This window comes from Paenibacillus sp. MY03 (genome assembly GCF_002165585.1).
GTDB classification, from domain to species: Bacteria; Bacillota; Bacilli; order Paenibacillales; family Paenibacillaceae; genus Pristimantibacillus; species Pristimantibacillus agaridevorans.
On sequence record NZ_MXQD01000007.1, the window covers coordinates 288,357 to 346,027 of the forward strand.

Below are 57,671 nucleotides of genomic sequence, written 5' to 3' on the forward strand. Positions count from 1 at the left end.
CATACCGACTTGTTGCACGAATACAGCAGAAAGAAATACCTTTTTCTCCTCCCTGCAAGCGGCATGAAGAGCATGAAGGCCCTCGATATCTTCCTCTCGCGATACGTACAATATCGAATCAAACGGCCTTACAATCTCCCGCCAGCCACTCTCCTCCTCCTTGGGTAAGGTAACCTCCGCAACAGCCACCTCGGAATCGGACTTACGGGCATGTACCGCTATTTCCGCCATTCGTTGCAGGTCCGTTGAATCCGAACCCGAGACCAGAACATAAAACCTCGGCATCCCGGATTCCAGCAGCGCAGAAACCGCCGATATCAAAAATGGACCGGAACCGACAACCAATACGTTCGCCTGACGATAGGATTGAAACCGATACGCACCCGAATCGCCAAAATGATCCAAAAACTCAATTTGGGAAGCATACTTTTCGAGAACCTCTTCCGGCAATTGATGCGGTGCATCTTGGCCTACATCCCGAACATAGCCATTGCGATACAAGACTTCTGCAATGTCATATACCTGGTTTCGGTGTTGATCCGGCAATCCGTTTGTTAAATCCCCCAGTCTGTGCTCCCCGTTGAATATCGGTATCAGCTTTTCGATCCACTTATCGATCGCCTCACCTTCCATGCGGAACGAGCTTACATTGTTTCGGAAATACACACCGCTCGAATCAGGGAGAAAAAACGTATCTCGTTTCACCTTTAGACGCATGGAAGGATTTAACTTCCTCATTCTATTCCTCCTCATTAGCTGTTCTCGATCTGCCCCAATACTTTACAACTAATTCTATGTCTAGCTATTTGTCCGTCATGTCAGTAACGTTGTAACTTCCGTCCTTTCACTGCCAACGCAAAACACCCCCAAAATTAGATTAGATTGACCCGGGGAGGAGGTCTCTAAGATCTATTTTAGGGGCGTACATCAGATTGATTCAGTGGCCATTCTCCGCCTTATCTTCCTCCATGGTGACAGTTATGGCAGTTGTGACAGTTGTGGCAGTTTTGGCAGTTGTGACAGTTTTGACAGTTGTGGCAGTTATGGCAGTTATGACAATTGAAGCAATTAAAACAACTGAAGAAGCAATTAAAAAAACAACTGAAGAAACATAAACGAGCTGGTTGCTCGTTTTGCACGTTCCAAGGAGTCGCCTCACTGGCCGTAATTGGGGAAACACTTAAATTCGATAAATCATTTTGGAAATTAGTCATATTCTTGCCTCCATTTTTTATATTGCTGGCAGCATAACCTCGCACTGGAATAAGATCAGGACCAACCTCCCCAATGAGTTCCGCCAATTTTAATGACAACATATGAATGGATCTCCGCACTTGTTACTGATTAAAATGCCTATATTTTTTTCAGGTGAAACTTCACCTATCTCCTCGTCATTCACGTATTGTTCCATTATTTGAAACGGCTTACTTAATCGATCTACAAGCGGTATTTTCGATATCTCTTCATGAACCTTTTTAAATCCAACAGCTAATTGATTCTTCCTATTTACATGTGTACTATAGTACATATGTTCTTCTTTGTACAACTATCCGACTAATGTTCTATCAGCCGATGAAAGATGGGGATAATGTGAAATTTAAAATTGAGCAACCTAAAATCCTAGTTGAGTTACTCGAAACAAAATCCATTCGCTCATTAGAATCAAAAGATGAGATCAGCAATGGAGTTATTGAAAATACAACAATTGAATCTCAGGATGCAATCAGGGTTTCCATGGATAAAATGATTTTTAGAAACGTAACCATTACGGAGTCATCGTTGGAGCAAATCGAGCTCACAGATATTGTTTTCGAGAACTGCGATTTTTCGAATGTTAATTTTTCAAGTTCCTTTATGCATCGTATTGAATTTAGAAATTGTAAGCTCATTGGTACAAGCTTCTCTCAAAGCAGATTTCAAAATGTCCGTTTTCTGGACTGTTTGGGGGACTTTGCGAATTTTCGCTTCGCTACATTTAAACAGGCGGGTTTTGAAGATTGTTCATTAATAAGCGCTGACTATTATCATTCTACTTTTCAAAAAATATGTTTTACTCGTTGCAATATTGATCAGGCTTATATGATCGGATCAAAGTTAATGGGCGTCGATCTTAGCGATTGTACCTTTGACGAATTAAGCGTAGAGCTTCAAGATTTAGATGGATGTATGATTTCTAGTCATCAGGCATCGACTTTTGTGGGGCTTATGGGAATGATTATTCGATAATCGATACTCGGGAGGCGTTATTATGTTTCAATATAGTAATGAAAATTATGATGGAGTTAATTTTAGCAGCCAAGATCTAAGGTATGGAGAATTGGTTAGTTGCACCTTCAATCGTTGTCATTTTTCTAACGGAGCATTAGAGGAAATAATGACGAAAAACTGTCGCTTCATTGAGTGCAAGTTTCAAGGGGCATCACTAAATGGCTCCATTCATACGGAATCCGCTTTTGAAAACTGTAACTTTAGCCAAGCAAATCTCTTTGTTTCAAAATTTGAAAATTGCAAAATGACGGGGTCGGACTTTTCCAGCTCAAATATGGATGGGATCACGATTCTTAAAGGAGACTGGTCTTACACGAACCTGAGACATGCCAGATTACCAAGACAGGATTTACGCGGGATTCGTTTTTACGAGGCGGATCTCTCTGAAGCCAATCTAGAAAAAGCGGATCTGAGGGAATGTGATTTTACTAGAGCGATTTTATCAAATGCGAAATTACAGGGGGCTGACATCCGTGGCGCCAAAATGGATGGTGTCGATTTCAAAGCATTTGCTCTAAAGGGTGTTCGAATGGATAGGGAACAAACTGTTTTGTTCTCGCTTTCTTACGGCGCTAAAGTTGATTGAACGTTTTCGAGCCGGGCAAGTACGGAACAATTTCATTTGGAGATGATGGTCCTATGCGTGGAATAGCCATTTTATTTTTTTTCTTATTATTAGGTACAATTTTGGAACGGCTTGCCGGCATCCCGCTTCCAGGAAACGTGATCGGGCTTCTTCTTCTGTTTCTCTCTCTTGCGCTTGGATGGGTAAAGCTAGAATCGGTGGAAAACGTATCCCTGTGGCTGCTTAAAAATATGATGCTTTTCTTCGCCCCCCTCATTGTCGGCGCAATGGTTTTCTTCCCATTATTCCAGAAGGAATGGTCTGCTCTAGTCATGTCCTTGTTGTTTGGAACATTATCAGTCGTGCTCGCTACTGCGCTCACGGCAAAATTTTGGCCTGAAAGAAGGAAAAAGGAATGAATGCGCTCGATTCATTGTTGTCTTCCCCGATTTTTGGCGTTACTGTGACGGTAGGATTCTATGTGTTGTCCTTGCACTTGCAACGCCGATGGTTGTGGCTTCATCCCTTATTCCTTACTTCAGGCGGAACCATCCTGCTGCTGATCCTCGCTGATATCCCTTATGAGTCTTACACCAAAGGCGGCGATATCATCACGTTCTTTCTCGGGCCTGCGACAGTAGCGCTTGCGGTCCCCCTCTATAAACGACGTTACGAGATACGCGAACAATTTATTCTTATCGTCGGCTCCATTACGGTTGGCAGTGCCGTCGGCATCGCTTCATCTTGGTTTCTAGTGTTCACTTTTGGCGGGAGCTGGGACCTGTTAATCGCTTCTCTCTCAAAATCGGCCACCTCTGCCATTTCCGTCGAGCTTTCGCGCAGCCTCGGCAAACCGCCTGAGCTAGCAGCCGTCTTGACCGTGCTGACCGGACTGACCGGCAGTATGCTAGGACCGCTATTATTGCGATTGCTGCGATTGGATGGCGCCATACCTCTTGGACTTGCCATTGGCACCGCTTCACATGGCATCGGGACCTCACGCCTGATGCGCGATAACGAGCAAGCTGGCAGTTACGCAGGCCTTGCGATGGGAATAACCGGGATCGTCATTTCCATCCTATTCATCCCGATAGTCTGGTGGCTTCATTAAAAGGGTGCAATAAGGCCGTTTATGCTTTCTTTACAGTGCTTCATATGTTGTCAAAAATCCAGGTGCGCTGCCATGTATTACTTTGACCCGGCGCAAGCTCCAGCTTATGAAAGGCTTCTACGCTAACGATATGATCTGCGCACCACATCGTCATGCCGCAGATATCAATCTCGTCCTTTACGTCTATACGGGCGCCGGAGGCTTCATTTATCATCGACCATTCAAATATTTTTGGGTTGCCTATTTGTATCTCTTCCAGCGGCACCTTTACAGAGGCAGGCGAAGGTGAATATTGCGCAAAGGTAAATCCATGTCCATCACCTTTTATTTGCCCGTTTAGCACGTCTTTCCCCATGTCTTTGATCGAATCCATTCGTATCTTGTAATCCGGCCCAAGGGCCATAGAATTTATGGTAAGAAAATTATGGCAATATTCGCGGATGCTTACCGGCTTTTCTCCCTCGTTCTTAACCGTGATTTGCATAATGAGCCTGTTATCCTTAACCCATACGTCTTTCTTTTGGCTTATTGCATAACCCATACAAAATCGCGGTTCCGTTATGAATCTGGCGCCGTCCTTGCTATCCTCGACACGAATGTTGTACGGCTCGGCATCGTGTCTTTCCCAGAACTTATACGGCGCGTCTTCGAACTTCTTCAAAAGACCGACGCCGAATTTTGGAAAAGGCTCGCCTATCTTTGCCTCTGCGCTGACATCGAATACATATTCGCTGCAAAGCCCGCGCCCGCCGGAAGACGGATGGGAGAGATTATTAGGCTCCGTGGCGCAGAAACGATGTACCCCATCAAGCACGATTTCGGTTATAAATCCCGCACGGTCGAAACGCGTAGTTATATTGGGAACTTCGTTCGGGTGAGCCATCTCAACACGCAAACGATCTGATTTTATTTCAAACATCACTTCTGCTCCTTTTTATTCTTACTTTGGTGTGATACGGCGACAACGTAACGCCAACATGTAACACAAAACCATGCTATAGCGAAAAATCGGTAACACCCTTTTTAAAGGCATATTTTAAAGTATAAGTTCCTTCTTCTCCATAAGGCATTGTAGCAATTTTTACACGAGTATAATCAAGCCTGCTATCTCTTAAAACTCTTTTTACCAAGGCTATACTCCGTTCTTCTTCCGTAATGACACAAAATATATTAAGAGCATATTTATTCGGGTCGGAAATGCATTTCCCCATATCGAAGCCATTAACATAGCCAAAGTTAGCATCTGCTAGAGATACCTCCAAGTACTCCATAACTTTATCTCTTAACCAGTGGTCACGTTGGCTGCCTTTTATACTTTTCATAGGGTACTGTACCACTAACCAAAATTTATTACTCATTCAGATTCACCCGCCAAATTCAGGTATTATATGCCAAACAAATGCTTTAAATCATACTCTCATTTAAATCTATGGGTGTAACTGCAGTTTTGATGTCACCTGAGTAGACGCCCTAAATTATTTGTCAACCGAGAACTCTTCCAAAATCTGTGCAGTACTCTCCAACGAATGAATTCCTTTTGCGATATCCACAATAAACTCCACAGCGTATTCGCGATCCATCCTTAAATGTTTACCGTTAATCATAAGGAATGATTTAGTAACCAAATAGGCTGTTCGTTTATTGCCATTGTGGAAGCAATGATTCTTCACCAGAGACTCTAGTAGAGCCGCAGCTTTGTCAAATAAATAGGGATAAGCATCATCTCCAAATATACTTTGTTGTGGTCTATGTACCGCAGATTCTAGCAAGCCGTGATCCTTCACTCCTGACTGATCTGCGTCGTTCATTTTTCGCATCATGAAATAGTGGGCTGAAATAACCTCTTCTTTAGTTAGAAATATAATCATTTCATCGGTCCCTTAAATCTTCAAGAATACCTTCATCTTCTTCAAATACGTCAAAAAACGCTTCAAGAACTTCTGGTCTTACATTATCAGGTAGTTGAGCATGTCGAACCTTTTTCAAGACAATTTCACCATGATCATTTTCCACAAACTCGATCTCATCGCCTTGAGAAACATTCAACTTTTCAGCCAAACCTTTTGGCAAGCTTACTCCAAGACTGTTACCCATTCGACCTATTTTACGAGTATATCGCATCACATTAGATTTATCCTTTGTCATCTTGACCACACCATTCATTGTTATTCTCCTCTCTATAAGTATGATCTGCATTCCATAAGTTATACCTTATAACTGTAATAACTTTTATAACGTATATACATTTTATCAAATTCATCTATAAATATAAAGCAAAAACACCATCCTCTCGGGGATGGTGTTCAAACCTCCTCTTAATGACTAACCACGTTGCCTACGGATGCGCTTCCTGTTCCCGCATGATTCTCCAGATCAAACGCGCCTCGCCAAATGCCTCCGTAGAACTTCGCATTCGCTCCTGCAGCAACGTAAGCGTCCGTTGTGCTGTTGCGCGTGCGATTGATGTTTTCGAACCTGGCATTGCCGCCCATGACTTGCAATAACGGATAATTGTTAGAAGCATTCATATCCGCGAAATGCGCTTGCTGCACGCCTACATTCGAACCATACGTACGAATGCCTACCGAAGCCTGATCCATGCCGTAGCTTGCAAGCAACAGACCGTAAATTCGGACTTTGCCCGTATTGGTCGCCGGGATTTTAATCAATATGTTGTTCGGACCATAATCGTGTTCATAGGCGAATAGATTAATAAACTCAAGCCCATTTACACTCTCAGCATGCTGTATATCCAGAGCCGTTCGAGCCGCATCCGAGCCGGTATTAATGAAGGTTCCTTTTGTACGGCCACTTGCCTGCTCCAGGAATTGATAGGACGTTTGGGCATTGTAGATGAACAAGTTCAAAGCATTCACGTTCGCGTTGGCCCCGAATTTCATGAAGACCGAATTGTCATACGCCCAACTGCGGTACGCCCTTAGATCGGGACCGGATACATTGGGATTATTGGCTACGTTCGAATACCACCAGAAGCCGGAGTTATAATGCACGTTTTCGACCCAGCTGTCCGTGCCGCTCTTCCCGAAATACATCCCGTCCTTGAGCGGCGCTCCTCTCACATTGCGGACGTAATAACCGTCGCTTTGGTTCGTGAGACCGAAATCGATGCCTCTGTAGCTGTTGATCAGCATCGTGTCCACAACATAGGCGCCGGATCCATTGCTTCTAATGGTCCAAGGGTACGGATGCATTTGTTCGGCATCCTGCTCCGGATAATAGACGGATACGGCGCGAACGCCCGCATCCTGACCCAGCGTTATGGCAGGGGTGCCTTCGCCGTTGCCTTTGCCGGAATACACTTCCAATCGGCTGTTCATGGTATATACATTTAACGTTTCATTAACGCCGCGCAGCTCCACTCCTGTTGGAATCGATAATGTGCCCGCGATCCTGTAACGTCCGGCAGGCAGGAACACGGTGCCGCCTCCCGCACCACCCGCGACGTTCAGCGCGCTTTGGATGGCAGCCGTATCGTCGGCTGTTCCATTGCCGGCTGCAAGGTAAGGAGCATTTTTTACGTTGTAAAAGTTAGTGGCAGCAGGCTTAGGAGCTGAACTCCGATACGCATGTTCCCCTGCCGACATTTTATTAAAGCTGTAGCTGGTCGTATTATCAATAAAAACGCGATCCGTCCCTTTTCCGGAAAGATTCGTAACGGCAGTACCTCCAGCGAAGCTATTGCCCATAATGGAGGCACTGTTTACTCCAGAAGCCAAATGAATCGCATTCGCGCTCTTCTGGAATGTCGAGTCGTTTATCATGATGTTTCCGGATTGTACATCAAAGGCATAGGTTCCGCCGGAATTCCCCCAATTCTCCACCGTACAATTTTGAAAGCTTGCGACCGCATTGCCGCCGCCGTTCATTTTGACAGCCGTATGGGATGCGCCGCCAAGTACACAGGTGTTAAAGCCGATATACGACTCCGTCGTTCCGCTGAATCCGGAAGTAATATCGATCGCAATCGGTGAAGCGCCGACAGATGCTTTGATGCTGGAGTTCATAACCGTCATTCCCCAACCGGCAATGCCGTCCACCTTTATTCCCTTATTGCCCTCCGCGATATCTACATGGGACAAGTGGCCGGTCGGCAGACCGTATGCGTTGGCAAGCTGCTTGAACACGATGCCTGTTTTAAAGGAGCGCAGATGGATATCGTAGCCGTAAATGCCATCGATATGCTCCGCAACGATGCCTTCGGCATTGGCCGTCATATAGTTCTTGAGCGTCTGCAGGCCCGTGCCCGAGGGAGCGCCGGGAAGTCCGCTGTTGCTCCAGTAGTTGGGTGCGAACTTGATATTCTCCAGTCGTTCGATATCCCACGAATTGCCCAGATGAATCCCTTTGCTGAGCACAGTGCCATATAGGTTCGTAAATTGCGAGCCCGCTGCCGATATATCCCCGGATGCAATACCCGTATACGAATTGATCAGCGTCACATTACGAATCATTTGACTGCCGTATGTGACAAGCTGAATGGTTGGCGGGTATGCCGAAACCGATCCGATGCTCTGCTCCGGATACCATACGCTCAAGTATTGCACGGTGCTGCCTTGACCCATCGTTATGAACGGGTTGCCCGCAGCGTTTCCTTTGTTTTCATACGCTTTTAGGATCGTTCCGGCTCCAAGCCCTCCGTCATCGGGATTCTTCCAATCCCCTCTAAGCGCGACCCCTGGCGGAATATACAAGTGACCTCTTACGGCATATTGACCGCCTGGCATATAGACAACGCCGCCGCCGGCGGCTTCCGCCGCATAAAGCGCTTTCTGAATGGCGTACGTATCGTCCGCGGTTCCGTCGGCCATGGCTCCGAAAGCCGTATCCGTAACGACGAAGCTTACGATCGGGACGTCCTCGGGCGCAAACAACGGAGTAACGACCCGATTGTTCGGACTCGGGAAGCCGCCGGATGGAACAGACGACAACGTATAGGAAACCTTTTTGTTAGTCAAAATGAGTTCGTTTTTCGCAGGATTGCCTTCCGCAAAAGCCGTCGTCCGCGTTACTCCGCCGCGAGTAATTTTAATGTTGTCGAAGTAGCTGGTAAACGTAAAGTGATTTTCATCCGTCTCGTCCGCAAGCGCCCATAAATTAATGGTTTTGCCCGCTAACGAGGACAAATCCATGACCCGATGATACCACTTGCCGCCGCTTAACAAATCATTTGCAACACCCGGGTGCGCGCTGTAGCCATTTTGGTCTACTACCCGATTGACAACTGTACTGCTTTGCGTATCCCTAAGCCAGCTGTTATCCGTAAACCTTAGATCGACTCCGGCCGATTGCTTGAAGCCGGCATTGCTGTTATCCAGCTTCATATCATATTCAAGTCGATCTCCGGCCTGGATCGTATAAGCCTGTTCGGAAAATTTCACATATGCGTATTTATTGGATAGATTGGATTGACCGACGGCGCCAAGATCAACATCATTTGTAGTCGTCAAGCGCAGCACGTCGCCAGAGGGCTGTCCTTCGTTAGTCGACGTTACCGCAAAACGCAAATCATTGGTTGCGTCGGAGCTAATGTCGACTGCATTGAGCGATGGATGTCCGCCCGTATATACATTCAGACGGGTCGTGCCGGCGCCGTTCGTTACCTTTACATTGGCATAATTGGCCGAATAAACTCCGCCTTGCTCGTCATTCTCGCCTACGAAGTCCCACCATCTTACCGTCTTTCCGATGGCCCCGCTCGGCACCGGAATCACGCGATGGTACCATCTGTTGAAGGCGAACGCCGTCATATCGCTCCAAGGACCGCCAACTCCGTTTTGATCGGAATAGGCCCAATCGCGCAAGTAGCCTCCGCTTGTTGCAACATCTATGCCTCCCAGTCCGACTGCCCAAGGCGAATGGAGCTGTACGTCATATTCAATATGATCGCCTGCCTGAAATACGTAGCTGTCTGCCCCTGCGTTAGAGAATTTCAAATAGACGAATTTATTGCTGACGCCGGTATTCGTTCCGTTGAACTGCCAGAACTTCAAAGCTTGGTCGGCAGGAATCGTACTGGCAGCAGGGACATGGGCCACCTGCAGCTTGGCGCGGTCGATTAACGTATTCGTTTCGATGCTGTTAACGGAAAGATTGCCATTCTCATAACCAACGGCTTTCACGGTATTTGAGCCGTTGGTTATTTTGATATTGTCGTAATAAACGACATAGTCCTTGCCGTTGTCGTTGTTGGCGTTATGCAGAAGCCACTTGGTGATGGTTTTGCCCGCAACGGAGCTAGGCAGCTTAATCTTTCTTTCATACCATTGATTGGCGGCCACCTTATACAGATTGGGCTGCGTGGATGGGAACCAATCAGGAATCAGAGACACGCCATTCTGATCCCTTAGGCCAAGCTGCGCGCTTAAATACGTCCCGTCGCTAAAGTACAAATCCACGGAGCCGGCACCGGCCAATAGATTGCCAAGCATGACATCGTACTGGAGATAATCTCCGCTCGTTATCGTATAGCCCGCGCTAGAGAATTGAACGCGGCTTTTTTTGCCCCCGTCCGTCACTTGGTTCTTAAGGGCTAAAATAAGAACTTCGTTGGAAGGAGCCGCAAGGACGGACTCCGTCTTGAAGCCGCCCGCTGAGAGTAATACAAAGAACATAGAGCCAATCATTAGCATAAGGCCGATTCGGCAGAGCTTGTTAACCATACCTTAACCCCCCATCATCAAATGGACTTCCTATGTCTTGCTTTATAGCCTCAAACCCTCAAACCCTGTTAAATGCGCACCACCGTCAAGCCTTGCACGTTGCTTTGACATCTTTCGAAAGCTTGCTGCGGCAACTCCAAATGCTTCCCCCACTCCAACACGTATCGGAATTCGTAAATTCCCCCCAAGCCTGCATTGAAATTCGTTTCCCAGAAGTTGTTCATGATCCAGGAATAGAGTTCATCGGGCTTCACATTCTCATGCGGGTCGAACAGACGCCTTGGCCGATGCTCCAAATCCCCTAAATAGACGAGCGGCGAATCCGGCATTCCGATAACGAGGCCTCCATTGTCGCGAATGACGGCTACTCCGGCTTGAACGCTGCTGTAATCCATGCATGTGCCTGGAATTTGGTCCCTCCACGGACGAAGGGCGGCTCCGGCTTTATCCACCCATAGCTCTCCATCTTGCCGGAGAAACGGAAGGGATAGATACACATTTTCGGGCTCCCAGCGATTTTCTTTGTTCATTCGGAATACAACGGTTGCTTTTGAAGCATTACGCATCACTTTCCACTGAACCGTAACACTGCTCATCCCTGGCAGCTCGTATTCCAGATGCAAGGTGACGTCTCCATTTTCCATTAATAGCCGTCATGAAATCGCCTTCCATCCGTTGATGATCAGTTTGAGTTAAGCAAAAACAATTTTGATGGCCGCTGTTTGATAAGGCTTCACTTCCAACTCGATAAAAGGATTGTCTAACGCAATGCTCCCTTTCTCTTCCCGCTCATTCTCGATCCCATCCACCAAACAAACGCGACTGACTTCTCGTTTCACCTTTAGCTTCACCTTCGTTGCCAAACCATCCGTCTCGTACAATCGGATGATCCACGCCGCTTGCCCCCGTTCCTCCGGCTGCTTAAGCGCCGAGTAAGCTACAGTTCCCTCTATAAGTTCAAGGAAAGAGTCCTTAAGCGGTCTCGAGCCCCCATGCGCTGTACCGGAAAGTACAGTGAGCGGATGCATAAAATGATCCGCGTCGGTTATTCGCTGTTCATTGGTCATCGGCTGTTGCACGATAATTCCTAATGTGAACTGGTGATGATTGCCCTGCTCGGGGTAGGGATCCGGATCAAAAGAGCTCCGAATCAACGAAACAGCCATGGCATCGTCGACACCCCGAAAACCGTACTTGCTGTCCGTAACGACTTGTATGGACGGAAGGTCATCCCCATCTCTAGCCCCGCGTATCCAACTGCAAGCGGGCATATCTTGCTGAATCGGTTGCCGAACAATCGTACCAAATGGAACATCGTACTGGTATTCGGAGCAAGAATAGGACACAGGCCAATTAAAATTAAGCTGAGGTACGTTGTCCCCCCTCTTGCCAACCTCCTGCCAATCGCACTCGACGTGATAGATCAGCGCATTGCTGCCCGCGTCCAATTTGACAACCACCTTAAGCAACGAACGTCCGAAGTTCAGTTCATAGCCTAAAGATTGTCTTAGCCCCCCGGTATCAGCTTTCGTCCATTTCACTCCACTATGGAGATTTTCCATGCTCATATATTCCGCTATAATCCAAGCGGTCATGTCCTGGTCCGCATTTTCCTTAATGAGGCGGAACATGCCCGCAGGCCGATTAGGATCGATCAACTCGCTGCCGGACGGCTTGTGATATAAGGAGACGACCGCGGCCGTCAGCGGATCAAACTCTGCGCATAGGACATCGTTTTCGAGCCTGTAGGACTTCGGCTTTTCCAGACGCGAATCGCTGGGGAAAGCGGGGGCATACACATGCTCCGCTTCCGATAGCGTGTAGGTGTTGTAACCGAATGCAGGAGCCTGCGCCTTGAACAGCACCCGCATATAATCGTGTCCCCAATAATGGTGGTAGCCCTGATCCATCACTTGATGAGGCGTTTCGACCCCGTCGGCATCCCTTACTACAAAGGAGCGGCCCGGGCTTTTCCAGTCCCATAATATCCACTCCACAACTTCCTCGCGCGCTTGCCAGGACGGATTAAACACATGCGCGATCCGAACTTTGCCGCTTCCCCGCTCGACCTGAGAAATAGAGAAACGTTTCATGCCAAAGCCAACTCCCGCGCCTTCTGCAATTTCGGTATGGTCGCTTTGCGCAAGCGCCGAGGTGTCGATAGTTTCCGCTAGACGCTCCAGTGCTTTTTTCTTGCCGGCAACCGCGATGGCCATCGTTTCCTGAAACAGTCCCAGCGCATGCTCGCGCGTTTCCACAATACCCGAGCCGGGCAATATATCATGAAATTGGTTGAACAGTACGTTTCGCCAAGCCTGCTCGTAGGATTGGGCGGGATAATGCATCCCCGTTTCCGTACCCGCAACGACACGGAAAGCTTCCGCTTCATTTAACGCAGCTTCGCCCAACCGGTTTGCCTTCTTAATACGCGTTTGGCTTGTATAGCAACCTGTAAATACAACGTTCTGCTCGCCTCTAACGACCGGCAATTGCTCTGCCACCGATTCCGCCAGCTTGAAAAACTGCCCGTACGTTCCGAATTCGATTGTCGGATATACAGGCCACTCCCGCATGTCGAGCAAACGCTCCAGATCGCGCCTGGTCGGACCTCCGCCATGATCCCCTACTCCATATACATAAAGATAGGTGTCCAATCCCGTTTGTCTGCAAATATCGGGAACGTAAGCACCGATGATCGCTTGTACATAATCGCTATACCAAGTGGGTTCACGGTATGCGATAACCGATTGTCCGGACGGCGCTTCCCAGCGATATAGAAGCGGACCTTCGCTTCCCCGGCAATGATAATAATAGTTTACTCCGCCGCCAGACAAGATCTCGGGAACGTGCAAGCTATGTCCAAACGTATCCGGCTCGAAATCCAATGATAATTGATCCATGTCCAGGTTGAATAAGGAGGATAAGTATCGTTTGTTATACAGGATCTGCCTAACCAGACTTTCTCCGCTCGGCATGTTTTTGTCCGCTTCTACCCAATGGGAGGCCGTAACCTCCCATCGCCCCTCGGCAACTCTCGTCTTGATTTCTTCCAGCATCTCTGGATCGTATTTCTCTACAATATGATAGATGGCCCCTTGCGATTGAGAGAATCGAAAGTCGGGGTATTCTTCAAGCAGCTTCAGCATCGTCTTAAAAGTATCGAGAACAACGGATACCGTCTCGTGCCATGGCCATTTCCAGTTCATATCGATATGGGCATGGGCTACGCTAAGAATGCGGTATTTTTTTGCCGCCTCCTGCAGGGGAGCAAGCATGGCTTCCGACTTGAGGACGATTTTTTTGGTTATGGCGCCTTCTTCTTTTAATTCATGCTCCAATAAGCTAACAACCGGCTCGATCACGGAATCGAATCCATTATCGTTAACCTTCGACATCTCACGGGCAAATACGAGCTGGGCAATGATTCTCTCCGTCCAATAGCTCGGCTTTCTCGTAATCTTTTCATCCCAGTAGCTGTTCGGAATATATCCGATCAAATGCAATAATCTTGTATCCAGGCCCGTCATCTTTAGCCCTCCCTGCTTTTCGGCTGTTGCTTCAACAGATAGGTTTCAATCCGCTTGGCGCCTGCTTGATCGCGAAGGCTGCGCAAAGTATCTCGTTCCTCAAGCTTTAGCGGCTCGGCAAGCGTACTTTCATCTAACAGACCCTTCGATACGATGGGATTGCTTTGACTGTTCAGCTTCAGGTCAACCTCGCATGGTTCCTCCATCAGATTAACCAGGCGGAGTACGATAGCTTCTTCGCTCTCGGATTTTTTTAGCGTTGTCAACCTGACCGCCGGATGGGTTTGCTCCAAATCAGCCAAGGAATAACGGATTGGCACCCCATCGTCCTCATTAGCTCCAAGCTCCCGAATAGGCACGGCCACAGCCTTTGCGGGATACAAGAACGCATCCGCTTCATTAAAGCCCTCGAACATATCCTGTCCCAAAGGGATTAACGAGAAGCGAACCTTCTGCGCTTTGCCAACATTTTGCGCCTCTGGCGTCGGGAAGTAATTCCAGTCGCCCAGTTCGCCTATACAACGCAATAACGTAATGGCCAGCGTATTTCGTCCATCCCTTAGCACCTCGTATTCCGGCAAACCGTCTGTTGCAATCATAAAACCTTCCATGTCCTCTTTTAGCGCTACTCTGGATTGCATGCGCTCCGTGCGGCAAGGGTTTTTCCAGCCCTCCCACGGTACGATTTCGCGTTTGGTCCAATCAAATGGCGAATCCGCATAGACATCACCGGTCTCCAAGTCCGTTGGAACGAGTACGCGCAGACGGTGATCCTCGGAAAGGTTGGTCCACGTCAGCTCGACATCTATTCTTGCAGAATGCTCTTCTAGAGAAATGAGCCACTCAAATTTATGTGCCAGCTCCTCTTCGGAACGCTTTTTCCCTTCGCGCTTCTGCGGCAAGCTCCAGCTCTGTCCAATACGCAGACGAGGCTCCCCAGGCACGGAGCAGTCCTCTAGGCTGGTAAAACCTCCCGTGCCCAAGCGGAGATCATTCTCATCCTCGCTTTGTATATAGTTGTATTCGTCGCCAATATCCCCCCTATCCTCAAGGATAAGAATGTTTTCATACCGCTTATTATTTCTTTTATCCGTCAGGGAAATCTGACCATTTATATGGACGGTCAATTTAAGCCGCTCATTTTCAAGCACTTTTTCATCATTGCCAGATTGAGCACAAAGAGCTTGATTAGTTGCTACCGCGTTCTTGTTCTGGGCAGGCATCCAGTAATAAGTAGAGAAGCCTAGTGCAGGTACCTTCGAAGCATAAAATCTTAAACGATACCTTCTCTTCTTCCATCGGATACGGAATTGATCATCCGGCAATGTAAATCCGGATACAATTCCCTCATCTACTACTTGAACAACAAAGCTTTGCCCCAAACCGGAATCTAGCAGCTGCCATTCTTCGGCAGCAATGGCTTCTTCGGCATACACCTCAACCTCAACCCACGAGCCGCTTGATCGCTCTAATGGATTAAATACCGTGATCGCATAACCGCTCAAGGAAGGGGAAATCACATCGGGCTGCGGTACACGGGAAGCGATAAACGTAAGTGCCTTCGTCGTTAAGGCTTCTGCCACTTGAGACGTTTTCATAAACCTAGTTTCCATCTCCCGATGAACCTCGTCCAGACTGCAGCCGCATATACTGTCGTGCGGATGATTTTTCATTAATAATTTCCAGGCATGGCGAATGAGATGCCGCGGATAGGCCATGCCGAATTGGTCCGCTATGACGGAGAATGGCTCCGTCCAGCGCTCAAGCTCTCGCTGAAGCCTGGCATTCCATTGCTTCAAGTAAAGCCTGGACGAAGCTGTATTAATCAGAAGGCCGTAACCTTCTGTTATTTGTCCCGTTAATTCGCCCACCGCCGTATGCAATTGCCCGATCGAACCTTCCAGCTCATCAAAGTATTTTGGAAAATTGCTATGCACGGCCTCATAATTCTCCGGCAACAATTCATTCATTGCGCGGATGGCGGCGCCTACATCCCTCTGGACGGGCTGATGATCGCAGCCGTTCATAAGCAGCAAATGGGAGGTCGTCGCAAAACGTTCCACGTTGGGAACAACAATATCGATGCGCTTCTGCGCCTCATCCCTGCCAACGGGCAGTTCCATTCCGTTATGGTACCAATTCGCCAAAAAAACGGAGAGCACGCGAGAGCCGTCTGGCGATGCCCACCATACCTCCGAGGTAAAACCATTGTTCTCCTCGTTTTTGACCTGATTGTTTTCCGCAACGGGATTAATCCCTCTCCCGAAAACGGCGTGTTTGATGCCAAAGCCCTGGAGCATTTGAGCGGACTGCGAGATATTGCCGAACGTATCCGGGTAGTATCCAACCATCGTGACGCCGCCCAGTTCCCTTGCCTTCTCTATGCCGTAGAGCAGGTTTCTCACCTGCGCTTCGCCGCTTGTCAGAAAAGCATCTTGCAAGACGTACCATGGACCAACAAAAAGTTTGCCCTCGCGTACAAGATTTTCCAAACGCGATCGCTGCTCCGGATGAACCTCCAAATAATCTTCGATAAGCAAAACATGCCCATCCGCGTGAAAAGCTTCAAATCCGTTTCCGTCCTCTTCTAGCAAATCCAGTACCTGATTAAACAGTTCAACAAGTCTTATCCGAAAGTTTTCGAATGGCATATACCACTCGCGATCCCAGTGGGAGTGCGAAATAATGTGCAACGTCTTCTTCTGCATGCCTGTATCCCTCCGCATCCATTTAAGCCTCTCTCTACTGTGAGTTCTCCAAAGCTATGATTTGATTGCTCCCGAAGCCAATCCTTGAATGTAATATTTTTGCATAAAGAAAAAAACGAGAATGACTGGAATAACGGAAATCAGGGAGCCTGCCATTAATACGTTCCATTGACGGAACACCCCCGTGTCTAGCAGCATGACCGCTAGAGGCAGCGTAAACAGGTCCTGGTTCGTTAGCATAACCATTGGCAGCACCAATGAGTTCCACGAGCCCAGGAAATTCATAATGGTGATGGTCGCGACAGCGGGAAGCGACAGCGGGAAATAGATACGCCACCATGTGCGTATAGGACCGCATCCTTCCAGCTTCGCCGACTCGTATATTTCATGGGGAATGGATTGAAAATAATTTCGAAACAGGAACAACGCAAATGGACCCGCTCCGTTGATGATGGGAAGAATCAAGCCCAGATGGGTATTGAGAATACCCAAATAATATTCCGTCAAATACAATGGAATTAAAATGGTAATGCCCGGAACAAACATCATGGCGAGAAAACCATAAAAGATAAAGTTTTTCCCCGGAAAATGGAGCTTCGCAACCGCAAAGGCCGTAAGCGAATAGATCAAATTGACGCCAACGATCGTCATCAAAGTCACGTTAAGGCTATTCATAAAATACTTGAAAAAGTTGAGGCGATTCCAGACATCGATAAACGTCTCCCAATGCCATTTTCCTGCCGGAAATAGGGAAAACGATTGCATGACTTCTTGACTCGTTTTCAGCGATGCGCCGATCATCCAAACTAGCGGATACAGACAGAATAATGCCCACAGGGTGAGAACGGCTATAATTGCAAATTGGCTAAATGATCGGATTGACATGGCCGTTCCTCCTTTACGTTTTGCTTCTTAAAGCTCTGAGGCTGATTAGCGATAATGTAAAAGTAATTAGAAATACCGTCCATCCCATGGCATTGGCTACGCTTAAACTGCCCCGCACAAAGGCCTCCTGATAGACGAGTACGTTTACCACCTGAGTCGAACCGGCAGGTCCTCCCTTGGTCATGACCCAAATGTTGTCGAAAATCTGCATCGCTCCGTTGATTGTCAGGATCACCGCAATTGCTGTTATAGGGCGAAGGACGGGCCATGTAATATGCAGTAATTTATGAATGGCCGTCGCTCCATCAATCTCGGCCGATTCGTAAAGCTGCATATCGACTGACTGTAGTCCGGCGACGTACAAGATCAGCGTGGCCGGTATAGCCCCCCAACAAGTCTGGACGATTATCGAAGGCAGAGAGCGATTGATTTCGCCCAGCCATCCGTTTTTTGCCGCTAACGATTCTAATCCAATGGTTGAAAGCAAGCTGTTTAACGATCCCGCAGGATCATAGATGCCCTGCCACACATAATAGACCGCAACGGACGACGTCACCATCGGAATCAAATAGATGGTCCGAAACCCCTTTGAAAACCACTTCACATTTTGAAGCAGCACCGCTAGCACGAGGGAAACGGGAACCACAATAACAACCATAGACACGGCAATCGTAATGTTGTTCGTTACCGAATTCCAGAACATCCTTGTCATGACGGTATCGCCGCCCAAGAGGAATTCCTTAAAGTTGTCGAATCCCGCGAATTTGGCAGAGGAGATTAGAGACCCTGCCTTCACATGATGAAAAGACATCCATAGCGAAAACAAAAGCGTAAACAACCCTACCACCAAAAATAAAATAATAGCCGGTGCTACCATTACATAACCGGCAATCCAATCTCTTTTCTTATTCATCATGCAGCACCTTCTTTAAAAAAATCAGGTGGGAGGAACCCCCCACCTGCGGTTCTCAATCTATTTGGCTGATGCTTTTTCCTTTGCGGCCGTTTCATCAAATTGTTTGGCGGCCTCTTCGGCCGTTATCACACCGAGAAGGACCTTTTGCTTAAGCTCATGAAAAAGTCTCCACTCCGAGTTAGACCAATATTTATCCAGGATCGCACCGTTTTGCGACCACCAATTCTCTTCCATGGATAAGGACGAAAGCATAGCTTCAATAGCTGGCTGCAGCTTGGATTTGTCTTTAATATTGACAGCTGGAATATCGAATGCAGCGTTTGCGTAGATAACCATTCCTTCTTCCGATGTCAAATACTTAACAAACTCGACGGCTTCCTCTACATGAGGCCCTTTGCCGTTGACAACCATCTGCACAAGCCCAAATGGCACGGTTGTTGCATTCGGATTTACGGACCCTTCAAAAGCAGGGACTCGGAAGCTAATAATATCCTCGCCCTTCATCCCCATCGCGCTGAAGTTGGCATACGTAAACGTTCCGCCCAGCGCGTACGCCGCATCGCCGCGTGCAAAGAGCTGGTCCGCATTATCAATATCCAAGCTTACCATACCGTCGGGAAACAGCTTTTCCTTTGTCAAATCCTCAATAAACTTGAACATATGAATGTTTTTCGAGTCGGATAAAGTCTCTTCGCGATTCATCAATTTCGTAAAGCTTTCTTCGCCATTAAGCATGTAGTTTTGCAAGAGCGCCATCCAGTTTTCGTAAACCGAATCCGTGTTGCCAGAGAAAACAAGTCCGGACTTTCCGGTTTTGTCCTTTACGGTTTTCATGCGTTCGATCCACTCTTCCACTGTGGCTGGAGCATCCGTTGAGACCCCTGCTTCTTTCAGCAGCTTGGCGTTTCCATAAACGGTATAGAAAGTGCCAACGTCAACCGGCAGTCCGTAGATTTCGCCAACCTGGCGTTTCTTCATCCAATCGCTGGCTTTTTCGTCTTTCGCCCAATTATCAATATGGCCTTGGGCAACCATTTGCCCGTTCAACGCTGCAGGGAAAAACCCGTTTTTCCAATCTGGATCAGCATTCAGCTCTTGACTCCATTCGAAAGCGGTTCCATCAAAAGCCCCTGAAGCCGGGCCATTCCAATATAAGTATAAATCAGGTAAATCGGACACTGCTGAAGCGGCCATAATCTTCTGACTATAGGCATCATCCGGCGAGGTCACTTGGGTTTCTACTGTAATACCTGTTTTTTTCTTAAATTCCTCCGCCACTGCTTTAAAGCCAGGATCAAAGGCAACCTTGAACCCCCACATTGTAAGCTTAACATCGCTCTTCGGCGCCTCCGACGCTGTTCCGTTCCCACCGTTGCCGGAAGCCTTCTCCTTAGGCGTATTTCCATTGCCAGACCCGCCGCTGCAAGCTGCAAGTATGAAAAGGAATACGATACTTACCGTTAATGCAATGAAACGAACTGATTTTTTTTTCTTCACTTCATCCAACTCTCCCCATTGTTTATTATTGTCGTTTTTACGCTTCGCTTCTTTATCCATGTTGCTAGCGAAACTCAACATATTTATATGGTATGTTGTCACATTACATTAATATATGTTGTATTCATATTATAATGTCGGATACGTGTTTTGTAAACGCTTTTTCGCAAAATTAACTTTAAAGCAGAAAAAAAAGAAGCCCTTACATCAACTTATGGTGAAGGGCTTCTATTCTTAAACAATGGAACTTTGATCTTTACTAATCATAGTAGAAGTCGAATGACCTTGTACCAACCTGGAAGGGATCAAAACTCTTTCTCTTTTCCGCTGTGGATCCGATATAATGGCAAGCAGCAATTCGACCGCTTTACTGACCATTCCCGGCACATCCTGGGTCATATAGGTCTGTTTGAATACAAGCGATGACAATGGTTCAAAATCATAATAAACAATCGACAAATCTTCCGGTACTCGTACGTTAATTTCCTCTGCCGCTGCAATAATCGAAATGCCTACTGCAATGTTTGTAGCAAATACGGCAGTCATTTCCGGATTCGTTCGTAAATATTGCTGTAATTCCCGCTTTATTTCGGGAACGACAATCCCTTCCCTAAGGATCACGTTCATTTTGTCAGGGTTGAAGTGATCCATCCTGTACTGCCTGTTAATCGGAATTTGCGCTTCCGACAGCGCTCTTTCATAACCTTCGATGCGATCCTCGATACTCGTTGTCCACTTTGGATAGGTCGACACGACTCCAACATTTCGGTGGCCAAGCTGCAGCAAATGTTTCGTTGCATCATAGGCTCCCGCCACATTATCCGTACAGACGTTGTTGGTCTCGATTCCACGAAAATATCGATCGATCAAAACTAATGGATAGTTGCTCATCGTCAGCTTCACGATTTCCTCATTGTAACCTTCTCCATCAACCGGAAAAATAATGATTCCATTAACCCCCAACTGGATCATTTCATTAATCAGCCGTTTTTCTTCTTCTTGCGAATCATTCGTTATTCCCAATATCATGTTCATGCCTGCCGCCCTGCATTCTTGTTCGATTCCTTTTACAAGGTTGGCCGTATAGGTATTTTCGAGCCTTGGAATAAGGAAAGCGACGCAATGGCCTGTTTTTAGATTGGCAAGAGACTTATACAGCGTCGGTTCTCCCTCCTGATTGGAGGATACAAAGGAACCTTTGCCCTGGATCCTGTATACAATCCCCATATCGGTTAACTCCGACAAGGCTTTTTTTACTGTAATTCTGCTTACATTAAATTGTTCCGACAACTCTTTCTCCGAAGGCAGTTGGTCATTTGGCTTCCAATTTCCTCTATTAATCTGGTCATAAACATAATCTCGAATTTGCATATATAAAGGAACTCTTTGAACATCCTTCATTTCCTATTCAGCTCCAAACCGGTATATTTTAATAATATTTATTATATACAAATATACAGGTTTGTAAAAGGAAAAGATAACTTGTAAACAATAGGCTATGTTATCTATGACGCCCCTGCCGGCATACGCGAAGAGAGATCTCCCGAATTGGGAAACCTCTCTTCGCTCCATTACATATGCAATGCTTCAAGCAGCCTATAGATCATTGCCGCGCCTTCGGCTCTCGTCGCGGTATGATCCGGACGGAACGTCCCATCCTGATATCCATTAATCAGCTTTGCCGATACAGCGGCTTCTGCAGAGGCTTGGGCCCAGTCGGGAATTTGAGCAGCATCTTTAAAGTCGCTCTTTGCGCTTCCGGTCGCATATCCATTCTCACGCAAAGCATTGGCAAGTATGACGACCATTTCCGCGCGAGTTATCGATTGATTCGCCTTAAACAACGTCCGACCTTGATCGGGGCTACCTTTAATCAAGCCCGACTTCGCGGCTGCAGCTATAGACGGTTTCGCCCATGCCGAAATCCCCCCATCATCTGAGAAACTCGTTGTTTTCTCGGAAGTTTTCAGTCCCAGCGCTTCTGTAAGCATGACGACAAATTGCGCCCGGGTAACGGATTGCTGCGGTTTAAAGGTTCCATCCGGGAAACCTTGTATAACCTTCATGCCAATTAAACGATCCGTATATGCTGCTGCCCAATGATTGGCCAAATCAGCTAAGACCGTGGGCTCGTAGGCAAATACAGCGAATTTGTGGAAGTGGTTGACGCGGGCAGTAACCGTTCCATCCCCATTAACCGTACCTCCGACGAATATCCACTTTTCTTGCTTATCGTTGTAATAATATACCGCTGCCTTTTGGTGTCCAGACAACTGATCTGGATTGTAATTGAAGGTTAAATCGATCATCCCGTCAGACTTGTGACCTGATGAATACGATAGTTCCAATACCGGGCTTACCATTTGCATAGCATCCACAGTAGTTGTATCCGTGACGGATACCGTAACCTTGCCATCCTTAACTAAAGCACCGGCTGGAATATTTACCTTGATTAAATGATCTACAATGAGCTCAGCGCCTTCGCTAGCCGAAACATCCATTTGATGCTTTGGTGCCGGTGTTGCTGATGGTGTTGCCGTTGGCGTTGCTGATGGCGCTGTCGGTGTTGCTGATGGCGCTGTCGGTGTTGCTATCGGTGTTGGAGTTGGCGTAGGCGTCGGTGTTACATGACACTCTTCCCTATTCGTAACGTTAGCTCCGCCGACATTCCCTGCCCATGTAGCTTTGCAGCCAGCTTGATTATCAATATTGAAACCGCCCGCATACATGCCGGCTTTCCAGCTCACGCTCGAGACATCCGGGCCCACGTAAGCATCGTTGGCGGCTTGACGCACCGCAACGCTTTCAAACGAAGTTTTTCCTTGATTCACAATAAAGTTGGTGTTGGAGCCTACCCCGGGAATATTGATTTGCTGGATCAGATTATCTCCGCCATTGATGTTGGCAATGTACGTTGGCTTGCTGTTGAAATCGCCGGCCAATGTGTTGATAATCGCCAATTTACCGCCCGGGTCCTTGACTACGCGAACCAATCCGCGTTCGCTTTGCGGACCGGCGCTATAAAATTGATTGGCGACAAAAGTGGCGCCGGAAGCTCCGATTTCAAATGCTTCAATACCAAGCGGAGTGGAATCCAGACCATTCAAATAAAAGGTTCCGCTGCAGCCCACGCCATTCTGAGCTTCCAGAGTAAAGGCTACTTTCGTCGCATAGGCAAATAACCCGAATGCGTGCTGCTTCTCGCATGCACCGAACGTAAAGGCTTTTTGATTGTTTACCATTTGCGCGTACAGAGTCTCTACCCACTCTCCCGGTTTCCCCATTGGCGAGTTTTCGACAGGCGCATTCAGCCACAGATGTGGATTAATGTGCACATTTTCAACCCAACCCTCTTCAGATTGACCGATGTATACGCCCCTATCCAGAAAATCGCCCAACACGCCATTAATATAATGATTGTCCACACGATGAGTGTATCCAAAGTCTATACCTCTATAAGCATTGGTAAAAGAGGTATTAATGACATAAACATTTTCGCCATTTCCGCGAATCGTCCACGGATAAGGCTGTATCTGGACATGATTCTGCTCTGGGTAATGAATCGTCATGCCTCGCATGCCACTATTGGCGGAGAGAGTAATAAATGGCGTTCCTTCGGCATCCCCTTTGCCCGAGTACACGAGCAGGACGCTTCCCCATGCAGATGTATGGTGAGGCGTATCAAATATACCTCTTAATTCCACGCCGCTTGGTACGTTAAATGTTCCAGTAACCCGATACTCTCCGGCTGGGAAGTACACAATTCCGCCTTCAGCAGCCTCAGCGGCAGCAATAGCAGACTGAATAGCAACCGTGTCATCCGCCACTCCGTCACCAACAGCGTAATAAGGCGATGCTTTCACGTTAATAAACGTATCCTTCGCCGGGCCTGGAATCGTCGGACGTTTCGTATGCTCTGTAGCAGTACGCTTCGAAGCGCCGACGTCCGTATGGTCTATAGCCAAGCGATCGCCGCCGAGATTGCTGTCGTTCACAATTTGCGGCGCTGCCGCAAACACGTTTCCGATGATGCTCGCAGATGCCGCGCCTGAGCGTAGTCGTATCGATGGTTCATTCCGTTGGAACTCGTTGCGAGTCAGAATCAGTTCGCCGCTACGCTGATCCACCGCGTAATGTCCGTCTTGGCCATTCCAGTTCTCGAACGTTGAATCCTGAATGGAAACCAAACCGCTGCCCTCCAACAGAACGGCTGTCTGAGGAGATCCGCCAATAATCGATTGATTAATGCCTAGATACGCATCAAAGCTGGCAGTTGTTTGAATGGCAACAGGATTAGACCCTATAGAAGCGCGGATTATGGAATCCGTAATGCCATATCCCATCGGCCCTACCCGGTTTGCGTAAACTCCCACTTGAACATCGTCAATATCCAGCTTGGCGAACTGGGCATTGCCCCCGGCATTATAAATGCCTCCGCCATGAGCCGTGAAATTTGCCATAAATTTAATGGCTGTATGCATATCGCGTATCTTGACGTTATAGACGAACGGCCAATCGACACGCCCCCATAGCAGCCCTTCGGCATGCGCATGCAAATGATTCAGCAGGGCCTCCTGGTCCTCGGCCGCGATCGGCGCGTTAGGCAGCCCGGAATGAATCCAATAATCGGATTCCAATTGAACGTTTTCTATACGTAGCACATCCGTATTAAAGCTCGTTTCAATCCCTTTACGCAGTACTGTACCGTAAACGTTAGAGATGTTTTGAAGCTCATTCCAGTTAGGTCCGTTTTTTATGCCTTGATAGGAGTTAATTAGCGTGACGTTGCGAATCGCGGCGTTATCGCCGAATTGGGTCTGGATGGTCCAGGGATAAGGTTGGATATCATGAACATCTTGCTCCGGATACCAGATGGATAGATTGGTCACTGCTCCGCTTTCGTTAATCGATATAAACGGAAACCCGTTTGCGTTACCTTTGTTTTCATAGACTTGCAGAATCGTTCCTTTGCCAAGTCCGCCCTCTTCCGGACTTTGCCATTCGCCGCGAAGAGTCACGTTGCTCGGAATGTATAAACTCCCCTTGATGGCATACTTGTTTTCCGGAATGAAGACTACGCCTCCGCCCGCGCCGTGCGCTGCATTGATCGCGCTTTGGAAGGCATACGTATCATCCGTTATCCCATCTCCCTCTGCGGCAAAGTCCAATACATTAACCGTTTGAATGGGAATGTCTTCGCTTGAATAGCTGCTGTTAACGAGTGACGGAGTCGGCTCCGCGTAACCATCCAGCGGCTCCGACGATAAATTGGAGAATACCACATTATTATGGTAAGCGTCGGCATTGGCAGTAGGATAACCATCCTCGTAAGCTACGGCCTTGTCGGCATGGTTGCCGTCCGTCATTTTGACATTGTCCACAAACGCCGTGACCCAGGCATTACCATCATCATATTCACCCGCGATCAGCCAATTTGATATCGTTTTGCCCGCCAGGGAATCCGGGATCTTAATTTTCCGATGATACCAGCCATTGGCGGTGAATCGCAATAAATCCGTTGAAGGATGCATGCTCATTCCGTTCTGATCAACCAATCCATAATCTCTTGCGTTGGTGTTGTCCGTGAATGTAAGGTCGATCCCCACCGCAGGGCGCAAGCCAGCAGCCGTATGTTTGATATCGTATTCCAGGTATTCTCCCCCCTGCAATACATACTCCTCTTCCGAGAATACGCGATACGTATACTTGTTGGAATACTCCGTCATAGGCGTATAATCCACTTCGGCTTGCGTATGAAAAACAAACTTCAACACATCTCCGGAAGGACCGCTTGTCGTATCCTCATAATTCACAAGCGAGAGCTGCTGGCTCGCGCCGTTGTTAGCAACCGCATTGTTTAACTCATTGTTATCCTCGAATACAACGAGCTTCGTCGTTCCGGAAGCGTCCTTGACCAAGATATTGTCGTAAAATACGTCATAGCTGTAGTTAACCTGATCATTCTCAGCCACCAACTGCCAGGAAACTGGCGAAGTACCAACGCTATTAGCCGGAACGGTCAATTCACGACGGTACCATTCTCCCGATGCATACCTGGTTATATCTGTATTCGGGTTTCCGGATAGGCCCTGCACGTCGGTCCAATCCGGTTCATCCTTAAAAGAGGACAAATCATCCGAAACGACTCCAAGCCCGCCAGCTTGCCCGGCTAACGAATCCGGAATAAATACGTCATATTGAATGACGTCGCCAGCTGCAAACGTATAATCCGAGCCGATTGCGGAGATTTCGGTTGCCGCCTTTTTATCGCCTGCTGTCCCATTGTTAGCGACCGAAAGCTTCAAAACATTTCCTTCAGGATTGCCGCGTTCGAAGCCGTTATTCAAAGCCTCGAATTTAATGGGAGCCACGGAAGCATCCATATCCACTTCATCATCGTCAACCGGAAGAGGAACATAGGTCGCTTCTTTCAGCTCGGCGCTCATGCCGCCTTCCCACTCTCCAATATAATTCAACTGAGGAGGACCGTCTTCATATACGACGACTTTGACATTGCCCTCGGAATCTTTGACCACGATGTTATCATATAAAGCGGTATAGACATATCCGGGTTCCATATTGTTGCCTACGACTTGCCATGCGACCGGCATGCGGCCGATCATGGAGGCGGGTACTGCCAATTGTCGCTTATACCAACCTTTAGAGGCATAAGCGGTTATGTCTCCCCATCCTGCGCCAATTGTACCTTTTGTATCGACCCAGTCGCTCAAGTTTCTAAATCGGGTCTCATCATCTGCAATGACTTCAATAGCTCCAGCCCGAATAGAGTTAGGATCGGGCAAATAAATGTCGTATTCGATGATATCGCCTGCTTGAAATCTATAGTTGTCCGACGGAGCTCCCGCCATGATGAAACCAATATATTTGCCGGCTGAGCCTGGATCATTCGTAACGGTATAATTTAATACGTCTCCAGAAGGAGTACCCTTCTTATAGCCAAATTCAAGTCCTGGATAAGGTCCCGGCTTTAATCCATTGGCGGCGATCGCTTCTTGAAACGGCGCTGGCCCGTTGCTATAGCCGGATAGCAACACCTGTCCGTTACCGTCCGTTAGATGAATATCCGCATAATAGGACGTATAGACGAGATCGGGAATTGGGTTTTTACTTGTAAGGATCCATCTTGCTATCGTTTTACCATACGATGCTTCAGGCAGCTTAATTTTTCGATGATACCATTGATTCGCTGCCTCCTCCATAGTAGAGTAACGCCCCGCATTTAACCCTTCCTGATCAAAGAAACCATTCATGCCGTTTAAGCGGCTGCCATCGGTAAACTCAATATCTACAACGCCAGCACCCCATATCGTCCCTTGCGTCTTTATCTCATACTCCAAATACTGGCCAGGTTGGATGACAAACGTTCCCGCTCCCGCTTCCGACAGCTTGAGATCGACGAACTTTTCGTCATAACCGGTGCTTGTTCCATCATTAACTATCGTCAGTTTCAACACATCTTCATTTGAGGCGCTCACTTGTGAAGCGCTTTCAATAGTCTTTGGAGGCAATACTAGTGTTGTAGCCAATACCGTCATGCACGTCAGCATAGAAATAATTTTTCGCAATAGCAACATCTCCTTATTAACGCTGTTTAACCCCTAACATCAACAATTGCTGGATTGCAGATCGTTAATTCACCCACCTCCTTTAACTCTTCCATAAAACTTATCATATAAACATGTTTGTTATATAGATATATATGATACATGTGATTATATCCTATGTTTTATGTCGTGTAAACGCTTATGTTTTTTAAATGAAAAAATCCATAACCTCACACGGTTGTGGATTTACATGGCGGAGGCGAGGAGAGTTGAACCCCTGTCCGAAGATCAAGTTCAATTTCTTGAAGAGTTAAGCCTTGGGAAGCCAGCTTCATGACATCTCGCTCACGAGGTGATAATGGACATGGGTCATCCCATACCGCGAGAGACAATTCCGCATTAATCACGCGTTTCCCATCATAGACTGAAGGGCCTTAAGCCCTCCTCAGCATGACGTACAACCTCATTTAGTTATGGGTTTGTGTTTGCCCCATTGTCCTCCTTCCGACTCCTCTCATTATCACGCAAAAAAGCCAGCATCTTTCGGCTGGCTTTGATGTATTACTGTTGCAATCTTCCTAGTAAAGCCCGCATTACGGTTTTCCGTTTGGCGGCGTGGGCGGCAGAACGACGGCGCAGGCCGCTTTACCGTCAATGCCTAGAACTTCAATTTCATCAAGGAAGACCCATACATTGACCGGAAATTCAACTCTGACGTACCTGGCGTACACCTTATCGGCTCCCGCTTTCCCTGGCACACCTTCTGTTACCCCGCTCCATCTCACGAAATCAGCCGATATAGCATCTTGTGCCGATGACGGGGAAATGGTTGCCAGCTTGCTCCAGGTTTGGCCGTTAGTTGATACGGAAAAAGAGACATTCTGAGGGAAATAGATGCCGGGCCCTTTATCCTGAAGAAAATGGGCTCTTATTAACCCGATCGATTTATTGCGGCCCAAATCAAATGTGATTGTACGATTTCGATCCTCCGGGTAGTCGCTTCCCGCATGGCCCTGCCATTGCCCGTTGCGGTAATCCGTCCCGCCGAACAGACCGTTCGTAAGTTCACTCCCGGAATCGGTATAGTTGCTGTTAGGCTGCCGCGAAATGGTATAGCTTTGACCGAGAGCCAGGTTGCTGAGGCCCCAGCCGTCAGACCATGCTTGAATGAGAACTTGGGCGTAAGTATCAAGCAGCGTTGCTGCCGAAGGCAAAATCAGCTCTTGCGCTTGCACGGCCGGGTCGTGAATGTGCGCGAGAAAGTCCTGCATATACGTTACTGCGTCATTCGGCTTGTTTTGGTCCAGAAGAAGCTTGATAATCTGCAAACGGTACGACAAATCATTGCCAAAAACCGAATTGATTTCGTTTGACGCGACATAACTTTGTACAAGCTCCATCATCGTCTCCGGCGCCGGGTCGCTGTCAATGGCGTAAGTTCCGTTCAAATACTGATACAGCCAGTCATACATTAAACGCAAACCCGGATCCTTGCTTACCCCTAAGTTGTAAACTGCATTATTGCCTTGATAGTAAGCTCTGAAACCATTTTGCATCAAGCCGGATCTGACGCCGATGTCCAGGTATTCGATAAAACGCTGGAGGAGTACGGGGTCTGTCAGCATCCCGTCATCAAATTCGATCTCGTTCCCCATCCCGAATCGCTTTGCATTATTCGTAGCATCATCTAGACGGTCGGAATCCATTCCGCCAAAGAAGTAATTCGGCTGGTAAGCCGCGGCATCCACTCCGAGGTCTTTCCACATATACATCTTGTAAGCCATAGAGTGCGGAATCCAGAAAACCTTCATATTCATGGCATGCACTTTTCCCGTCACAGCGCGCATCATATCTGGCCCGGATTCGGATATTTCGACTTGTTCCGGCATCCAGTACATGCCGACAAGATCAAGATTCGAGTAGTTGGCAACCTGCCATTTTTGCTGAACTTGATCCAGATACCACTGCACCGCTTTTTCCCTGTTTTCAAACGCTTTTTCTTTGCCTGCGGAGGTCTCGTTAAAGTTTAAGGAACCGCTGCCGTCAATATCGCCAAAATCGGTTAAGGATTCCCCAGGATTCGGAATCATCAACACAACCTTGACCCGGTGATCGGGCTGTTTCAGCTTGTCTCCGACTTCCTTGGCAGCCTCGTTCAACTGCTGCATATCCCCCGATGCCGCGAAGGTTTTATTCAAATACCAATTCCAATCTTCCAGATTCGTTTGCCCAGTGCCGAAATCTCGGCCGGCAGGCGATGCAATCCCGAGATAGAGTATGCCGTCAAAAAGCCAATCGACCGGCTCTCCGTCTTTATTTACATAGCTAATGTTAGGGATAATCCGTTCCTCGGTCCAATCGCCCAACCCATTGGCGTATTGCCCGTTATACAGCAGATTCAGATTTCGGATACCGGCTGTAGCTTCCCCAGGCTCCAAAAAAAGCTGCTGCTCGGCAGGAACCTTTACTGCCCCGTCAACCTTGCCGTCCAAACCCAAAATTTCGATTTCGTCAATGAATTCCGATAGCGCATGATGCATTGAAAATGCTACTTTCACGTAGCGGGCATAAGCCAGCTCGCCATCCGTATTCCCGCTTTTGATTCCGTCCCGGCTGCCATCCCATTCAAAGGTTTCCTCTCTGGGCGGACCATCTCCCCAAAGCAGCTGCGTGGCGTTATGGGATAGCAGCCCCCAATTTTCCTTATCGTCGGAGACATACATCGATACCGACAGCGGTACGAGGATGGAGTTCGTAGGATAATCTTGAAAAAAATGAGCAGTTATTCTCCCAATCGACTTTTCATCTCCCAGATCGAATACGACTTCGCGCGTTTTTCCGCGGAGATGCCCCACCCATGCCGGGTCATTCATATCCAATGTGCCGTATATTCCATCCGTAAGCTTGTATCCGTCATCGGGATGTGAAGCTTCCGGCGCTTCGGACCATTCATACGGAAGGCCTGCCGCGAGATTGCGGAAATTCGTCTCTGCTGCCGATGGCGCTGCCGACTGCTTTGCGGCCGCGGCCGCAACAGGCGATGTCGCCTGCCATGCAGAAATCGGGGTTACAAGCAAAGCTGCTGCCATCAGGATCGATACCCATTTTTTGTTCGAAATCATCTTGGTCAGCTCCTTTTTCATCTCATTCTATTTACCCTTCGCGGCCATGAACTCGTCGATCTGCTTTTGCAGCTCCTGCTGAATTTTTTTAAGGGCGGGACCGGCCTCCGCTTCGAATTTCTTCAATGTATCCTCCGGATCGATCACTCCGTTGAACAGCGCCGTGTAATATTGCCCATCGACTGTATTGTACTGGCTGATCTCGTTTTGCACAGAGGTACCGTCGAATTCGAAACCGGCCAAAATATCGGTGGTGAACATGTCGGCATCACGAAGCAAGGCATCCATTTCATCATTCTTCGGGTCGCCGCCTATTACAGTTCGTTCATCGACCGGATTCCATAACCAGACATAACCGAATGCAGAGTAGCCGGAAGTATCCAGGTTTTTCATTTTGTCCTCTCCTACCGCTTCCCAATGCTTGCCTTCGATTCCGTAAGAGAGCAGATCGTAGTTTTCCTTCTCATTCGCCCAGTTCAGGAACATCATCGCTCGCTCCTTGTTTTTGCTCACCTTCGGCACAGCCAGGAAATTCCACTGTTTAAAATTAGTGAAATTCGCGCCCTTTTCCGGGCTGAAGAAAGTAACCGTTTCCAACTCGCCGTTCGGCACATTATTCTTGAACGTGTTCTTAAGGGAATCGCCGATGCCGAACGCGCCGTTCGTGACGATCGCCACTTTGCCTGCCGAGATCGGCTGGTGAAAATCTTTCGTCGTCAAAATATCCTTGAAAATCAGCCCATCGGTAAACCATTTGTTCGTGTTCGCCAGCCACGTTCCGATAGGCTCCCGGTCATCCAGCAAATTGTAAACTTTGCCGTCATTGTTTTTATAATAGAGCATCAGGCTATTGCCCAGCGCATGGGTCGGTCTGACATGGGTGTCGTAATCATTCAGCGCATGGTGAGCGACAAATGAATATGTGGCGGAGCCTGCGGTCATTGGAATAATGCCCTTTTCCTGCTCCTTCACCTTGTAGGCGAAAGCGATCAAATCTTCATACGTTTGAATCGGCGGTACGCCAAGCTTCTCGCGAATATCTTTGCGCACCATGTAAGAATTGCCGGACATGTAGCTGACGCCGAGCGGAATGGCCATAATTTTGCCGCCATACTTGTTGTAGTCCCACATTTGCTGCGGCCGTTTCTCCAGCACCGTTTTGCCATACTCGGCCAGCAGGTCGTCCAGCGGCTCATAGAAACCGCTTGCAATCATTTGATTGATGTGCAGCCACGGCGCATCGAAGATTAGATCGATATTTTCGCCGGAAGCAAGAGTCACCTGCGTCTTTTGCGCCAAGTCGGACCACGGCACGAAAACGACGTCAAGCTTTACATTGATCGTATCCTTCATTCGCTTCTCCGCCTCGGCGATAACCAAATCCATATCCGGCGGCCGGTCTCCAGGAATCATAATTTTCAGTGTTACCTGCTCCAGCTTATTATCGCCGCTGGCGCCGTTATTGTCTCCGGTCTGGCCCGGAGGTTCGGACGTCTTCCCTTCTCCTTCGCTATTCCCCGTGCAGCCTGCAAGTGCGACAAGCGCGATCAAGAGCACGAGCGCGGTGGATAAAAATCTTTTCATCGTAATTCCCCCTGTTTCAAAATGAAGAAAAATAGGCGGATGGACCCGTTCTTTGACAGATGCAGCCCGCAGCCCGAACGGCCAAACATGCCACAATGCGCCTACCCTTTTACCGATCCTAACGTCAAGCCTTTAATGAAGAAACGCTGAATAAACGGATAAACGAAGACGATCGGACCGATAGTAACGCAGACGATCGCCAGCTGCATACCGTAGGTCGGCACGACGACATTATACTGTGTCTGGCTGCCGCCCACATAAGCCATTACATTCAAATTGGACATCAGCTGGCGGATCATCATTTGCAGCGGCAGCATTTTGTAATTGTCGATAAACAGCAGCGACAAGTACCAGTCGTTCCAATATTGCAGCGCATAGAATAGACTCACCGTAGCGATGGCAGGCAGCGAGATCGGCCAGATAATACGAAAGAAAATATAGAGGTCATTCGCGCCGTCCACCGTTGCTGCCTCATTCAACTCATATGGCAGTGTCCTGTAGTACGAGACGAGAATGAAAGCGTAGAACGGATTAAGCAGATAGGGCAAAATTAGCGCCCAAACCGAGTCTTTCAGATGCAGCCAGTTGGCGATCAGCATATAGAAGCCGACCAGCCCCGCACCGAACAGCATCGTCAGGAAGGTCAAAAAGGCTAAAATGTTGCGGTATTTCACTTTCCGGTGGCTCAGCGTGTAGGCATAGGCGGCTGTCACGAGGACGCCCAGTGCCGTGCCGGCTATCGTCACAATAATTGTAATGCTGTAGCTGCGGAACACCTGTTTGCCGGAGAGCAGAAATTCATACGCATGAAGACTGAATTTCCCAGGAAGCAGCTGATATCCCGCCGTTTGAAGAATCGATTCATCGGCGAACGAGTTGATGAAAACAATCCAGAACGGGATGAAGCAAAACAGCGCAAACACGCCTAGCACCGCGTACATAAAAACAAGAAACAACCGTTCTTTCACATCGATCACACCTTAAACCATCCGGCGAAAAAGGCTGCTTGACCAAGTCTTCGCCCGCTCGCCGAACCTTTTTTTTAGAAATTAGAATAGTCTTGAATCCGCATCCACCTTGCGCGCAATCGCATTGAAGATCAGAATCGTAACAAGACCCATGCAGGATTGGTATACGATGACGGCGGAGGACATGCTGAAATTGCCCAGCTGCCGCAGTGCGCGGTACGCATACGAGTCGATGACATCTGTTGTTGGAAACAGTACGCCGTTATCTCCGATGATCGCGTAAATCATGCCGAAATCGCCGTAGAAAATACGACCGACACCAAGCAGCGCCAATACCATTACGATCGGCCGCATGAGCGGCAGCGTAATGTAAAACATCTGCTGCATCCGGCTCGCGCCTTCGATTCTCGCGCTTTCGTAATATTCCGCGGAGATGCCTGTGATGACCGCCAAAAAAATAATGGAATTGTATCCGGCGATCTTCCAGGCGCTGATTACAGTTAAGATGTACGGCCAGACGCCAGGCGTCAAATACCAGTCCACGCCTTCAAAGCCAAGGACAGCAAGCGCGCGGTTCATGAGCCCCTCCGATGTGCCAAACAGCGTTAGCGCCATCATGCTGACGACAAGCCATGAAATAAAGTAAGGTAAAAAAATAAACGATTGTGCGATTCGCTGGAACAGCCTGTTCCGGACTTCATTCAGAAAGATGGCCAGCACGACCGCGCTGCCGAGGCCAGATACGAGAAACAGCGCATTAAGGAAAACGGTATTCAGTGTCACGCGCAGCCAATCTTTCCCATTAAAGAAAAACTCGAAGTTTTTAAAACCGACCCATTCGCTCCCCCATATTCCGTCCGACAGCCGGTAATTTTGGAAGGCGAGCAGGTGCCCAAGCATTGGCGTATACGCAAATACAACCAGAAACGCGATACCGGGCAGTGCCAGCAGATACAAATATCTGTTCCGCGACAGTTCACTTACGAACGTCCTGCCAAACTTTCTTTTTCGCTCCAAAAAGCGTTCCTCCTTTCTTGTCTTGTTTCACTTGCAGGTTTCGAACGCTGTCATCGTAGCATTCGCAGCAAATACTTGCCTAGTTCTCATTGGCCGGATTCGGTTCTCGGCCAGCCGATTTGCGAGGATTCGGCCGGTTGTTATTAACCTGGCGAGTTCGCAATCGCCTGCTAATTCGCCGATTTCTCGGCAATATGCCGCTGCCACTCCGTCCGTTCCTCCGTCTTACTCTCGCGGTATTGGCTCGGTGTCATGCCAGTCGCTTTCTTAAAGGCAGTGAAAAAATGGCTTTTTGTCTGAAAGCCGGACTCTACTGCAATGTCGGCAACCTGCATCGTCGTCTGTTCCAGCAGCTCCTTCACCTTGCCGATCCGCTCATTCAGAATGAAATTCGACAGCGTCAAACCATATTGTTCGTGAAACAGGTGCCGAACGTATTTGGCGGACAACGCGATATGATCTGCAATTTCGTCCACCGACAGCATCGGGTCGTGAATATGGTAACGGACGAACTCGATAATTTCCTCGATCTGCTTTTCCTTGCGGTTGAAGCCCTTTCGGTCGCTTAGCAACTGGATGATCCGACCGGTCTCTTCCTTTAGCCATTCGCAGACATCGGCAAGTGTGGCGAACTGCCTCAAGTGATGTTCGATTCCTTCAACACTCTGAACGGACGTCATTTTGCTGAACGATTTGACGATCGCAAAAAGAAGCAGCTTCAGTTGGAATTGGCACTCGGTATATTTCATTGTCTGCAAGCGTACGAACAACTCATCCAGCATCGCCAGCGCCTTCTCCTCTTTGCCGCTGCGAATCGTCTGGATCAGATTTTCATGCACGGCCTCCTCAATTGGAGCCTGCAGATCGGCATAGCGCTCAAAGTCCTGTTCGATGTAAATTTTGTCATCGCCGCTGACAAACTTGAACAAAGTCAGTTCATTTATATCGTCGTATACTTTACGCAAATCATCGTGCACGCGGCGGGCTTCACTTTCCGCGATCGTGACGTTCAATTTGACGTAGCTGGCAACTTGCCGGCGCAGTTCCTTCAGCTCTTTTGTCAAATTGGCGTCAGGCGAGGAACTGGCCGCGCCAACGATCAGAACGAGATGGTCCGAGCCGAAATCGACCACCTCTATCGGCCGTTCCGGCCGGCCCAGCAGCTCCTCCGCGATATTGCCGATTGCATACTTGAGCAGCTTGCGCGAGACAAAATCATACTGTTCGGACAGTTCATAATAGGAATCAATTTTGACGACGGCCAGCCGAAGCCATTCGTAGTCGAGCAGGCCGGATTCGCGGGCAATCGCCGCTCTGGCGCTGTCGGTCAGCCGGCCCTGCAGCAGCCACTGCCGCAAATATTCGGTCTTGATCAGCGGATAATGATCGCGAAGCATGACGACGCCCTTTTCAATGACGCCATAATCGTTCTCCCCCTTCACCCCCAGCTTACGCTGCAGCTGATCCGCTAGCCGCCGGAAAGGTCCGACGAAACGGCGTGAATTCCAATAGGCGATAAGGAGAAGCACCGCAAGCAGCAGCAATGAGTAGTTGATAATGACGGTTTTGAACGCATCGGCCTTTTCCCGGAATTGCTTCATCTCCGTGATGGAGACAATATTCCATCCCAACGATTCGAGTCGGGCATAATTAACGAACGCTTCCCCTCCGGCACGGTTTAGCTCGAATGATCCCCGCTCCAATCCCGTCCGGATGCTGCTGATGCTCTTCTCGAGCCGCTCATCCGATTCCCCCAGGATCAGCCTGCCCTGATCATCCACAATGGAGAACAGCGCATCCGCCCTTCCGCCACCCGATATCAAATGCTTTTGCAGCTCCTTCTTGTTGAACAGGACGACAAGATAGCCGTCGCGATTTTTTTGCACGGGAGTCGAAGGAAGCTGAAGCGCCAAATATGAGTTTTTTCCTATTTGGTGGTCGAAGTAGCGGAGGAAGGATCCTGGATTACGCTCGATCCGCTGCAGCATCGACCGATCGGCGAATTCCTCGAACGGGAGCAGTCCAACTTTGGAGTCGATGACCTCACGTTTGCGCATGTTAAATAAGTAAGCGGATTCAATAAAAGGCTCATTAGATAAATATTTCGTTAAAACCCGCATCGTACCGGCATTTTGCAGCAGATTTTCTGCGGAGGCATATAACCAGCTCTGAACGGTATGATCTTCGTACATGTTCAGGCTGTACCATTTCAGCTTGGCCAGCATAAACTCCGTCCGCTCTGCCATTTCATCGATGCGGTCTTGATTGAACGTTCCCACCTGAGTGTAAGCGAAGTGAGAAAATCGGTTAGCCAGGAACAACGAAAACGGAATAATCGTAATTGCGAAGAAAATGCCGCTGATCACAAATATGCGCCAAGATGTCGATCTGAACATAGCTGGTAACCCCTTTCTCCCTTCGTCATTAAAGGTACTCTTTTGACTGGTATGTTTTATCTTATAGCAGCCCCTTCCTGTTTGCCTAGTCCTCGTTTGTCCGTCAAGTTCTGATTTTGCGTTTCCGCCCCGTTCTGCATGTTTTTGATCCTTAGGAAGATGAAAATGATGTGCAATGAAAACTCACGGTCGGACAATTTTGGGCAAAACAAAAACACCATCCTCATGCGGATGGTGTTCATGGTTTGGTGGAGGCGAGGGGATTTGAACCCCTGTCCCGCACTTTTCTCCACGTTTCTCTATATTCCGTCTAATCCCGGGAGGCCTTATCCTGTATGGCTTCCCGAGATTTCAAATGTTATACAATTCCGTTCTGATTTACCCGTGTTTAGTACTTGTCAGAGAGTTTGACTACATCATGTCTACACATTTCGGACAGGATATCTTATCAAAATCCGGCATAAATTAATGCGATTTACGCAATATTATTGGGTATTCAAGTAATGTCGCAGCTCTTCTTGATCTTGAACAGGATTCAGATATTTCAGCCCAAAGACCTCTGCAACTTGCTTGAAATCTTTATCATTATTGCTGACCAGTACAGAACCCGTCGTTAATGCTGTCGCCGCTATTAATGCATCAGGCAGTTTTATTTTCTTCCTATACTCATAATCCAGCCGTGATCGTATTTCAGCTGCTTTTCTGGCAATAATCCGATTCACATCGAGCACTTGGTCAGAATCGTCAACAAATTCCTGTATATCTCGCCGCAATTCACGATTAGTATGGTTTTCCCTTACTGATAGCAACTCTGCCTCCGTAATGGTGGACAACAACAACTCATGCACAGTATCCTCACCATATAACTGTTGCAGAAAATGGACAACGGGCGGATACTGCCTAAAGTAATAAATACAAATGTTCGTATCTAACAGAAAGCTGCTCACAAGCGGCTCCCCTCCCGGTCATCTTCACCGTCCCTTTCAGCGATCGCTTGGAACTCTTTTTTTACTGAGTCAGGCACATTTTTCAAGATGCCCGCTGTTTTCTCCAGCATTCTCATCCGACGCGCTTTCTTTGTCCCTTGATCCGTATTATTGCTTTTTTCCAACCGAATCACCATCCCGTGATCAATCTCATCGATTTGCATATTCACATACTCATGTGAGTCAATTAGTTTTTGAAATTCCGGTACGAACAGTGAATGATCCTTGATTTGTTTCATTGGCGATCACCTCACAAATACTTTATTTCATTATAACAAAAGTTAGCGTATGCCAACAGAACAAACATGGCCTTTATTAGGTAAGCATCCTTGGAATACTCTTAGAAAACCATCATTCCGGCAAGTACAATTCACATCTCCGTCTTTTTGACTCACTCATCTAGAAGGTAAGCTGGTAAAAAATAATCTTCCGAAGGCTGTAAACATCTTGCCATTTCATTCACCTAGTGGCAGCCCCAGCAGCATTTGCTGGGGCTTATAAAAGTGAGAGGATGATGGACAACGCAGTCAATACTAAGTGAGCAGCCTACTGCGACTCCTCTGCCCGCAGAGCTCAACTCAAAGCACTTACAGTATTCTTATGAGTTTTATCGAAAATGTGCGTGTAGATCTTGTTAGTTGTTCCGATATCAGAATGCCCTAGTGCTTCCGAGATCGATTTCAGGTCAACTCCCTCATCATGAAGGATACTGGCAAATGTATGCCTAAGATCATGCAGGCGAATACGCGGTAACCCTTGTCGCTTCAGAAACGTGGTGAATTGCTCTGTGACCGTATTAACACGATACGGCTTTCCGTCCTCTCTTGTAAATACATAATCAGTGACAATGTAATCCCCACCTAATACTTGTTTAAACTCCGCCTGCCTTGTTCTGACTCGGTTTAACAGTTCATAAATCTCATCTTCAATGTAAAGTGACCTCTGACTTTGGGCTGTCTTTGGTTTCTTAATCACCGACTCTTCTCCCGCACTTGACCGGACACTCCTTACATGAAGCACACGATTTTTGAAGTCAATGTTCTCCCAGAGCAGCCCCGTAATTTCAGAGCGCCTAAGCCCCATGAATGCAGACAAAAACACCGGAAGTTCAAGTCTTGTCTCCTTCACCAAGTCTAGCAACTCAATAAGCTGCTCCTTCGTTAATGCCCTTCCCTCATAATCGATTTTTCGGGGCAATGCAACGGCATCCGCTACATTTCTATATACATACTGTTGCTTCAATGCATAAGCTAACACTTTTCGGATATTAGCATGGTGCTTCCGCACCGTATTCGGTGACAATTTTTTTCGTCCAGTAGATGCTTATAATACTGCTGGATATGGGCCGATTGAAGTTTGCCTTCGGGCAGTGGCATATGGTTTCCTGTAGATGCATATGAAGAATTCAAAAAGTATAAGCGGAGAAGAAAACAGCCTGCATATGTGACATTAGCAATCTTTCTAGCTTTTATCATTTTTGCGGCAACGAATGGAGGAGATGAGGTAGTCAAAGAAGCAACCTCGGGGTTCTCTTCGAGTAGCATCAGTACCTCTTACTTAAGCCAATACAGTTCAAAAGTTAATAACGTCCTCAGATAGCTTCACTATAAATTATATTCCGACAACTCAGCTCATAAGAGCAGCTTCTGCTTCCTTGCTTTTTTCAGCTGCTTCTATAGCGATTTTCCTTGAAATTAATTCCTCAAACAATCCATCGTATTCTTCCTCTTTACTTATCTGGAGAAACCCAAAATCAAGTGTAGCCTGTTCTTCACGATTAATTATTTTTTCAAATAAACCTTCTACCTTTCTATATGCTTCGGTATATTCATCTGCATCAGCGGCTTCGCCATCATTCTCACGTAATATCTCATATATTACTTTTGTTTTTTTATCGTTCGATACATCACCGATGCCAATAGCATTTTCAAAATTCGATATCGAACAAAAAACCCTTATATTTTTATTAGCTTTAAGACTAAATATCTTTTTACAGTTTGTTAGTTGCGCTTTTAATGTAGATGAGGAGTGCTTATCATGGTTATCTACATCGTGTAGTACATCATAATGAGAATTAAACTGATTAAGGACCTTCATCAACGTTGCAATTGTTGCCTTCCCTCTGGCACGAATTATATGAACGTTATAATTTTTTTGCTTGGCAAAATGTTTAAAGGCAATATACTCAGTATCTCCTTCAACAATGACCACTTTATTTGCAAAGAAAAATTCGTTTACGTATGAATCAACATAGTTTAACACCTTCATGTTCTTGATGTCATTCTTATCAAATTGCTCATTGATAGATTTGAATAATTGGATAGCTTCTTTTTCACCAATCCGAAATACCTGGATAGACGTATGCTTTTCAGATAAGTCTATAAGTATGGGGGAATGAGTCGAAATCATTAATGGCATTTTGCGGCCTATTTTGTATAGTGAGCGACTTAATGCTCGTACAGCCTCGGGATGAAGAAAAGCCTCAGGCTCATCTATCAATAACAATTTATCTTCATCTTCACCCATAAGTTTTTTCTCAATCATATTCTGAATGAGGTATATTAAACTCATTCTTTGTAACCCAGTACCTTGATTAGCCAATGGCATCCCTGTTTGCTTACTACTATCTATATGAACACTTGAACTGGTTGATTTCAGTATATCTGATGCTGAAAAACCTACACTTTCCCCGCCAGTAACGTTTAAAGATAAATGTTCGTTTGAGAAAAGCATTTGTAAATTTTGTGAAACGTCGCTACTTACATTTTGAAGTATCTTGTCTGTATTTATTTTAATTTTCCTCAAAAATTGTGGGTAGGATTCCCTTAATCGAGAATATTCCTGAGCTAATAAATAGAGTTCCTTTTCCTTTTCCTTTTCCTTTTCCTTTTCCGTATCGCCCTCAAATCTTTCAAGCTTTTGCAAGTCACCTTTTAATATCTCGGAGTATATATTTTGAATAAGTGCATTGATGTCATCAGGTAACATAGAGGGAGTTATGTAGAAGGGCTGATTGCTCAGAATTTTGTCTAGTTTTTCCTTCAATTCATGTTTAGCCTTAATTTCAACACCAGTTTCATCATAAAAGGCAGGGGCGGACTCTACTTTATATTTTTTCAAAATAATGACTTTCTCATTATCGGAACCAAACTCTGCTTTCAGGACGATCTCCTTATCTCTATCTGAAAAACAATCGTTGGGGATAGTCTTTGCTTTAGCTTCTCTCTGAAAAAAACAATTAATTGACTCTAATATAGTAGACTTTCCTGTGTTATTTCTTCCTGTTAAAATAAGAATTAGTTTCACTTCCAATAGTCGGCAGCAATCAATATGTGGCTAAACTTTAGGCTTCCCTATGTAGCTATAGCATCGCAGCGTCGACCTTTAGTTCCATTCTTTGCTTTACCACTATTGGTGATACTCAATCAACGTCGTTGTCATCAATATAAGAAAAAGGTCCCAAAATTTGATATACTTCGTATATTAAGCTTTTGAGAGAGGTTCCAGAATGAAGCCACTATTAATAATCACACATTCACAAGATTCAACAGTGTCATACATTGAAAAAACTTACCCAAGACTTTATTCATTTCGTCTTAATACAGATAAAATTGATTCATATCAGATTTCTATTAGTGGTACAGGCAGTACTATTCGGTCAAGTCAATGGGAAATCTCTCTTGAGAATGTCCATGCCATTTATTATCGAAAAATAGTGTACCCTGATCTATCAGATTATGATAAAGAAGTGCGCCCTCTCATTGCAAAGGAACTGTTCGGACTCATTGAAGGACTAGCTGAAACATTCGGTGACCGTTGTTTAAGCCGTCCATCTTTATTGAAACGAGCCGAAAGTAAGATAGTTCAGTTACAACTTGCAAAAAAGTTGGGGTTTCAGCTTCCTTTGTCACTGGTAACAAATCACGATCAGAGCGCACAAGCTTTCGTTGCTCCACAACCTTCAATAGTTAAGCCGTTAGCTACAGGAAAACTAACGACCAGCATCGGAGATTTTATTATTCAAACAAACATCATACCATCCGATGAGCCTCCAGCCCATCTCTCACATTGTCCTTCCTATTTTCAAGCCTATGTATCAAAGGATTACGAGCTTAGGGTAACTATTATTGATACGCAGGTTTTTGCTGTCAGAATTGACGCGGGAAATGAGATTGACTGGAGAAAAAGCTATGAAAGTAACACCTATCTAATTGTGGATATACCTGAGGACATTACTCAAAAATGTTTTGCCATGATGAAAGCACTTCAACTCCATTTTGGCGCCTTTGACTTTATCGTTTCCGGCGGAGAATACATTTTTCTTGAGATCAATCCAAATGGACAATGGCTTTGGTTGGAGCAAGAACTAAATTTGCATATATCCAATGCGATTGTTCAATATTTAGTCCAGGAGGAGTCCACATAGATGAATGAGTTGCCAAATTGGGCATTCCGTATTTTCCAGTTTCTTTCCTTTGTGCCTATATTCCGTGTGACTTGTGATGCAGGCTTTGGCGAAATCAATAAGAAAAGAACCCTCTTAAGATTTTCATTACTGAGTATAAACTTGGGTAAGTATATTTTACATTTTTGTACATTTCAATGGTTTTGGGGGGCTCCCCCACAGGGACAATCCAAAGAGCGATTTCGAATATTACGCGTTCTAAGCCTAACCGAAGTTGAAAAACCACTCGATGAACGTAGCTTTAATCAAAGAATCGATAGACATAAGCAAGAGATTAAGAATCTGGAAACTGTAAAAAAAGAAGCAATCAAAGAAGCATTATTCCATAAAATGAGTAGTTTAATGGATTCTAAAAACCGAACATTCAATAAATTTCTTGCGTATCTTGCAGTCGTAGCTTTTCTTATTCCTATCTACACACCTTATCTCACGAACATTGGAAAGTCTTTTAATCATGACGGCATTTTGCAATTTCTTGTCTTGGTGATACTTTATTACATCATCATGAATTTTTTAAATCTCATCCTATTCTTTCATGACTTCATTAAGGTGAAGTCGTATAGCAGATATGCTTATCAAGACGTAAAGAATTCGACCGATCCCTCAACAGAGTTGTTACAGATGGTTTACTTCGAAAGGTATCTGACTGAGTTTGAATGGATTCGCGAGATTACCCTTATAAGAAACATCGAGAAGTACATAAAGGGAATAGTCATCATGAGTATTGCTCTGGTTATTGTCCATAACGTTTCATTACATTATCAGACAAATAGAATTGGGTTAGAATCGATTTCAGAAAGAAATACAGCAGTTTACACCTTAGACTTATCCAAACCTTCTAACAAGCTCTACGACGGTCAAAAAACTCTTCTTGACCAACTGGAAAACGATTTGCTAGAAGGTAAAGTATCAGAGGTTATTTTAATTCGCTCTGGAAGCAAGAATGACGAGAACTACAATCGGATTTACTACTTGATTCAATCCCTGAATGTCCATAATATAGAGATTACAACAGCTATAAACGATACTAGCCCAGAGAATAACGAATTAATCATTCTACTAAAGAGGAGGTGAAGCCTGGTGAAACCATATATTGCATACTTTCTAAGCTCGGTTGCTAGTAAAGACCCAGTAGAAACCACTGAAAGTTTGGAAGGAACAGTGCCTGATGATTTGAGACTCTCTACTCGTCAAACCCGCAGCGTTGAAGACACACATCCTGATGACGGTATTATGATGTGGAAGGAGACCGTGGAAACAGCAACCGTTGAAGGTACTGAGCCCGACGATCTGCGGCTAAAGGAAACCGATGGTAAGCAGACCTTTACGCATGAGGGCACTGAACCTGATGATTATTTTTTCAACAAACAGCCTCTCACTGAATCGCATGAGAACACCGAGCCAGATGAAATATATATTGATAACAACTAGGCATACTTGACGAACCCCCGTTTGTTAAACGGCATGAATGTAGACAAGCCGTCTACATATGAAATAAAAAATAGACACCACCAAAGTTGATGTCTACAATCCGTCTACAATTTCCGCCCACAGAAAAACCCAGCCCTCTTGCGGACTGGGTTTTCATGGTGGAGGCGAGGGGATTTGAACCCCTGTCCTGCACTTTTCACTACGTTTTGCATTATTATATTTAATCCCGGGAAGCCTCATCCTATTGGGCTTCTCACGATTTCAAATGTTATGCAATCCCGTCCTGTTTTACCCGTGTTTAGTACTTGTTAGAGCGTTTGACTACATCGTGTCTACACATTTCGGACAGGATATCTTATCAAAATCCGGCATAAATTAAGGCGAATTGCGTAGTATTATTGCGTATTCAAATAATGGTGGAGCTCTTCTTGATCTTGAACGGGATTCAGATATTTTAGCCCAAAGACCTCAGCTACTTGTTTAAAATCTTTATCATTATTACTGACCAATACAGAACCAGTTGTTAATGCTGTCGCTGCAATCAATGCGTCCGGCAGTTTAATTTTCTTCCCGTACTCGTAATCCAATCTTGAACGTATTGCAGCTACTTTTCTTGCAATTGTCCGATCCACATCAATTACTTGATCAGAATCATCAACAAATTCCTGTATACCTAGCCGCAATTCACGGTTAGCATAGTTTTCTCTCACTGAAAGCAATTCCGCCTCCGTAATTGTGGACAACAACAACTCATGGGCAGTATCTTGCCCATATAACTGCTGCAGAAAATGGACTACAGGCGGATACTGCCTAAAGTAATAAATGCAGATGTTCGTATCTAATAAAAAGCTGCTCACAACCGGCTTCCCTCCCGGTCATCTTCACCGTCTCTTTCAGCTATCGCTTGAAACTCTTTTTTTACCAAATCAGGCGCATTTTTCAAGATGCCAGCTGTTTTCTCCAGCATTCTCATCCTACGTGCTTTCTTTGCTCCTTGATCCCTATTATTGTTTTTTTCCAAACGAATCACCATCCCGTGATCAATCTCATCGATCTTCATATTCATACTCATGCGAGTCAATTAGTTTTTGAAATTCCGGTACAAACAGTGAATGATCCTTGATTTGTTTCATTGGCGATCACCTCACAAATACTTTATTTCATTATAACAAAGGTCGGAGTATACTAACAGCGTAGACATGACCGGCACAGATGTAAACGCCTTGCACCTATCGGAGTTCGCCTTTTTTTAATGCCCGGCTCATTGCAGTGACAGTATTCTTATGCGTTTTATCAAATATGTGCGTGTAGATTTTGTTTGTTGTTCCGATGTCGGAATGCCCAAGGGCTTCCGAAATGGATTTCAAATCAATCCCTTCGTTATGAAGAATACTTGCAAACGTATGTCGCAGGTCATGTAATCGAATTTGCGGCATTCCTTGGCGTTTGAGAAACACTGTGAACTGTTCAGTTACCGTGTTCACTCGATAAGGTTTTCCATCTTCCCTTGTATAAACAAAGTCACTTTTAACATAATCTTTGCCGAGCAGTTGTTTATACTCATCTTGCTTCGCCCTTACTTTTTTCAGTAATTCCAGGATCTCGTCGTCTATATACAAAGACCGCTGACTCTTTGAAGTTTTCGGCCTCTTGATAACAACATTATCCCCAGCGCTTGTTCGAACTGTTTTAACATTTAGTATGCGTTGCTCCATATTGATGTTCTCCCACTGGAGTCCAGCAATCTCTGATCTCCTTAGCCCTAGATACGCCGCTAAGTAAACGGGAAGCTCAAGCTTTGTATCCTTAACTGTATTTAACAAATCATGAAGTTGTTCTTTAGTGAGAGCCTTTCCTTCATAATCAATTTTTCGTGGCAATGCTACCGCATCTGCCACATTCCTATACACATATTGCTGTTTCAACGCATAATCCAGTGCTTTGCGAATATTGGCATGATGCTTTCGAACTGTGTTCGAAGATAATCTTTTTTCTTCAAGGAGATGCTTATAGTATTGCTGAATGTGAGTTGGATTTAACTTTTGCAACTCGATTCCACCCAGGAATGAATTAACATGCTTTAATATATTGCGGTAACCGTAAGCGGTTGTTTCTTCGCAATTATATTTGACATAGTTATCGAACCAATGTTCGAAGAATTCGAAGACAGTAATATTACTCGACTCCACATGAATATTCCTTTGCTGATTGTAATTAAATTCCGTTAACAACTTCTGTGCCTCGGCTTCAGAATCGGCGAAAGCATAGTCTCGCTTCCGCTTACCATCCGCACCCTTTCCGAGCTCTTTTGTCACCCGAAACCTTTTCCCGATTTTTTGAATACTTCCAGCCATGCTCTTTCTTCCCCTCATAATTAAGTTTGGTTTAATGGTTTATTTGTAACGTTTAAGCGCAATACGTTTTAAATTCCTTTCGAATCCGTATTGCTCTGGCCCGTTAACGCCTCAACTTTGCAGGTACTTTCGTGTTTTGGCTGTTAGAATGATGCATGCTTCGAAAAACCAACCAAATGGGCCATCCTCTTGAATTTCGATTGAAAAACATTTAAAGATCTCTGGTACAGCGGCAATATAGGATGCCGCTGCGTATTCCGCATTACAGTAAGGGAACTTCTCAAACATTCTTAAGAAGTGCTTTAAATGATCATCATTTTGGAAATGTAAAGTGCCTACTGGCATTCCGAATACTTTCATAAGAGTCCTCCCGAAACAATTGTCATTCCTCGAGCGCCACTTGAAACCTTAAAGGATTCTCGATTTTGTGAATTATCACTATCACGTACTACTTGGGCATCTCGTACAACAAGGAACGAGATGCCCTTTATTCATTTACTGTGCCTTGACTCTCGCCTCAGTCCATTCCTTAAATTTTTGAACTGGGATAATGATTCTCCTTCCTATTCTGATTTTCGGGAATCCCTCTTCGTTGACTAATTTGTAGACTGAATTACGACCAAGGGGTAGCATTTCATAAAGATCCTGCATTGTGTACCATTCTTTGAGCTCCGGATTTGACATGATTATCTCTCCCTTTAATAATGTATAAATGAAGACTTTAGCGTTACGTTCTGAAGACAACCGTAGCACTTTTGTAGATTTAAAGGGCTACGACTATTTGGTCTAAATGGTGGCTATTTACGGGGATTGTTAATCTCCGTAGCCACTGTAGACCCTGGCGCGTACACCCTTACACTAGACGATAATTGTTCAAAATGAGATTCCATGTCAACATTATCATCTTTGCTAACAAGACTAATCCCAAAGAACCCTCTAAGCGGATTCCCATTCAGTCTGAACTTTTTTTGATCCAAGCCCAGATTAATTAGTTGGTTGAAGAAATCACCATCGCTCATTGCTCGAAGGCAATTTGATTTGCAATATTCTTTGTATGCTTTCAAAAGTGTACGCCGATGTTCTCGCAGGTTAACATCAGCCTTATTCACAATACATGCATCATTAATAAAAGCTTGTGCCGAATTTTTTTCATTTCTGTAGGCCTTACGAAAGGCAATAGCATCTTTACATTCCGTGAAGACGTAATTATTGCTATGCAAGCGTTGTAAGCCTTCGATTGCCCAAGCAGCGATTATGTCCTTTTCCATTAGCAACTTGGGAATTAACCCCTTATCACGCTTATCTTCAGGCACTTGATAAACAAAAGTTAAAAAATGTATCCGGTCTAAGAAGGCATCTGTCATATCCGATCCTTCTGGAAGAGGCATACGATTTCCAGCTACAACAAGCTTTGATTTTGGATAAAAATGAAATGGATCCTGTCCTTTTCTCTCGGCCGTCATCATATCACCACCAGTAATCATTTTGATAAGATCCACTCCTTTAAGCATGCCTTTCTCATCTAGCTCAGCGCTAATATTGAGTTTTGAACGCGACAATTCTGCAGTCATAAACCGATTGCTGCCTAGTTGATTTAGGGACACAGCTGTAGTAAATTGAGCTCCAATTAAACTTTTCCAAATCTCTAGCCAGACGCTTTTGCCGGTATGGGGGAGCCCAATTAACGCAAAGAACTTTTTGGCTCTCCACTCGTTGCATATGATATAGCCCGTAACTTCTTGCAACGTATTTATTTTTTCAGAATCTCCGTCTGTACAGTCCAGCAGAAATTCATGAAAACGGCTGTTGCCAATGTCATTGTAGGGCAAAGAGTCATAATCTGCATCAATGAAGCTTGTGAAAAACTTTTTAGAGCTATGTGGCTCTAAACGATCTTCTGACAAGTCGTAAACGCCGTTCCGAAAGTTAATCACACGAGTATAACTATCTAATCGGCTCGACTCAACCTGGATGCTTGGTTCGCTCTTTAACCGATGCAAAACATCAACCATTCTTGCTCGATCTAGATGCATATTTTGATGTTGCGAAATGCAATTCCTAATACGAACAGCAAGTTCCAGTTCACTGTCCTCTCTAAAGTAACCATAGTTATCATCATATAAGAGTACTCTTCCACCAACGCAAATCACCACAAAATGGGACAAGAAAGTTTGTGTGACATCAAAAGCGATTGGTATTTTATTTCCCTTGGATTGGTTAGTTTTAGTTTGATCCTCACACTCAGTAACCGTTTGAGCATCCTGAATGTTGTCGGCGAAGTTTTCGATTTCGAAGTTTCCATAAACTTCAGGCTCTTTCGACTCTTTGAGATGCTTCACGAAAATTTCACGCGCTTCAGTATGCTCCAACCTGCGCTTTGCATTTTCAAAAACGTCATATATATCATTCATGACCAAAGGTCTCCCCTCCATCTTGATCTTTTATTGGTCTTGCCAATAAATTTTGTAATTCAGGAAATAATTCAAAGATATAGCCATATGTTAATACCCTAAAGGAGTTAGCATCTCGTACTGACATCGTGAATATATCCGCCTCATTAAAAGGGGTACTAAACGAGTCGAACATTCTTGCCTGAAAGCCAACATTTTGGTTAGCAATATTAACATACTCCGAAATCAAGATGATTCTTGTACGAGTATGATTGGAAGACTCACCAACAATAAACTCATTTATTTGATTCCCTGTTGATAGATAAAATCTATTGCTAGATTTTTTCTTATCACAGATTACCAAGTTTATTTTTTTATACAACTCAGGATTGCTACTGACATATACAGGTTTATCGCCAAACTTACCTATACAAATTCTATATTGGTCAGTTACAACAGCGACCAGTATCCTGGGGAATTCAGCTAGTTGTCCATTCAAAACAGTTGTAATTGCTTCAGGACTAGCCAGAACAACCGATACTGACTCATCACCACTATTTGCTTTTTCAGCTAACTTCATTATTTTTTTATGGAGATGAGTCTGTTCATCAGTTAAGCGATTATTCTCAGCCACCTCCGCTCCTTTGATAGGTGTAATAGAACCATGTCTTTGTTCATTAATGTTTTGTCTCATACAATACGCCTCCTAAATAATTTTGTGAGTTCCAAATACTGAATGTGTATCAGGACGCTTTAAGATTAATAAAGAAAGGCTAAATAAAATAGCTCAAAACCAAATAGATTTTTGACTTGAATTTATTCCCATATAAACATTAAAAACCATACATTTTAAGTGAAAATCTTTTGCACAAAAAAAGTCAGAGGGAGTTTACGAGGGTCGCTGATGAACCTGTTACTTTTTCTCAGTTGCCTGAAAACCACAGAAAAAGACATCTGTCCTCAAAGTTAGGATGGATGTCTTCTTTAAGTTGACCATATTGAGCCATTTGAACGTGAAAAATCAGGCAACTACTTCTCTATCCTTCATCTTCAATGTCAATTCTATCGAAGATGAAATTTTTCGAACTCATGTGTCTGAGTGAGGAATCTGAATCATTACGAGGGAGCCTGTTCAAACAGTGTGTTGCCTAAAATGCCTAAGCTAGCTTTGGAGAGTATGGCGTCCTCCTGGGACGCCATTACGTTGCATAAGGATGAATTTGATAAATAGAGAAATCCCCGCGATCCCTTGATATTTCTGGGATCGCGGGGATTTTTGTTAATTCGAGATGCTCGTGAAAATGCATAAGAATATCATAGGTTTTAGATTTTTTATACACATTTTATACACACGAACACTCATTGAAAAATGTACTCCAAGGTCAAGTAGTAACGTAAGCGTCAAACTGTCCCCACCTTCGAATCGAGCGATCGTTATGAGAAAATCCTCCTCAATAGCCATTCTGAGGAGGATTTTTCTATGAGCAGAGAAGAGATTCGAATGAAATGGGAAGCTCGTGTCGAGGCATTTCGTGCAAGTGGCGAAAAGACAACACATTGGTGCAAAGCCAATCAAATCGACCGCCGTCAACTTTACACATGGATAAAGAAGCTGGATGAGTCACCCGCATCTTCTTCCGTTAAACAGACGACCTTCATTCCTGTTCAGGTGACTCCTGAAGTGAAACCGGCGCCTTGCCGTTCACTTCGCATTCAGATCGGTGCAGTCGTCATCGAAGTCGATGCGGGATTTGAGCCCGCCTTGCTCCGCGAAGTTGTTCGAGCACTGGGGGCCGATCCAGTATGTTAAACGAAATCACGTCAAAGCCCGTCTATCTAGCTTGTGGCAGCACGGATCTACGCAAATCCATCGACGGCCTTGCCGCACTCGTCCAAGAAGGACTCGGGATGAGTCCCTTTTCTCCGGCGCTGTTCGTTTTCTGCAACCGTGAACGTAACAAACTTAAAATATTGTATTGGGAGCATAACGGATTCTGGTTGTACTACCGCAGGCTCGAACGCGGTACGTTCCAGTGGCCGCAGGCAAATGGGGAGCCTGTTGCGATCACAAACCGCGAGCTTCGCTGGCTGCTTGACGGGCTATCGCTAAGTCAACGGCAGGCGCATCCGAAAGTACGGGCCGAAGTAGTCATTTAACAAATCATTTTCTTACGCAAATTGTCATACCTGGCAGCAGGTACTTGCCTGCGCGTTATCGAAATCATACGGTATGGAAAAGCGAACGGAAACCCCTAACCCCGAAATACTCCAGCAGCAAATTTCAAAGCAGGAACAGCAAATTGCCGAGCTCTCTGCGAAGCTCAAATGGTATGAAGAGCAGTTTCGCTTGGCTCAGCAGAAGCGCTTCGGCGCTTCCAGCGAGAAGACGCATCCCGACCAACTGGAGATGAATCTGTTTAACGAAGCTGAAGTGCTTGCTGCGTCCGCTCCTCAAGAGCCAGACGTCGAGACGGTCACGTACAGCCGGAAGAAGACCTCTGGCAACCGGGAAACCAAGCTGGATCAGTTCCCTGTCGAGACGATCCACTATGCCTTGCCGGAGTCTGAGCAATTCTGCTCGTGCTGTGGCGGTGGACTCCATGAGATGAGCACCGAAACGCGTAATGAGATTGCTGTTATCCCGGCGGAGGTGAAGGTCATCCGTCATGTGCGGCAGGTCTATGCGTGCCGCCAATGTGAGCGGAAAGAGATTCGCACGCCCGTCGTTACGGCGCCCATGCCTAAACCGATTCAGCCGGGCAGTCTGGCGTCCCCGTCCATTGTGGCGCATGTCATGAGCCAGAAGTATGTGGACAGCCAGCCGCTCTATCGTCAAGAGCAGCAATTCGCAAGGCTCGGACTTACGCTATCGCGCCAAACACTGGCAAACTGGATGATCTACGGATCGGAGCAGTGGCTGTCGCTTCTCACGGACCGCATGCGTGCGCACTTGCTGAGCAAGGACATTCTGCATGCCGACGAGACGACACTGCAAGTTCTGCAGGAGCCCGGCAAGTCCGCGTCATCCAGTTCGTACATGTGGCTGTATCGTACGGGCCGTACCGATGCGCCAATCGTCCTCTACGACTACCGGTCGACGCGCGGCGGCGAGCACCCGAGGAACTTCCTCGAAGGTTTCAGCGGCTACCTGCATGTGGACGGCTATTCCGGCTATCACAAGGTCAAGGACGTGACACTTGTTGGATGCTGGGCCCATGCACGCCGGAAGTTCGACGAGGCATTAAAAGCGTTGCCGCCTACGCAAGATAAGACAACGACCGCAGCCCAGCAAGGACTTGCCTTCTGTAACCAGCTATTTGCGATCGAGCGCGAGCTGGTCAAGGCGGCAGCCGAAGAACGCTACACCATCCGTCAGGAGCGGAGTCTCCCCCTTTTGGATGCTTATTTGGTGTGGCTGAAGCAGCAGCGCTCGCGGGCATTGCCAAAGAGCAAGCTCGGAGAGGCGATCACCTACAGTATCAATCAGTGGGAGAAGCTGACGGTGTTCTTGAAAGACGGACGGCTGGAGATCGACAACAATCGGAGTGAACGCGCGATTAAACCATTCGTCATTGGACGGAAGAATTGGTTGTTTGCCAATACACCGCGCGGTGCAAAGGCAAGTGCGACGATCTACAGCGTTATCGAAACAGCGAAGGAGAATGGATTAAATCCGTTCAAGTACCTTCAGTATCTTTTTGAACAGCTACCTCAGTTAGCCGATCCTAAAGATCCGTATGCACTGGACAGGCTTCTTCCGTGGTCATCATCGCTACCGCTAACTTGCCGCATATTTAAACAAGAGTAAACTTGCCAAAACAATAGCCCTCATCTTGATTTCAAGGTGGGGGCTATTTGACGCTTACGTAGTAACAACAAAGGAGCCTTGCTTAACTATAGCGAGGCTCCTTTTTGTATGATATAGCTCCGATTGTAATCGGGGGATGGCAGAACATACTTTAAGCGAAGTGTGTGTGGTTTTGAAGTGGCCCTTCAATTATAACGAGAATCTGCCTACAATCATAGTTTAAACCCGATGAAAGCTGGAACGTTCGGTAAACCGACGATACCACAAGAGAGTGGCATTTATATCATCTCCTAGTCTTTTCATCTTTGCTCATTATAACTTATGACTGTACAATATTAAAGCTAAGTCGTCTTGCATTAACTGAAGAAGAACACAAATGGGATAAATAACTTTTCAAAATAGCGTCCACAGGCATCCACTTGTATTAAAAAAACGACAGCCAAGGAAAAGCAACGCCCTGTGCTGTCGCTACACATTGAACTTATGTCTCCCTACAGCTCAACCCCTTATTTCTTTTTATCTCAAACTTACTTGCGGGTTGCAGCCCAGTAGCTCAGGCTCACGAATACATTTCACTTTGTCATTTGTTTAAGTCAGACCCACCGTGTAACTCTTTATATATTTCGATTTCTTGTTTTAATTTTAATATAGTAATTAGTTGTTTTTTGCTCTCTTCAGAAGTAAAATCATAATTTTCTTGCGATGTCTTATGTTCTGCCTTCCTTGTAGCTCCATTAATTAAACCACCAATGGCAAAAGAAACTCTAGTGAATACCGATCGGAGTTTAAGCTCTTTGAATCCAAAGTCATGCAATGATCTGCATCGATTAGCTATTGTTTCATTATTAAAATCAATTTTCTCCATTAAGTGTGCAAAATCAAGGAACGATGCAGATCGTGCTTATGAGTTTATACGTGCGATCATGGAGCGATTGGAACTGTCGTTACATCCGACGAAAACCCGAATCGTCGGCCTCTGGATGGGAGACGAAGGCTTCGGCTTCCTTGGCCTGCACCATCGGAAGACGAAAGCGGAAACGTCGAAGGGAAAGGTGTACTACACAACCCTGCAATGGCTTACTCGAAAAGCAGAGGAACGCATTGGGAAGTGGTAAAGGAAAAATTGGCACCACCGAGCATGCGGCATAAGTCATTCCAGGAACATGTGGAATGGTTGAACCCCAAGATTCAGGGGTGGCGGAACTATTACTACACGGCCTATAGCCAATTAAAGATGGCGAAGCTGGATTGGTACATCATACAGCGGCTTTCGAGATGGTATGCGAAGAAGAGGCAACGCTCACGCTGGATCAGCTCGATCCGCGAAGTCAAGTTACTGGCTAAACAGTATGGACTCAAAACGTTATTGTAATCCGCATGCACAAGAATGACGAACATCGGAAAGCCGTATGAGGGAAAACCTCACGTACGGTTTGATGAGGAGGAGGGCTGTCTCAAAAGTAGGTTTTTTTGTTTGACGAGACAGTACACGTGTTGAAATGTCAGCGAAAATAAAGAATTGGTGGTGCTGGGGAGGCTATCCCTGCACCACCATTTCTGCTTTTTGGTCGATTGCGACCTTCTTGAGCAAATTATGGGCGAGTGAAAACCACCCGCCCCCAAGGCTTACTTTTGGCAGGCCTCGAAGCAGAAAACGTCTGAATCCTCGGTTATTCTTTATTTGCCCGAATACACTTTCCGGCTCAATCACCCTTCGAACCGAGAGGGCGTACCCGTCCTCACTTCTGTGTATCGATTCGCGTTCGCTTCGATTTTAGTGCCATCTACAAAGTAATGCTCAAGCTTTACATACTTCTCTGCAGCAAGAAATTGGAGCACGCCAGTGAAGACGGTCTCCAATATGTCTTTCATCCGCTCAGAGCGAAACCGATTGATGGTCCGGAAGTCTGGGCGTTGTCTGCCGGTAATCCACATAAACATGATATTTTCACGGACCGCCTTGGCAATCTGGCAAGAAGAGTAATTCTGCTGTGTATAGGCATAAATGATGACTTTGGTGAGCATTTTGGGATGGTAGTTGTCTCTTCCTCCACCGGGGTAAGCATCCCTGAAGATCTTGCCATCTAAGTGATTGACGGTCTCATTGACTACACGAACGAGGTGATTGGGAGGAATGTCGTCCTCCAAGTCCATTGGCAGATGAAGTTGGTCCATGGTATATTGAATGTACAAAAGAAACCTCTCCTTTTGGTATGTGGTTGGGTGGTACCTCCATTTTACCAAGGAAAGGTTTCTTTTTGTTTTACAATTTAGAGAAGGGGCTTCAGTCAAATAACGATGACTTTTGGGACAGCCCCGTCCGGCCACGCTCTACTCTATCCGGAAGCGCAGTTGCTCCGCCTTCTCGCCTCGCTCCCCGTGGACGCCGACGGTGCGTGCTGCTCGCGGTATTGCCCCGGAGTCATCCCCTCAGCTTTCCGGAAGCGGCTGATAAAACTGGCCGTGTCCAAGTAACCGATATCCGTCACGATGTCTTTGATCGGCGCTGAGGTTTCCTGCAGTTGACGTTTCGCTTCTTCCAGTCGCAGCCGCCACACCGACTGGGTAAACGTGGCGCCAGTTTGTTCCTTGATCAGTCGGCTCAAGTAGGAGACGGACAATTGAAACGTCTGCGCTGTCGTTTCCAGATTCAACTCATGCTGTTTGTAGTTGTGGAGGATATATTGCAGCACGCCGTCCCGAATATGGTGATGCCGCTCTTCCGCATGTTTGCGAGCTGCATCGCATATGTCGAGCATCAGCGTCTCGATCATGACCTCCAACTCCTGCACGGATCGGAAGGCAACCAGCGTCTTCAAGCGCTCGGGGGGGAGGGGCACATCCAATTCAGCCATCGTGCGCAGCACGACATTGATCAAGTCAAAGCACATGCATTTGACTTGTTCGACCGGGACGTCTTTGCCAAGCATTTCGCCGGTAATGATGCGTAACGCTTCCCGGGAAACGGTAAAATCTCCTTTCCTCAGACTTTGCGTCCATTTCATTTTTTCAGCGTCGGAATACCAGTGCTTGCTGCCGGACTGTACAGCCATTTCGTCGAAATAAATGACGCAGCTTTGTCCGTTGATCAAGGTGTGCTGCAAGGCGGCCGTTGCTTCGATGAAAGAACGGTTGATCCGACTCAGCGAGTTGCACAACTGCCCGACCCCGATCGTGGGAAGCAGTTGTCCCTGCTCCTGCAACCGCTGGACAAGCCTGGTCATGTACCGACGCTGACGCGCGGGGCTGTCGGCATCATGGAGAGTGACGATGAGCGCGATAGCCTGATCGTGAATCAGTTCCACGCCATAGCCGATCCCTTCCGGGCAAGTCCATTTCGTCAGCAGTCGCAGCGCTTGTTCCAGGCTATGCACAGCACGTTCGTCCGTCCGGTCGGCGTGGTGAAACGACAGGACGGCCACGAAATAACAAGGACCGGGCAACTGCAGCCGCAAATCGCGGATCACTGCCGTCAGTTTCGTCCCGCTGCTGTCCGCCTCGCCCTGCAGCAGTCGCAGCAGACACTGGTCACGGACGAACGGCTGCTGCACGAGCATCTTGACGCGCAATTGCTCGCTATCCCGGAACAGGTTGTCGAAGGAATCGCGGATGCGGAGGAATTCGTCTTGGCGGCGTACGGCGGCCGGTAGCTTCTGACGATCGCCGAGGTACCGGGACAAGTTGCGGATCGGCCGGTACTGGCGGAAGGTCAAGTACATAGCGGTGCCAAGCCCGACCAGGGCGGTCAGTGCGAGCATGTTGAGCGCAATAAACTGCAGGTCGGCGACTTTGCTGTAAAACTGGGCAGTCGGTATGGCGGCGACAAAGGAACGGCCACTTGTTTTGGAAGTGACGGTGACCACGGAATAATGCCGGCCACCGATGAGTTCGTCAGTGACACCCGGCCGGCTGTCCAATAGCCGGGAAGTATCCGAGAAGTTTAACTGACGACCGTTGTCCTTCGAAGCCAATATTTCGTGCTTGTCGTTGACCATGTACACATTGCCGTGAAATTCCCCCAGAATGTTGCTGATCAGATCGGACAGCACCGATTCCCGGATCAGAAACAGCACCGCGCCGTACGGAGACGAATAATTAAAGGAAACCGGGTGCACGTATGCAATCAATTGCCCTCTCGCGCGGCTGTTCTCCGAAGGCTGCGGGTCGGGAGCGGGCAGCACCAGCGGATGGGAGAGGGTGGTTAGAAATTCACGGAAGGCTTCGAAGCTCCCGCCAATCGGGTAGCTCCCGCCCAGCAGCAAATTCAGACTGCCCGTGCCGCCCGGCGAATATGCCTCTTCGCTGTCCAGATAGTAGAGAATCAGATTTTCGATCAGGACGCTGCCTGCCCTGTGCCGCTGCAATTCCTCGACCGCCAGCTTGTCGGTGGGAGCGTGGCGGACCATATAAGGCGTCAATCGGTGATCGAGCGAGATTGTCGCCGCCATGTTTGCCAGTTGGCTGATCTGTAGGTCAGTCATGTCCCGTACCTGCTCCAGCTTGTGGATGTTGGAGCGAATAATTTCGTCGCGCAGGCTGTTCACCGAATTGGTGTAGATGAACGAACTAATGGCGACGAACGGAATCAGAAACACCAGCATGTAGGACAGAAAATAGGTGGCGAACAACGATAAGCTGATTTCTCCCTGTCTGAATCTGTTCATATCGAACCGCCCTTTCAACATTAGCCCTTCTCCCGATTCGCCACAGTCTGGAGTCGCTTTAGCCCTTGATGGAGCCGATCAGCACGCCTTTGACAAAGAAACGCTGTAAAAACGGATAGACAATCAAAAGCGGTAGAGACGAGACGATCATAACGCCGTATTTGATCAGTTCGGCCATCTTTACTTTGTCCAGCATGGAGCGAACTTCGCCGGTCTGATCCATCATCGCCTGCGGATCGCCAGAGCCGATCTCGTTCACGATCAGAATTTGCCGGAGAATGAGCTGCAGCGGGAACCGTTGGTTATCGGACAAATAAATAAGGGCGTTAAAATATTGATTCCATAGGCCGACCGCGTGAAACAGCGCCATGACCGCGATGATCGGGGCGGACAACGGGAGAGCGACCCGGACGAAGATTGAGAAATCCGACGCGCCGTCCACTTTGGAGGCTTCCACGAGCTCATCCGGAATGCTCTGTTTGAAGAAGGCGTGAGCGACGAGCATCGCCCAGGCCCCGACCGCATTGGGAATAACGATGGCCCAGATCGTGTCCAGCATGCCTAGCGCTTTGATAACCAAATAGGTGGGAATCAGCCCTCCGTTGAACAGCATCGTAAACAGGATCATCCACACGATCGGCTTTTTTCCAGCGACCTCCTTGCGGGATAAAGCATAGGCGCACGGAAGCAGCAGGAGCAGATGCAGCAGCGTACCGACGACGGTGTACATGATGGTGTTGCGGTAACCGAGCCAGATCAGGCTG

Annotated in this window: 45 protein-coding genes and 3 pseudogenes (2 of these 48 cut by a window edge); 12 read left to right on the forward strand and 36 right to left on the reverse strand. The window is 46.7% G+C overall.

What is annotated here, in order from left to right; all coding sequences use genetic code 11:
* Positions 1 to 738: the beginning of a putative thiazole-containing bacteriocin maturation protein gene (locus B1748_RS08745; RefSeq protein WP_087567510.1), read on the reverse strand. The gene continues 1,188 nt to the left of window position 1, outside the view; only the first 738 of its 1,926 coding nucleotides appear in the window; the start codon lies at positions 736 to 738; the stop codon falls past the left edge of the window.
* A gap of 194 nt (positions 739 to 932) precedes the next feature.
* Between B1748_RS08745 and B1748_RS08750 the strand changes: the two genes are divergently transcribed.
* Entirely contained in the window at positions 933 to 1,115 is a 183-nt protein-coding gene (locus B1748_RS08750) for a hypothetical protein (RefSeq protein ID WP_087567511.1), read from the forward strand.
* A gap of 266 nt (positions 1,116 to 1,381) precedes the next feature.
* On the opposite strand, the pseudogene B1748_RS37805 reads toward B1748_RS08750, so the two are convergent.
* Positions 1,382 to 1,492, reverse strand: a pseudogene (locus tag B1748_RS37805) (TetR/AcrR family transcriptional regulator); the annotation flags it as partial.
* A 98-nt stretch (positions 1,493 to 1,590) separates the two neighbouring features.
* Between B1748_RS37805 and B1748_RS08755 the strand changes: the two are divergent.
* The 4 genes from B1748_RS08755 to B1748_RS08770 are packed head-to-tail and all read left to right on the forward strand — an operon-like array spanning position 1,591 to position 3,944.
* On the forward strand, positions 1,591 to 2,226 hold the full coding sequence (locus B1748_RS08755) for a pentapeptide repeat-containing protein (protein ID WP_087567512.1): 636 nt from the start codon (positions 1,591 to 1,593) through the stop codon (positions 2,224 to 2,226).
* A gap of 22 nt (positions 2,227 to 2,248) precedes the next feature.
* Positions 2,249 to 2,854: a pentapeptide repeat-containing protein gene (locus B1748_RS08760; RefSeq protein ID WP_087567513.1), complete on the forward strand. Its 606-nt coding sequence runs from the start codon at positions 2,249 to 2,251 to the stop codon at positions 2,852 to 2,854.
* A complete protein-coding gene (locus B1748_RS08765) occupies positions 2,851 to 3,252 on the forward strand; it encodes a CidA/LrgA family protein (protein ID WP_179215483.1) in 402 nt (133 codons plus the stop codon). Before B1748_RS08760 ends, B1748_RS08765 begins: the two co-directional genes overlap by 4 nt.
* The gene (locus B1748_RS08770; RefSeq protein WP_087567515.1) at positions 3,249 to 3,944 is read left to right on the forward strand and encodes an LrgB family protein; all 696 of its coding nucleotides are present in this window, start codon (positions 3,249 to 3,251) and stop codon (positions 3,942 to 3,944) included. The genes B1748_RS08765 and B1748_RS08770 overlap by 4 nt, the downstream gene beginning before the upstream one ends.
* Positions 3,945 to 3,984: 40 nt before the next feature.
* Here the strand turns inward: B1748_RS08770 and B1748_RS08775 are convergent, their stop codons facing one another.
* From B1748_RS08775 to B1748_RS08890, 22 genes are all read right to left on the reverse strand, one after another.
* Entirely contained in the window at positions 3,985 to 4,863 is an 879-nt protein-coding gene (locus B1748_RS08775; RefSeq protein ID WP_087567516.1) for a hypothetical protein, read from the reverse strand.
* Positions 4,864 to 4,939: 76 nt separating this feature from the next.
* Entirely contained in the window at positions 4,940 to 5,302 is a 363-nt protein-coding gene (locus B1748_RS08780; RefSeq protein ID WP_087567517.1) for a hypothetical protein, read from the reverse strand.
* A gap of 117 nt (positions 5,303 to 5,419) precedes the next feature.
* On the reverse strand, positions 5,420 to 5,812 hold the full coding sequence (locus B1748_RS08785) for a type II toxin-antitoxin system death-on-curing family toxin (RefSeq protein ID WP_087567518.1): 393 nt from the start codon (positions 5,810 to 5,812) through the stop codon (positions 5,420 to 5,422).
* Between the two features lies 1 nt (position 5,813).
* Positions 5,814 to 6,107, reverse strand: a complete 294-nt coding sequence (locus tag B1748_RS08790) for an AbrB/MazE/SpoVT family DNA-binding domain-containing protein (RefSeq protein ID WP_087567519.1) — start codon at positions 6,105 to 6,107, stop codon at positions 5,814 to 5,816.
* Positions 6,108 to 6,259: 152 nt separating this feature from the next.
* The gene (locus tag B1748_RS08795; protein ID WP_087567520.1) at positions 6,260 to 10,624 is read right to left on the reverse strand and encodes a glycosyl hydrolase family 28-related protein; all 4,365 of its coding nucleotides are present in this window, start codon (positions 10,622 to 10,624) and stop codon (positions 6,260 to 6,262) included.
* 68 nt (positions 10,625 to 10,692) lie between these two features.
* Positions 10,693 to 11,268 carry a hypothetical protein gene (locus B1748_RS08800; RefSeq protein ID WP_143810271.1) on the reverse strand — a complete coding sequence of 192 codons (576 nt, stop codon included), beginning with the start codon at positions 11,266 to 11,268 and terminating at the stop codon, positions 10,693 to 10,695.
* 48 nt (positions 11,269 to 11,316) lie between these two features.
* Positions 11,317 to 14,151, reverse strand: coding sequence for a glycoside hydrolase family 38 N-terminal domain-containing protein (locus B1748_RS08805; protein WP_087567522.1), 2,835 nt, complete (start codon positions 14,149 to 14,151; stop codon positions 11,317 to 11,319).
* A 2-nt stretch (positions 14,152 to 14,153) separates the two neighbouring features.
* On the reverse strand, positions 14,154 to 16,859 hold the full coding sequence (locus B1748_RS08810; RefSeq protein WP_179215484.1) for an alpha-mannosidase: 2,706 nt from the start codon (positions 16,857 to 16,859) through the stop codon (positions 14,154 to 14,156).
* Positions 16,860 to 16,913: 54 nt separating this feature from the next.
* Positions 16,914 to 17,744: a carbohydrate ABC transporter permease gene (locus B1748_RS08815; RefSeq protein WP_087567524.1), complete on the reverse strand. Its 831-nt coding sequence runs from the start codon at positions 17,742 to 17,744 to the stop codon at positions 16,914 to 16,916.
* A 13-nt stretch (positions 17,745 to 17,757) separates the two neighbouring features.
* The gene (locus tag B1748_RS08820; RefSeq protein ID WP_087567525.1) at positions 17,758 to 18,660 is read right to left on the reverse strand and encodes a carbohydrate ABC transporter permease; all 903 of its coding nucleotides are present in this window, start codon (positions 18,658 to 18,660) and stop codon (positions 17,758 to 17,760) included.
* 57 nt (positions 18,661 to 18,717) lie between these two features.
* Positions 18,718 to 20,217 (reverse strand): ABC transporter substrate-binding protein, encoded by a 1,500-nt coding sequence (locus B1748_RS08825; protein WP_179215485.1) that lies wholly within the window; start codon positions 20,215 to 20,217, stop codon positions 18,718 to 18,720.
* Between the two features lie 174 nt (positions 20,218 to 20,391).
* Positions 20,392 to 21,558 (reverse strand): GntR family transcriptional regulator, encoded by a 1,167-nt coding sequence (locus B1748_RS08830; RefSeq protein ID WP_087567527.1) that lies wholly within the window; start codon positions 21,556 to 21,558, stop codon positions 20,392 to 20,394.
* Positions 21,559 to 21,728: 170 nt separating this feature from the next.
* Positions 21,729 to 27,743 (reverse strand): S-layer homology domain-containing protein, encoded by a 6,015-nt coding sequence (locus B1748_RS08835; RefSeq protein ID WP_179215486.1) that lies wholly within the window; start codon positions 27,741 to 27,743, stop codon positions 21,729 to 21,731.
* 572 nt (positions 27,744 to 28,315) lie between these two features.
* Positions 28,316 to 30,844 (reverse strand): DUF4855 domain-containing protein, encoded by a 2,529-nt coding sequence (locus B1748_RS08845; protein ID WP_256975581.1) that lies wholly within the window; start codon positions 30,842 to 30,844, stop codon positions 28,316 to 28,318.
* Between the two features lie 27 nt (positions 30,845 to 30,871).
* Complete coding sequence (locus B1748_RS08850; protein WP_087567529.1) at positions 30,872 to 32,428, reverse strand: extracellular solute-binding protein; 1,557 nt, start codon at positions 32,426 to 32,428, stop codon at positions 30,872 to 30,874.
* Positions 32,429 to 32,529: 101 nt separating this feature from the next.
* Positions 32,530 to 33,405, reverse strand: coding sequence for a carbohydrate ABC transporter permease (locus B1748_RS08855; RefSeq protein ID WP_256975582.1), 876 nt, complete (start codon positions 33,403 to 33,405; stop codon positions 32,530 to 32,532).
* 72 nt (positions 33,406 to 33,477) lie between these two features.
* On the reverse strand, positions 33,478 to 34,413 hold the full coding sequence (locus tag B1748_RS08860) for an ABC transporter permease (protein ID WP_087567530.1): 936 nt from the start codon (positions 34,411 to 34,413) through the stop codon (positions 33,478 to 33,480).
* A gap of 170 nt (positions 34,414 to 34,583) precedes the next feature.
* The gene (locus B1748_RS08865; RefSeq protein ID WP_087567531.1) at positions 34,584 to 36,809 is read right to left on the reverse strand and encodes an AraC family transcriptional regulator; all 2,226 of its coding nucleotides are present in this window, start codon (positions 36,807 to 36,809) and stop codon (positions 34,584 to 34,586) included.
* A gap of 485 nt (positions 36,810 to 37,294) precedes the next feature.
* A complete protein-coding gene (locus B1748_RS08875) occupies positions 37,295 to 37,756 on the reverse strand; it encodes a type II toxin-antitoxin system VapC family toxin (protein WP_087567533.1) in 462 nt (153 codons plus the stop codon).
* Complete coding sequence (locus B1748_RS08880; protein WP_087567534.1) at positions 37,753 to 38,034, reverse strand: hypothetical protein; 282 nt, start codon at positions 38,032 to 38,034, stop codon at positions 37,753 to 37,755. Before B1748_RS08880 ends, B1748_RS08875 begins: the two co-directional genes overlap by 4 nt.
* A 334-nt stretch (positions 38,035 to 38,368) precedes the next feature.
* Complete coding sequence (locus tag B1748_RS08885) at positions 38,369 to 39,097, reverse strand: site-specific integrase (RefSeq protein ID WP_256975583.1); 729 nt, start codon at positions 39,095 to 39,097, stop codon at positions 38,369 to 38,371.
* A 324-nt stretch (positions 39,098 to 39,421) separates the two neighbouring features.
* A complete protein-coding gene (locus B1748_RS08890; RefSeq protein ID WP_256975593.1) occupies positions 39,422 to 41,101 on the reverse strand; it encodes an ATP-dependent nuclease in 1,680 nt (559 codons plus the stop codon).
* 202 nt (positions 41,102 to 41,303) lie between these two features.
* Between B1748_RS08890 and B1748_RS08895 the strand changes: the two genes are divergently transcribed.
* Genes B1748_RS08895 through B1748_RS08905 form a run of 3 tightly spaced genes read left to right on the forward strand, consistent with a single transcriptional unit; the run spans position 41,304 to position 43,691 of the window.
* A complete protein-coding gene (locus B1748_RS08895; protein WP_087567536.1) occupies positions 41,304 to 42,221 on the forward strand; it encodes an MvdC/MvdD family ATP grasp protein in 918 nt (305 codons plus the stop codon).
* Positions 42,222 to 43,334: a hypothetical protein gene (locus B1748_RS08900; protein WP_087567537.1), complete on the forward strand. Its 1,113-nt coding sequence runs from the start codon at positions 42,222 to 42,224 to the stop codon at positions 43,332 to 43,334.
* Between the two features lie 6 nt (positions 43,335 to 43,340).
* Positions 43,341 to 43,691, forward strand: coding sequence for a hypothetical protein (locus tag B1748_RS08905; RefSeq protein WP_087567538.1), 351 nt, complete (start codon positions 43,341 to 43,343; stop codon positions 43,689 to 43,691).
* Positions 43,692 to 44,086: 395 nt separating this feature from the next.
* Here the strand turns inward: B1748_RS08905 and B1748_RS08910 are convergent, their stop codons facing one another.
* The 7 genes from B1748_RS08910 to B1748_RS08940 form a co-directional block, all read right to left on the reverse strand.
* Positions 44,087 to 44,548 carry a type II toxin-antitoxin system VapC family toxin gene (locus tag B1748_RS08910; protein WP_087567539.1) on the reverse strand — a complete coding sequence of 154 codons (462 nt, stop codon included), beginning with the start codon at positions 44,546 to 44,548 and terminating at the stop codon, positions 44,087 to 44,089.
* Positions 44,545 to 44,751 (reverse strand): hypothetical protein, encoded by a 207-nt coding sequence (locus B1748_RS08915; RefSeq protein WP_087567540.1) that lies wholly within the window; start codon positions 44,749 to 44,751, stop codon positions 44,545 to 44,547. The genes B1748_RS08910 and B1748_RS08915 overlap by 4 nt, the downstream gene beginning before the upstream one ends.
* A gap of 169 nt (positions 44,752 to 44,920) precedes the next feature.
* A complete protein-coding gene (locus tag B1748_RS08920; RefSeq protein ID WP_087567541.1) occupies positions 44,921 to 46,045 on the reverse strand; it encodes a site-specific integrase in 1,125 nt (374 codons plus the stop codon).
* A 111-nt stretch (positions 46,046 to 46,156) separates the two neighbouring features.
* Positions 46,157 to 46,405, reverse strand: a complete 249-nt coding sequence (locus B1748_RS08925; protein WP_087567542.1) for a hypothetical protein — start codon at positions 46,403 to 46,405, stop codon at positions 46,157 to 46,159.
* Between the two features lie 135 nt (positions 46,406 to 46,540).
* Positions 46,541 to 46,729: a helix-turn-helix domain-containing protein gene (locus tag B1748_RS08930; RefSeq protein ID WP_087567543.1), complete on the reverse strand. Its 189-nt coding sequence runs from the start codon at positions 46,727 to 46,729 to the stop codon at positions 46,541 to 46,543.
* 113 nt (positions 46,730 to 46,842) lie between these two features.
* Positions 46,843 to 48,456, reverse strand: a complete 1,614-nt coding sequence (locus B1748_RS08935; RefSeq protein ID WP_179215487.1) for a DNA primase family protein — start codon at positions 48,454 to 48,456, stop codon at positions 46,843 to 46,845.
* Positions 48,449 to 49,129 (reverse strand): hypothetical protein, encoded by a 681-nt coding sequence (locus B1748_RS08940; protein ID WP_087567545.1) that lies wholly within the window; start codon positions 49,127 to 49,129, stop codon positions 48,449 to 48,451. The genes B1748_RS08935 and B1748_RS08940 overlap by 8 nt, the downstream gene beginning before the upstream one ends.
* A gap of 786 nt (positions 49,130 to 49,915) precedes the next feature.
* Between B1748_RS08940 and tnpA the strand changes: the two genes are divergently transcribed.
* From tnpA to tnpC, 3 genes are all read left to right on the forward strand, one after another.
* Positions 49,916 to 50,245 carry an IS66 family insertion sequence element accessory protein TnpA gene (gene tnpA / locus B1748_RS08945; protein WP_087567546.1) on the forward strand — a complete coding sequence of 110 codons (330 nt, stop codon included), beginning with the start codon at positions 49,916 to 49,918 and terminating at the stop codon, positions 50,243 to 50,245.
* Complete coding sequence (tnpB, locus tag B1748_RS08950) at positions 50,239 to 50,592, forward strand: IS66 family insertion sequence element accessory protein TnpB (protein WP_087567547.1); 354 nt, start codon at positions 50,239 to 50,241, stop codon at positions 50,590 to 50,592. The genes tnpA and tnpB overlap by 7 nt, the downstream gene beginning before the upstream one ends.
* Before the next feature lie 73 nt (positions 50,593 to 50,665).
* Complete coding sequence (tnpC, locus tag B1748_RS08955) at positions 50,666 to 52,243, forward strand: IS66 family transposase (RefSeq protein ID WP_087567548.1); 1,578 nt, start codon at positions 50,666 to 50,668, stop codon at positions 52,241 to 52,243.
* A gap of 580 nt (positions 52,244 to 52,823) precedes the next feature.
* On the opposite strand, the gene B1748_RS36360 is transcribed toward tnpC, so the two are convergent.
* Positions 52,824 to 53,108, reverse strand: a complete 285-nt coding sequence (locus tag B1748_RS36360) for a hypothetical protein (RefSeq protein WP_143810272.1) — start codon at positions 53,106 to 53,108, stop codon at positions 52,824 to 52,826.
* Between the two features lie 243 nt (positions 53,109 to 53,351).
* Here B1748_RS36360 and B1748_RS08965 point away from each other — a divergent pair, with 243 nt between their 5' ends.
* Complete coding sequence (locus tag B1748_RS08965; protein WP_256975584.1) at positions 53,352 to 53,615, forward strand: group II intron maturase-specific domain-containing protein; 264 nt, start codon at positions 53,352 to 53,354, stop codon at positions 53,613 to 53,615.
* 165 nt (positions 53,616 to 53,780) lie between these two features.
* Here B1748_RS08965 and B1748_RS08970 read toward each other — a convergent pair.
* From B1748_RS08970 to B1748_RS08985, 4 genes and pseudogenes are all read right to left on the reverse strand, one after another.
* Positions 53,781 to 53,960, reverse strand: a pseudogene (locus B1748_RS08970) (transposase); the annotation flags it as partial.
* A 23-nt stretch (positions 53,961 to 53,983) separates the two neighbouring features.
* Positions 53,984 to 54,436: pseudogene (locus B1748_RS08975) on the reverse strand (transposase); the annotation flags it as partial.
* Positions 54,437 to 54,579: 143 nt separating this feature from the next.
* Positions 54,580 to 56,907: a helix-turn-helix domain-containing protein gene (locus tag B1748_RS08980; protein WP_179215488.1), complete on the reverse strand. Its 2,328-nt coding sequence runs from the start codon at positions 56,905 to 56,907 to the stop codon at positions 54,580 to 54,582.
* Between the two features lie 58 nt (positions 56,908 to 56,965).
* On the reverse strand, positions 56,966 to 57,671 hold the 3' portion of the coding sequence (locus B1748_RS08985; RefSeq protein ID WP_087567551.1) for a carbohydrate ABC transporter permease. Its footprint extends 200 nt past the window's final position; the window shows 706 of its 906 coding nt (coding positions 201-906); its start codon lies off the right edge, out of view — the gene reads right to left on this strand; the stop codon is at positions 56,966 to 56,968.

What these genes read in the sequence shown, in the direction of transcription:
- B1748_RS08760 (WP_087567513.1), top strand. Translation starts at nt 2,249, where the DNA reads ATGTTTCAATATAGTAATGAAAATTATGATGGAGTTAATTTTAGCAGC.
- B1748_RS08770 (WP_087567515.1), top strand. Translation starts at nt 3,249, where the DNA reads ATGAATGCGCTCGATTCATTGTTGTCTTCCCCGATTTTTGGCGTTACT.
- B1748_RS08775 (WP_087567516.1), bottom strand. Translation starts at nt 4,863, where the DNA reads ATGTTTGAAATAAAATCAGATCGTTTGCGTGTTGAGATGGCTCACCCG.
- B1748_RS08780 (WP_087567517.1), bottom strand. Translation starts at nt 5,302, where the DNA reads ATGAGTAATAAATTTTGGTTAGTGGTACAGTACCCTATGAAAAGTATA.
- B1748_RS08785 (WP_087567518.1), bottom strand. Translation starts at nt 5,812, where the DNA reads ATGATTATATTTCTAACTAAAGAAGAGGTTATTTCAGCCCACTATTTC.
- B1748_RS08790 (WP_087567519.1), bottom strand. Translation starts at nt 6,107, where the DNA reads ATGAATGGTGTGGTCAAGATGACAAAGGATAAATCTAATGTGATGCGA.
- B1748_RS08795 (WP_087567520.1), bottom strand. Translation starts at nt 10,624, where the DNA reads ATGGTTAACAAGCTCTGCCGAATCGGCCTTATGCTAATGATTGGCTCT.
- B1748_RS08800 (WP_143810271.1), bottom strand. Translation starts at nt 11,268, where the DNA reads ATGGAAAATGGAGACGTCACCTTGCATCTGGAATACGAGCTGCCAGGG.
- B1748_RS08805 (WP_087567522.1), bottom strand. Translation starts at nt 14,151, where the DNA reads ATGACGGGCCTGGATACAAGATTATTGCATTTGATCGGATATATTCCG.
- B1748_RS08810 (WP_179215484.1), bottom strand. Translation starts at nt 16,859, where the DNA reads ATGCAGAAGAAGACGTTGCACATTATTTCGCACTCCCACTGGGATCGC.
- B1748_RS08815 (WP_087567524.1), bottom strand. Translation starts at nt 17,744, where the DNA reads ATGTCAATCCGATCATTTAGCCAATTTGCAATTATAGCCGTTCTCACC.
- B1748_RS08820 (WP_087567525.1), bottom strand. Translation starts at nt 18,660, where the DNA reads ATGATGAATAAGAAAAGAGATTGGATTGCCGGTTATGTAATGGTAGCA.
- B1748_RS08825 (WP_179215485.1), bottom strand. Translation starts at nt 20,217, where the DNA reads ATGGATAAAGAAGCGAAGCGTAAAAACGACAATAATAAACAATGGGGA.
- B1748_RS08830 (WP_087567527.1), bottom strand. Translation starts at nt 21,558, where the DNA reads ATGAAGGATGTTCAAAGAGTTCCTTTATATATGCAAATTCGAGATTAT.
- B1748_RS08845 (WP_256975581.1), bottom strand. Translation starts at nt 30,844, where the DNA reads ATGATTTCGAACAAAAAATGGGTATCGATCCTGATGGCAGCAGCTTTG.
- B1748_RS08850 (WP_087567529.1), bottom strand. Translation starts at nt 32,428, where the DNA reads ATGAAAAGATTTTTATCCACCGCGCTCGTGCTCTTGATCGCGCTTGTC.
- B1748_RS08865 (WP_087567531.1), bottom strand. Translation starts at nt 36,809, where the DNA reads ATGTTCAGATCGACATCTTGGCGCATATTTGTGATCAGCGGCATTTTC.
- B1748_RS08880 (WP_087567534.1), bottom strand. Translation starts at nt 38,034, where the DNA reads ATGAAACAAATCAAGGATCATTCACTGTTCGTACCGGAATTTCAAAAA.
- B1748_RS08895 (WP_087567536.1), top strand. Translation starts at nt 41,304, where the DNA reads ATGAAGCCACTATTAATAATCACACATTCACAAGATTCAACAGTGTCA.
- B1748_RS08900 (WP_087567537.1), top strand. Translation starts at nt 42,222, where the DNA reads ATGAATGAGTTGCCAAATTGGGCATTCCGTATTTTCCAGTTTCTTTCC.
- B1748_RS08915 (WP_087567540.1), bottom strand. Translation starts at nt 44,751, where the DNA reads ATGAAGATCGATGAGATTGATCACGGGATGGTGATTCGTTTGGAAAAA.
- B1748_RS08920 (WP_087567541.1), bottom strand. Translation starts at nt 46,045, where the DNA reads ATGGCTGGAAGTATTCAAAAAATCGGGAAAAGGTTTCGGGTGACAAAA.
- B1748_RS08925 (WP_087567542.1), bottom strand. Translation starts at nt 46,405, where the DNA reads ATGAAAGTATTCGGAATGCCAGTAGGCACTTTACATTTCCAAAATGAT.
- B1748_RS08930 (WP_087567543.1), bottom strand. Translation starts at nt 46,729, where the DNA reads ATGTCAAATCCGGAGCTCAAAGAATGGTACACAATGCAGGATCTTTAT.
- B1748_RS08935 (WP_179215487.1), bottom strand. Translation starts at nt 48,456, where the DNA reads ATGAATGATATATATGACGTTTTTGAAAATGCAAAGCGCAGGTTGGAG.
- B1748_RS08940 (WP_087567545.1), bottom strand. Translation starts at nt 49,129, where the DNA reads ATGAGACAAAACATTAATGAACAAAGACATGGTTCTATTACACCTATC.
- tnpA (WP_087567546.1), top strand. Translation starts at nt 49,916, where the DNA reads ATGAGCAGAGAAGAGATTCGAATGAAATGGGAAGCTCGTGTCGAGGCA.
- tnpB (WP_087567547.1), top strand. Translation starts at nt 50,239, where the DNA reads ATGTTAAACGAAATCACGTCAAAGCCCGTCTATCTAGCTTGTGGCAGC.
- tnpC (WP_087567548.1), top strand. Translation starts at nt 50,666, where the DNA reads ATGGAAAAGCGAACGGAAACCCCTAACCCCGAAATACTCCAGCAGCAA.
- B1748_RS36360 (WP_143810272.1), bottom strand. Translation starts at nt 53,108, where the DNA reads ATGGAGAAAATTGATTTTAATAATGAAACAATAGCTAATCGATGCAGA.
- B1748_RS08980 (WP_179215488.1), bottom strand. Translation starts at nt 56,907, where the DNA reads ATGAACAGATTCAGACAGGGAGAAATCAGCTTATCGTTGTTCGCCACC.